Source organism: Nocardia sp. NPDC087230 (assembly GCF_044744725.1).
Lineage (GTDB): Bacteria > Actinomycetota > Actinomycetes > Mycobacteriales > Mycobacteriaceae > Nocardia > Nocardia canadensis.
This window is the reverse complement of the sequence record NZ_JBIUYV010000003.1, coordinates 570957-628627: the sequence shown is the minus strand read 5'-3', so window position 1 is coordinate 628627 and position 57671 is coordinate 570957. Positions and strand designations below refer to the sequence as shown.

Sequence of the window (57671 nt, the reverse complement as noted above, 5' to 3'; positions counted from 1 at the left end):
CAGTTCGCGTGAGTCGATCGCGGCGAGGTTCGCCTCGGTCCGCAGGTGCTCGCGGTAGCCGGGTCGCACGGTGCCGCTGAAGAATTCGGCGACACTGCCCGAGCCGTAGCTGATCATGGCCAGGGCCCGATCGGTCAGGTCGTCGGCGTGGTCGAGCAGCGCGGCCAGGCCCAGGTACAGCGAGGCGGTGTAGCTGTTGCCGACCGTGCGGTTGTAGCGGGTGGTGTCGCCGATGGCGGCCTCGATCTCGGCGGCGTCGGCGGTGTGGCCCTGGCTCTCGAGCAGGTGCCGGTGCGCCTTGTAGGCCATCTTGGTGAAGGGCTGGTGGTAGCAGAAGGCGGCGAACTCGGCGAGGTCGCGGCCACCCTGGCGGCGGTAGTCGGTCCAGGCCTCCTGGGCGGCCTTCTGGTAGGCGTTGACCGAGGTCTTGCCGTCGACGATGGCGGCGCTGCGGTAGTTCGGGCGCCAGAAGTCCATGATGTCGGCGCTGTAGAGCCCGGAGTACGGATCCAGCTGCAGGATGGCCGGATTCGCGGTGATCAGCATCGCCACCGCGGCGGCGCCCTGGGTCGGCTCACCCGGGGAGTCCAGCTCGTACTTGGCGATGTCGGCGGCGATGACCAGGACCCGCTGCGCCGGATCGCGGGCGATCAGGCCCGCGGCGAACTGCAGTCCGGCGGTGCCGCCGTAGCAGGCCTGCTTGAGCTCCACCACGCGCGCGGCGTTGGGCAGCCCGATCAGCGAATGCAGGTACAGCGCGGCGGCTTTGGACTGGTCGACACCGGTCTCGGTGGCCAGCAGCACGGTGCGGATGTTGTCGGTGCCGTGGCGTTCGAGGATGGGCTTGGCCGCGGCCGCGGCGATGGTGACGATGTCCTCGTCGGCCGCGGCGACGCTCATCTTCTCCTGGCCGATGCCCAGGTAGAACTTGTCGCGGTCGACGCCGAGCCGCTCGGCGAGCACGGCGTGGTCGAGGGCGTAGTGGGTGGTCGCGAAGGACAGGTCGTGGATACCGACCGAGGATGTGTTCATCGTTGTGTTCCGTTGCTCGTGGTGGACCGCTCGAATTGGGTGTGGGCGCGCATCAATTCACCGCGATTGGTCTGCGCGGCCATCAGCGACAGCTCGCCGCAGAGCACGGTCGCCGCGGCGATGACGGCGAGCCTGCGGGCGTTCTCGCCGGGCTCCCGGTCCTCGCGGCAGCCCAGACGTTCGAGGTTGTCGTCCACGAAGCTGGCGTGCTTGCCGTTGCCGACGGTCCCGACGATGAGGTTGGGCAGCGTGCACGAGAAATACAGATCACCGTCACGGTCCTCGGCGTGGGTGACGCCCTGGGAGCCCTCGACGATGTTCGCGGCGTCCTGTCCGGTGGCCAGGTAGAACGCGAGCAGCATGTTGGCGTAATGCGCGTTGGCGGAACGGATCCCACCCGCCAGCAGGGTGCCGATCAGGTTCTTGCGGATATTGAGCTCCACCACCTGCCTTGCGGTGGTGTGCAGGCGCTGGGCCACCACCTCGCGGGGAATCAGCAGCTCGGTCACCACGTTCTTGCCCCGGCCGAGGATGCCGTTGACCGCGGTGGCCTTCTTGTCGGTGCAGAAGTTGCCGGAGATGGAGCCGTAGCGCACGCCCGAGACCGTGGTCAGGATGTGGTCCATCAGGTGGTCGCTGGCCAGGGTGGCCATGTTGTGGCCCGAGGCGTCGCCGGTGCTGAACTCGAACCGCAGGAACAGCAGATTGCCGTTGATCTGGTGGTGCAGGTCGATCAGGCGGGCGAAGCGGCTGCTGCCGGTGACGACCTCCTGCAACTCGGCGAAGCGGTCCTTCAGCTGCCGCACCGCGGTGAGCGCGGTGTAGGCGTCGTCGGCCTCGAGCAGGATCGAGCGGGTCATCCGCTCGTCGATGAGCGTGGAGACGATGCCGCGCTCGGTGAGGGTGGAGATCCGCGCGCCGCGACCGACCGAGGGCCACAGGGGCGTTTCGTAGGTGGCCAGGGGAACGTCGACGGCATCGTCGACGACATTGCCCGTGATGCGCAAGGGCCCCACCCACTGCAGCGGGACCGCTGCGTACGACATGTCATTCATCGATGACTCCTCCTCGGTCTTTCGATTCGCGCCACCAGGGACTCCGGTGGGCAAGAGACGCCGTGTCGATGCCGCGCAGTGCGCAGAAGCTCGCCACGTCCCCGGTGATCAGCAGGTCGCAGCCGGCCAGGTCAGCCGGGGTGCGCGCGCCGAGCACGGTCAGGATCTGGCGCAGCTGATCGAGCCAGGTGCGGATCTGCTCGACGAGCGCGTCGGTGTCGCGGCGCACGACGGTGTCCAGGAAGGCACCGGCGACTCCGGTCGCGGCGGCGCCCAGCGCCAGCGCCCTGGCGATGTCGAGCGGTGACCGGATGCCGCCGGAGGCGGCGATGTCGATGCCGTCGATCCCGGCGCAGTCGAGCAGGCAGGTGGCGGTGGACTGCCCCCAGCTCTCGATGAAGGCGAAGTCGGCGGCCGGACGTCGTTCGTTCTCGATGCGGGCGAAGTTGGTGCCGCCCCGGCCGCCGACGTCGGCCACCGAGACACCCACATCGCGCAACCAGGCGACGGTCTGCCTGCTGAGGCCGAACCCGACCTCCTTCACGATCACCGGCACCGCGACATTGGCGGTGAGGTGCTCGATCTGGCGGGGCCACGAGCCGAAGGAACGGTCGCCCTCGGGCATCACGACTTCCTGGACAGCGTTGAGGTGGATCTGCAGCGCGTCGGCCTCGAGCAGGTCGATCGCGCGGCGCACCTGATCCAGCGAGGCGGTCGCGTTGACGTTGGCCATCACGAACCCGTGCGGATTCTCCTCGCGCAGCACGCGATAGGTGCCCGCGACCTCGGGGTCGCGGAAGAAGGCGCTCATCGACCCGGTGGCGATGGGGAGACCGGTCTCGCGGGCGGCGATGGCCAGCTTGCGGTTGATCTCGCCGGTGTTGACGCTACCGCCGGTCATCGCGTTGACGTAGAGCGGTGTGTCCCACTGCTTTCCGGCGACGTCGACGGCCAGCGACACGTCCCGGCTGTCGATCCCCGCCAGCGCGTGGTGGACGAAGGTGATCGAGTCGAAGTCGTTGGCGCCGGTGTCGGCGCTGCGCTGGTTCACCGCGTGGCGAACGTGGTCGTCCTTGCGGTCGGCGATCATGCGGTGTCCCCTTCGAACGGGTGGGTCCGCAACGGCAGCGGCCGGATACCGGCGGCGACCCAACGGTCGGTCAGTTCGGTGCTCGCGTCGGGACGCGCGCGGTCGACGAGCGCGATCCCGCAGTCGCCGCCGCCCGCGCCGGACGGCTTGGCCGGGGCACCGACGGCGGCTCCGGCCGCGCACAGCGCGTGCAGTCGCGGCGTCATGATGCCCAGGCCCGCGGTGGCGTCCAGATCGAGGAGAAGGCCACGGGCGTAGTCGATCTCGGTGCCGACACCGGTGGCGTCGTCGGCTTCGACGGCGGTGAGCAGGCGGCGCACGCAGTCGTTGCTGCGGGCGTTGAACACGGTCCGGTCGCCCCGCGCCCAGGTCGCGGCGCCGACCAGCGCCGGGGTGGAGGCGGGGTCGCCGGTCCAGCCGACCCGCAGGTCCAGGCCGGTCGGGGTCGGCAGCGGGCGGACCGACAGGCCCGGCCACGGCGCACGCAGCGCGGCATCGATCCCGTCGGCGGCGGCCGTCGCGGCCACCACCGCGCGGTCGGGGGAACCGTAGGCGAGCCAGCCGCCCCAGGTGCTCACGGCGACGTCGCCGCCGGACGCCCGGGGGTTGACCTCGATCGTGGCCAGCATCGCCAACCGGTACCGGTCCATCGCGGACAGTCCCAGCGCGAGGAACCGGCCGACGGCGGCGACCGTCGCGACCGTCACCGCCGCGCTCGACCCCAGCCCGAACTTGCGGCCGTCGGCGTCGCCGAGGTCGGCCGACACCGCCAAACGATAAGGACGAGCGTCGATTCCACGCTCGCCGCGGAGCCGGTCGAGCACCGACACGGCCGCGAACACGTAGGCGAAGGCGGCAGGCACCGCGCCCTCGGGCGTCGCCGGGACCAGGCGGTCGCCGTCGCGGCCGAGGGTGAGCGAGACACCGCCGTGCAGATCCGAACGCAGCGTCGTGGCCGCCCCGGCGGACACCTCGGTCACCGTGGCGCTCGCGTAGCGGTCGACGGCCGTGAGCACCGCGAGATGTCCCGGCTCGACGACGGCGTACTCCCCCGCGATGAAGAGTTTGCCCGGAGCGCGACAACTGATCACCGGTCGTCGCCCCCGATCAGCCGGGCGCCGGGACCGATGTGCGCGGTCCGGGTGGTGACGAAGTCGCCGAGCCCTTCGAGGGTGGCCGCGACGACGGGGGCGTCGGCACGGGTGCACAGCACCTTCACGTTCGGGCCCGCGTCGATCGTCGCGTACGCGGCGATGCCGTCGGCGCGCAGCGCGAGCACCGCGTCCAGGATCGCGATCGAGTGCGGCGACAGGTAGCGGATCCCCGGTCGCGCCGTGAGCATGGTGGCGTGCATGCCGAGGGCGTTGCGCTCGGCGATCTCCCCGATCGCCGCGAGATCCCGGCGCGCGACGGCCTCACGCATCTGCGCGAGGTCGAGCACCGAGGAGTCCGCCCACGGGCGATAGAACGGCGAGGTCTCGGTGGTCCGGCGCATGGCCACCCGGCTCGACACCGCTTTCGCGCCCGCCTCGACGACACCGACGACCAGGGCCGGGTCGAGATCGTCGCCGCCGATCGGCTCGGCGTAGGAGCTCAGGTCGCCCTTCTCGCCGTCGCCCTCGCCCGCATGCCACACGACGAAGCCGCCGAAGATCGAGCGCGACGCCGACCCGGAGCCACGACGGGCCAGGCGCGAGAGCGCGCGCCCGTCGAGGTCGAGTCCGTAGGCGGCGGCCGCGGCGGTGGCCAGCGCGGCGAACCCACTCGCCGAGGAGGCCAGGCCGGCGCCGGTGGGGCCCGCGTTGCTGGTGACCACGGTGGCGCGCTCGTCGCGTCCGGCCAGCGCGCGGACCAGGTCGAGGAACCGCTCGACGCGCGTCAGAGCGGTGCCGGTGGCCGCGGCCTCGTTGAGCTCCACGGTGTCGGTGGGCCCGTCGACGAGCCGCACCGAGGTGGTCGTCGGGAAGATGTCCAGCGTCATCGACAGGCTCCCCGTGACGGGGAGGAACAGGGTTTCGTCGCGCTTGCCCCAGTACTTCACCAGGGCGATGTTCGGGTACGCGACCGCGACGGCCGCGCCCTCGCGGACGTGCTCGCCCGGCCGGGCGGCAGTGACGGGTACTGCGGAAGTGGGTGTCATCGGTGGGTTTCGCGTTCCGGTCTCGAGGCGGATGGGGACAGGGCGTCCGAGCGCAGGCTCGCGGTGGGGACCGTCCAGGTCTGGGTCGCACCCGCGCGGCGCAGCGCGGTGCCGACCGCGGGCGCGGCGTCAGTCGCGGTGAGGGCGAGGACACAACCACCCAGGCCGGCGCCGGTGAGTTTGGCGCCGTAGGCGCCCGCCTCCAGCGCGGCGCTCACCAGGGTGTCGATGTGCGGTGTGCTCACGCCGAGTTCGCCGAGCAGGCCCTGGAATTCGAGCATCGTCGCGCCCAGGGCGGCGGCGTGTCCGGCCGACAGATCGGTCGCGGCCGCGGCGATCAGGTCCGCGGCCCTGGCCAGCAGCCGATCGGCGGCCTGCCGGTCCCGGTCCAGGACCCGGCGCACGCCGGCCACCGCGTGCTGGGTGGACCCCGGCACCCCGGTGTCGGCGATCACCAGCGCGGCGTCGAGGCCCACGGCCATCGGCCGGGATAGGCCCTCGTGGAACCAGATCGGCCCGCCGGCCAGCACCGCACTGGCGTCGATGCCGCTGGCCCGCCCGTGCGCGACCTGTTCGCCGCACTGCACCAGCTCGTAGAGCGTGCCGGGATCGATCGCGCGACCGTACAGGTCGGCGACCGCGCGGACCGCCGCGCCCGCGCACGCGGCGCTCGAGCCGAGGCCGCGCGCGAGCGGAATGTCGCACTCGACGACCACATCGACGATGTCGTCGTCGAAACCCCAGCGCCGCAACGCTTCCTCCACCGCGACGCGTGGACCGGACGCGGTGCCCGCGGCACCGGCGCGGAACCGGAAGTGACCCGGGGCCAGCACCGCGGATTCGGTCCCGGCGGACGCGGGCCGGGCGACGGCGCGCACCGGCAGCGCGGGCAGCGGGAAGGCGATGGCGGCCGTGCCGTGGACGACGGTGTGCTCGCCCAGCAGGATCGCCTTGGCGTAGGAGTGGCCGACACCGGCGACGGGGCCCGGGTCGGTGGAGTTGTGTCTGATGCGCTCTCGAACAGGATGACCGTTCACGTCGATTCCTCTCCCGAACTCGGGCCGGGCCCGCCCGGCGCGTCACCCCTCGGGGAAACGCGCCGGGCGGCCTGCCGTTACGGCTGCCGAGTCGATCGGCCGAAGATACGGAGCACGGACGGGAAGAACGCGGGGACCTGCGCGGCGTAGGCGCGATAGGACGCACCGAAACGCGCGATCAGATCGCGTTCCTCCAGATAGGTGCCCAGCAGGATGTAACCGGTCAGCCCGAGGGCCCACACCAGGTGCCCGACCGTGAACGTCGAGGCGAACCAGAACGAGATCAGCAGGCCGGTCATCAGCGGATGCCGGACGAGCTTGTAGACCCCGTTCACCTGCAACCGGTCGACGGTCGCGTCCGGCACCTGGATGACGTACTCCCGGTAGGCCTGGCTGATGCCGAGCAGGTGGAAGTGGTTCAGCAGCAACGTCGCCGCGTAGACGAGCACGAAACCGAGCCAGAACCCGGCGTCGAGCACCAGGCCCACGGTGCCCTCGGCCGACCAGAGCACGGCCGGAATCGGCTGCCACGCCAGCATGATCACCCACATGACCAGGCACACCATGACGATGTAGACCGACCGCTCGAGCGCGTCGGGCACCCAGCGGGTGATGAACGCCTTGAACGAGGGCCGGGCCATGCCCGAGTGCTGCAGGCCGAACAGCGCCAGCAGCACCACATCGATCAGCAACGCCGGGACGGTCGACAGGTGCGGGCCCTTGTCGATCGTCTTCGGCAGGAACCAGCCGCCCGCGAAGAGCAGCATCAGCGGCACGGTGATGCCGGCGACGCCGTAGACGGCGAAGGAGAACAGGAACGGGACGAGGCGCGAACGGCTCGTCAGCACGTCCCTGGCCTGGGTGGGCGTGGGGGTGATCAGATCCATGCGAACCACGGCAGGTACCGGTTGCGCACGGTCCCCTCCTCGATGCGCTTCTCCAGCTTGGCCTTCCACTTGGTGCCGTAGCCCTCGTTGAGGAAGCCGCCGGGCCAGAACAGCCGCCACCCCGACTGCGCGACCATCCAGTAGGGGACGATGACGCCGGGATTGACATCGCGCATGTAGTCGAGCTTGTCCGGGATCTGGCTCCAGTGGATGCCGGGGTAGCGGTGGTGCACGCTGTGGTAGCCCTGGTTGAAGATCAGGAAGTTGAGGATGTTGCCCGCGTTGTTCAGCGAGGTGCTCGGCTCGTCGTCGAACCCGCGTGCCGGCGCGTGGCTCAGCCAGGCGAAGTAACCCGCGTTGACCTGGGTGATGAAGAACGGCACCCAGTAGAACAGGACGAACTTCTCCATCCCGGCGACGTACCAGACGCTGCCGATCACGACCGCGTACACGGCGAGATCGAAGAGGAACTGGTGGCGGGTGCGGCGGCGGCGCGGCGCCGGGTCGGCGGCGAAGACCATCCGCATCGTGTGGAGCTTGACGATCATGCCGTAGCGGACCCAGTACCAGATGGCGCCGAGGCCCTTCTCCATGCCGGTGGTCGCGGTGACGTCACCGGGGCCGTCGTTGAACCGGTGATGGTTGAGGACGTGCACCTCGCGCATCTCGGCGGCGGTCAGGTTGCCCGGCAGACAGCACAGGATGTCGACGACGCGGTTCGGGAACTTCGACACGAACAGCGGCCGGTGGGTGTGCATGTGCATGACGCCGATGGTCAGCGACAGGTTCAGCAGCGACAGCACGATGATCAGCGGCACCGCCACGTACCAGTTCGACGCGAACGGCACGAACAGGCCGAAGGCGGTCATGCCGATCCACAGCGCGATGTGCACGAGCGGACCGACATTGGAGGCGTGCTCGAGCTTGAGCACGCGTTTGCTGAACGGGGTCTGCTCGGGTGCGATGGGCGTTCCGGTGCTCATAGTCGAGCTCCTTCGCTAGTGGTGTCCAGGTCGGTGAGCGCGGGTCTGGTGACGATGCTCATGGGCGGCTCCCTTGGGTGCTGGTGTCGAGGGCAGCGAGTTGGAGTCTCGTGGCGAGCGCCTGCAGCGCTTCGGGTTCGTGCGGTGGCACCCGTTCCATCGCGCCGAAGGCGAGATGGTCGGCGATCATCATGGTGCGCACCTCGGCGTCGGGCAGCTCGCCGGTCAGCGGGGCTTCCGGCAGGGTCTGCACCAGCGCGAAGGTGGTGTCGACGATCAGCGGGACCAGCGAAGTCGCCATGGTGGCCGGGTCGCCCGCGCCGAGCACCTCGCGCGTGCGGCTGGCGCCGTCGGCGAAATCCGGTGAGGCGTCGAGCATCCGATGGATCGCCAGATCGGCGGTCCGGCGGACGCGGTCGATCATCCTGGTCCAGTACCGCGACGAGGAGGCGGCCAGCAGCGCGGCGCCGACCTTGCGCCGATACGGCGACGGCGCGTCGACGACCGAGCACAGGAACGCGGAGGTGGTGATGGTCATGTACGCCATCGCCGCGCGCGCACCGCGACTGGGCGTGCCGGGGCCGAGCCGGGCCAGCAGGGCGAACCCGCCGAGGGCCGGCGCCAGCAGCTGCAGCATCACCATCCGCTTCAGTTCCTCGCGGTCGGCGACGCCGTAGATCTCGAACTCGTTGTCGCGCAGGTCGTTCGCCGACTGGGCGATCACCGCGACGCAGCCGGTCAGCTCGCGTAGGTCCGCTTCCGAGAGCACGTTCTCGGCGACCAGGGCGCACGCGTAGTGCGTCACCCGGCCGAGCACGCCCTCGCTGTAGGCCACCCGCGACAGCGGTCCGTCGATGTTGCGGGCCATCACCCCGGCCACATCGGTGATCACCTCGCCGACCCGCTTCTGTCCCTCCGCCGACAACGCCGACAGCAGCGCTCTGATGTCACCGATGCGCTCGGCCAGCAGCCGGTCGACGGCTTCGCTGTCGCGGGCCTCGGCGGTCACGGTCGGCAGTGCCGGTGGGGGCGTGTCGGAGGTGCTGTTGAGGTAGTCGGCCGCGGCCAGCACGGCGCTGCTCGCGACCGCCCGATCGCTGAGATCCTCGAAGGCGTCGAGCACGCGACAGGCCAGCAGCGCGGCGGTCGCCTCCGCGCGCAGATGCGCGGGCAGGAGACTCACCGAGATGCCGAGGTTGCGGCCCGCGGGGATCAGGGCCAGGCGGGCCAGCTCCGCAGGCGAGGACGCGGCGCGCAGCGCGGCCATGTCGGGCGCGCGCCGCAGATGCCGGAGCCCGTAGGCCAGGGAGCCGATTCTGGTCTGTCTCATCGGTTGATCACCTGCTGCAAGAGTTCGCGGAGGTCGTCGCGGGCCGGCGACGACGGGAAGATGTCCAAGGCCGCGCTCGCGGTCTCGGTGGCCTGCAGCGCGACGGCGCGCGCGGCCTGGGTGGCGCCGCTGTCGACCAGGTCGGATTGCAGTGTCTCGCTGGAGGTCTCCGGCGACAGCCACATCTCCCTGGCGCCCGGGCGCACCGCCAGCCACTCGATCACCGGCCAGGTCGGCACCCGCCGGTCCAGGTCGCCGCAGGCGTCCTTGCCCAGTTCGGGGCCGCCTTCGATGTCGCGGACGTCGTCCATGATCTGGAAAGCGAGCGCCAGCTGGTCGGCGTACTGCATCAGGGCCTGCAGGCGATCGTGATCGGCGCCGCCTGCCGTGCCGCCGTAGGAGCACGAGAGCCGGAACAACGTCCCGGTCTTCGCCCCGGCCACGAGCTCGTAGTGGCGGCGCAGGGCGGTCGCGTCCACCGCGGGCGGCAGGGTCTCGATGAGCTGGCCGAAGGACAGGTCGGAGAGCCGGTCCGCGTAGGTCACCCCCGGCGCCTCGCCGATGCCGCCGAACACGTTCTGGTTCTCGGACAGGACCTGGGCGACCACCTGCATCGCGGCGCCGGCCATATGGAATCCGGCTCTGGCGGCGATGCGCACCCCGAACGCGGCGGGCACCGAGGGGGCACCACGGCGCAGTAGGGATCCGTCACAGATGTCGTCGTGTAGCAGCGAGGATTCGTGCAGCATCTCCATGGCGCAGGCCAGGTCGACGGCGGCGGTGCGCGGAGCCGCCGCGCCGTCGGGCAGCAGGCCCGCGCACGCGAGCACGAGACGAGCCCGCACACGTTTGCCGGGAGCGGCCAGGACATGCCGGTAGATGTCGTCGAAATCGCCACCGGTGAGGAGGATTTCGCGCAACCGGGCGGTGACCAGCGGAAGCAGCTCGACCGGCCCGACGGTCCGGTCGTCGTCGACGACGGACGCGGTGACCGACGGTCTGGGCAGTACCGCCACCTGATCGCCCGAGTGCTCCGGGTGCACTGCCGGATGAGCATCCTGACGGTGCGCTGAGGGTAGCGCGGGATTGTCCATAGCGCTGAACTCCTTTGGTGTGGTCACGGTGGCGGTGAGGTTCACCCCGACTGGTGCACAGGGGTTTACGGGGGTTCAGGCGGTGGCATCGTCGGCGGTGACTTGTCACAACTACCGGGCCCGAGCTTCCCGATCGTCGGCTACCGACGGGTAGTTTTGTAGAGACCCTGTCGAATTGTCAAGCACTACAACAGGTTCCAGTTTTGGATGACGTAATCGATAGTGCCGCAAAGTAACTCGCGCGCCCCCGCGCACGGAGGGCGGCGGACATTCACCGCGCGCCCGATCGGACTTGCGTCGTAAGCCTCAGTGCCCCAACAGATTTCGTGACCCTAGCCCACGCATGCGTGGGAGTGTGTTGCGCGAAGGTAAAAACCGTGGGCTGGCGCGACGCTGCGACAGAGATGATTCGGACGTGACAACCCCCTTGTAGGGTCACGCCGACTACGAGGCCGGTCCTCCGGGATGCCGGAGACGGCCCGACCGGACCGTTCGCCGAGGACATCATCGTCCGGCGAGCGGCCACCGAGGGAGCGTGCGAACACTCTCGTTCGACGACTCTACGACCACGCCGCCGATGCCGCGAATCGGACCGACCCGTTGGTGAGATCTCGCCGACTCCGGAACCGAACTTTTGGGGCTTTTCCCAAACCGACCAGACTGCCGCTCGAGATATACAGGCGCCCTTGACAATTCATCACTCCATGTCAAAACGGAACATGGGTCGTTTTCAGATGGAAGCGTGCCACCGCACCCAGGGGGTGACCGAAAGCCCGTGGGAGCCGGACCTTCTCCGGACGGGGGCGGACGTGCCTGCACAGGGCCGAGCGGACAGCGCCCGAGCACGCCCCGAGCGACCGGCACGAGCCCTTGCGTGCCGCGAGCACGGCCGCACCGGCCGACATCCTCGTCGAGCGCTGATCAGCGTGCGGCGGTGCCGCTTCCGAGGACGAGCAACTCCGGCAGCGGGTGGTCGACGAGAGGGGCGGGCGGACGGATCGACGGGCCGCGCCGCAGGACCGTGCAGCGACGGGCCAGGACAGCACCACAGGATCGGAGAGTGGTGGTGATCAGGTCCTCCGCGAGCGGTAAGTCGTCTTCGCGCTGGGCGAAGACCGAAAAGCGCACGGCGCGTGGCTCGGTGCGCGGGTCGGACTGCAGCACCACTTCGGCCGGGCAGCTCGCCAGGAGCATGATCGCGGCGGCGAAGTCGGCGTACGGGTCCCCCGCGGCGATCTCCGCCCCGGCGGCGACGGCGGCGAACAACGCGGGCAGGCTGGGCCGTTCGGGGATCTCCTGGAGGTCCTGGATGCGCGACCAGCGGCGCACCGCGGGCTGATCGGCGATATCGGTGCGGGTGCGCCAGCGCCGGCGGCCGCACTCGAGCAGCCGCGTCGCCGCCGCCTGCCAGAGGGCAGCGTCGTCGATGCGGGCGACGACGCGCAGGCGGCGGCACTCCTGCGCGACCTCCGGGGTGTCGATCGGCTCGATCGCGGGGACCACAGCGCCCGCGGCGGGTCGGTACGTCTGCATAGCGATCTCCTACCGCGCGAAGGAACCCAGCGAAGGCCGACCGGCCGGACCACGTCGCCACGCCTGCCGGAACGCCCAGCCCGCGGTGAGCACCGCGATCGCGACGACGGCGGTGATCACCGCCAGTACCACCGCGCCCGACGGCCCGACCCCGGCGTACCGGGCGATCATCGCCGACGCGAGAATCGGGCCCGCGGTGGCGAGAACCGGGATCAACAAGATCAGTCCGACGGTCACCAGCGCCGACGGCGACAGCGTCGATTTCACTGCGGAAAAGCTCTGCCGGGCACCCACCCTGTGCGGCCCCGACTGCCGCGCGACTGTAGCCATTTCCGCCCTCTCCGTTACCCGAATGGGACCCAGCGAGCCATGGGCCACTAAACGTACAGCCCGAATCCGGCATGTCGCGCAGTTCGTCACGAAACAGTGATAACCCGAAATCGCGCTTCACCCGCCTACGACAAATATACCGAGGTCAAGCACGTGTTTGCGATTAGCTGAACGTTTGCCAAAGCTGCATAGTATTCAGATCACATAACAATTCCGAGGACCACCGGAGGGTGAGTCGCGCCTGCCACGGGACAGTGCTCACACTGCACGGAATGGCGCGGCGAGTTGTTCGGCGGTCCCGAGACCTTTTATTCGGCGCCATTCGCCGCGGAGCCGAAGCTGCCCTCCAGCCGATTCCGCGATCCGGGATGGATCAACCGGGCCGCGCTGACCAGCCCACCCGAGGACCAGGTGCGCCGCCGAATCAGCAGACACGGCTCGTCGCGATCGATGTCGAGCAGCGCACACTCCTCCCGGCTGGCGCGCACCGCCTCGACGACGTGCTCGCCGCGGATCAGCGGGGCCACCTCGCTGAGATAGGTATTCGGCGTGATGCTGGTGAAATCCTGCGCCAGATAGTCCGGCGCCTGCGCCGGGTTCACGTAGCGGTCCTCCACCTGGATCGGGACGTCGTCCTCGATATGCACCAGCAGCGAGTGGAACACCCTGCCGCTCATGGCGTTCCCGAGCACCGGATGCCGGTCGCCCGCCTCCTCTGCGCGGACGAACACCACCTCGGTCCGGTGCCGGTGGCCGCGCCGGGAGATCTCGTCGGCGATATTCCTGACCTCGAACAGCGGGGAGGCGGCCTTGGTCGCGGCGACGAAGGTGCCCACACCCATCACCCGGTTGAGCGCGCCGTCGGCGGTGAGGTCGCGCAGGGCCCGGTTGATCGTCATCCGGGACAGGCCCAGCGCGTTGACCAGCTGGTTCTCCGACGGGATCTGCTCACCCTCGGTCCATCGACCGGCCTTGATCTGCGCCATGATCAGCTGCTTGACGCGTTCGTACGCCGCGAACTCGGTCCCCAGTTCGCCGTACAGCGCGGCCAGGTCCGCATCGACCACTTCGATCGCCACCACGGTATCCGTTCCCTCAGTTTGCCCAGAGAATACGTTGCGCCCGAACGACACAGCACGCTTGACAGCTACTTGTATATACAGGACTATACCACTAGTCTGGATTCCAGTGACCCAGGACACAGCCGTCATTTCCGAGGAGTGAACCGATGACCGACGCCGCCACCCAGCCCGAATCCGGCCCCCGGCCCGTGTCCGCGCCGCGCGGACCGCAGCTGCACACGCGGGGCTGGCAGCAGGAGGGTGCTCTGCGGATGCTGATGAACAACCTCGATCCCGAGGTCGCCGAGCGTCCCGACGACCTCGTCGTCTACGGCGGCACCGGCCGCGCGGTGCGCAGCTGGGCGGCCTTCGACGCGATCGTGCGGACCCTCGAGACCCTCGCCGACGACGAGACCCTGCTGGTGCAGTCCGGCAAGCCGGTCGGGGTGTTCCGCACCAACGAGTGGGCGCCGCGCGTGCTGCTCGCCAACTCCAACCTGGTCGGCGACTGGGCGAACTGGGAGGACTTCCGCAAGCTCGAACAGCTCGGCCTGATGATGTACGGCCAGATGACCGCGGGCTCGTGGATCTACATCGGCAGCCAGGGCATCCTCCAGGGCACCTACGAGACCTTCGGCGCGGTGGCGCGCAAGCGATTCGGCGGCACCCTGGCCGGCACCATCACCCTCACCGCCGGTGTCGGCGGCATGGGCGGCGCGCAGCCGCTGGCGGTGACGATGAACGAGGGCGTCGCGCTCTGCGTGGACTGCGATCCGGCCCGCATCGAACGGCGGATCGCGCACGGCTACCTCGACACCAAGGCCGACACTCTGCCGGAGGCGCTCGCGCTCGCGATCGCGGCCCGTGACGAGCGGCGCGCGCTGTCGATCGGCCTGGTCGGCAACGCGGCCGAGGTGTTCCCGCGGCTGCTGGCCATGGACGCCCCGATCGACATCGTGACCGACCAGACCTCGGCCCACGATCCGCTGTCCTACCTGCCGCTCGGGGTCGCGCTCGAGGACTGGCACACCCTGGCCGAGAAGGATCCGGCGTGGTTCACCACCGAGGCGCAGGCGTCGATGGCCAAGCACGTCGAGGCCATGGTCGGGTTCCTGGACAAGGGCGCCGAGGTCTTCGACTACGGCAACTCGATCCGTGACGAGGCCCGCAAGGGCGGCTACGACCGGGCCTTCGCGTTCCCCGGCTTCGTGCCCGCCTACATCCGGCCACTGTTCGAGGAGGGCCTGGGCCCGTTCCGCTGGGCCGCGCTGTCGGGTGATCCGAAGGACATCGCCGCCACCGATCGGGCCATCATGGAGTTGTTCCCCGAGAACGAGCACCTGAAGCGATGGATCACCATGGCCGGGGAGAAGGTGCAGTTCGAGGGACTGCCCGCGCGCATCTGCTGGCTCGGCTACGGCGAGCGCCACCGCGCGGGCCTGAAGTTCAACGAGATGGTCGCCTCCGGCGAGCTCTCCGCGCCGCTGGCCATCGGCCGCGACCACCTCGACTCCGGCTCGGTGGCCTCCCCCTACCGCGAGACCGAGGCGATGGCCGACGGTTCCGACGCCGTCGCCGACTGGCCCCTGCTCAACGCCCTGCTCAACACCGCCTCCGGCGCCTCCTGGGTGTCGATCCATCACGGCGGCGGCGTCGGCATGGGCCGGTCCATCCACGCCGGTCAGGTGTGCATCGCCGACGGCACCGCGCTGGCCGCCCAGAAGCTCGAGCGGGTCCTCACCAACGACCCGGGCATGGGTGTCATCCGCCACGTCGACGCGGGTTACGAACACGCCGCCGACATCGCCCGCGAGCGCGGGGTACGTATTCCGATGCAGGAGAACTGATCCCCCGCACTGCCGCCCGCACCGTGCGCCGGCGCGGGCGGCAGTGTCGGCTCACTCCTCCTGTGCCGCCCGGAACCTCGCCTCCATCTCCGCGGCGAGGTGAGGCTGCGCGGCCTCCATCCGCTGCACATAGGCGACCGCGTCGCCGACCGTCTGCAGACTCGCCAGGTCCTCGTCGGGGATCTCGACGGCGTACTTGTCCTCGAGCTGGACGGCGATCTCGACCAGCGAGAGCGAGTCGATCTCCAGTTCCTCGACGAAGGACTTCTCCGGCGTCACCTCGTGGCGAAGGCGCGGCGCCAGAGTTCGGGGCCGACCTCGAGGTCGGTGAGGCCGGTTTCCTCCGGATCGGGCGCGACGAACGCGTCGATATCCCGGATCGACCGCAGCCCGTCGACGTAGTGGATGTGCCGGTGGCCGACGAATTCGTCGTAGGTGCACGACCAGGGCCGCACGGCGGCCACCGATTCCGTGGGAGGGCGCGGGAATTCGCCACGGCGGACGAGGCGTCTGGTGACGTCGTCGAGACGGCGGAGCGGCGCCCGCCGAAGCCGCCGCTCCGCCGGCGCGGTCTCCGCGCGGGTCACCCCGAGCGTGCCGAGCAACTCGGCCGCCTCGATGGGCGCGCTGTCGCACATCCCGTTCAGCATCGCCACTGATAGTCGTACAGCGACAACACGGCCGACGACGTCGCCCCTTCCGACAGAGCCGGGCTCATGTCCGTGGCTGCCCGGTACTGCCGTCGCAGCACGGATCCCACACGTACGTGTCGGGGGCTGGTTCGACCCCCTGGAGCAGGCTCCAGTCGAAATATGCCCAGTATGTGCGGATCTCGTGGGAGTGCGGGTCGCTGACGGCGAAGGCCGAGACGTCGCCGATCCCGCCGAATCCATCGACGTGGTCGATCGGACCGAGTCCGCCCGCCGAGAATTCGGCGGCGGTACACGACCACGGGGTGAGGTCGTCCAGCGAGCGCGGAACCATGGGTGGGAGATGTGGTCGGCGAACGAAGTGCCGGAAGACGGATCGTTCGTGGGGGCTGCTCAGTTCGATGTGCAGGTCCGGCCAGAAGGACAGGTTCCACCGCGCGGTCCGCATGTCCATGTTCCGGTTGAAGGCCGCGACGGTCAGCGATTCGGGTGCACCCCAGGCCGCCAGGTAGTCGTCGAATGCGCGCCGCGGCGCCGATCGGTAGCGTTGCGCGGCGTCGGCGGTCTCGGCACGGGTAACCCCCAGCGTCCGAAGCAGTTCCGCCGCCTGGACCGGGGCCGAATCGCACATCGGGTTCAGCATTGCCAGCTGATAGTCGTACAGCGACAACATGGTCGATACCCCCGCGAATCGGCAAGTCCGATACGAACGTACCAGTCTTGGCGTTCGACGATGTGGATCGACGGTGAGCACCGGATCGTGCCGAAAATGATCTGGGCCCCGGTGAATTCGCCGGGGCCCAGGGTCGGGGAACGGTCAGCCCAGGGGGCCGGTGACGGATTCGGCGGCGGTGAGGAGGGCGCCGGAGCCGGCGAGGTGGTAGGCGGCGTCGATTTCCGGGGCGAGGTAGCGGTCGGGGCCGGGTCCGGGGACCTGGGTGCGCAGGGCGTCGCGGACGGCGGCGGTGGCCGGGGCCGGGGCGAGCGGGGCGCGCAGGTCCAGGGCGCGGGCGGCGGTGAGGGCCTCGATGGCCAGGACGCGGGTGAGGCCGTCGATGGCGCGGCGGAGTTTGCGGGCGGCCGACCAGCCCATGGAGACGTGATCCTCCTGCATGGCCGAGGACGGGATCGAGTCGACCGAGGCGGGGGCCGCGAGACGCTTGAGTTCGGAGACGATGGCCGCCTGGGTGTACTGGGCGATCATGTGACCACTGTCGACGCCGGGGTCGTCGGCCAGGAACGGGGGCAGGCCGTGGTTGCGGGCCTTGTCCAGGAAGCGGTCGGTGCGGCGTTCGCTGATACTGGCGACATCGGCGACGACGATCGCCAGGAAGTCCAGGACATAGGCGACGGGCGCGCCGTGGAAGTTGCCGTTGGATTCGACGCGGCCGTCGAGGGTGACGACGGGATTGTCGACGGCACTGGCCAATTCGTATCCGGCGACGCGTTCGGCGTGGGCCAGGGTGTCGCGGGCGCCACCGGCCACCTGCGGCGCGCAGCGCAGCGAGTAGGCGTCCTGCACGACGGTGCAGTCGGGGGTCGCGTGACTGGCGACGATCGCCGAATCGGCCAGCAGGCGGGTCATATTGGCGGCCGCCACGGCCTGGCCGGGCTGCGGGCGCAGCGCCTGCAGGTCGGCGGCGAAGACCTTGTCGGTGCCGAGCAGACCCTCCACGCTCATGGCCGCGGTGACATCGGCCAGCCGCAGCAACTGCCGCAGATCGTGGCAGGCCAGCACCAGCATGCCGAGCATGCCGTCGGTGCCGTTGATCAGTGCCAGCCCTTCCTTCTCCTCCAGCTCCACCGGCGCGATGCCCGCGTCCGCCAGCGCCTCGGCGGCGGACCGCAGCTCGCCGTCGGCGTCGCGGACCGTGCCCTCACCGAGGACGGCCAGCGCCACGTGGGCCAGCGGCGCGAGGTCACCGGAACAGCCGAGACTGCCGTACTCGTAGACCACCGGGGTGATCCCCGCCGACAGCAGCGCGGCGTAGGTCTCGGCGACGACCGGACGCACGCCGGTGCGGCCGGTGGCCAGGGTCGACAGGCGCAGCAGCATCAGCGCGCGCACCACCTCCCGCTCCACCTCGGCGCCGGAACCGGCCGCGTGCGAGCGGACCAGGCTGCGCTGCAACTGCTGACGCAGCTCGAGCGGGATGTGGCGCACGGCGAGCGCGCCGAAGCCGGTGGACACGCCGTAGACCGGCTTGGGGTCGGCCGCCAAGGCCTCGATCCGCCTGCGGCTCTCGCCGATCGCCGCGAGGGCCTGCTCGGACAGCCGCACCGCGACACCGTCCCTGGCCACCCGGACCACGTCCTGGGGCGCCACCGGCCCCGTGCCGACGACGACCGGTTCCACCGCGACCGGTGCGGTCCGGTCCGAGTCGATGCTCACTATGTTTTCTCCATTCCGAACGAGGTGCGGGACAAGATCTCTCAGGCGATATCGGCGACGGGATCCGGCGCGGCGACCGGTGCGGGCGCCTCGGTGGCCGGGCCAGGGCGGACCCAGAGCCGGTAGGCCACCCACAGCAGCACCAGCCAGACCGCGCCGACGACCAGCGCCACCCGGCTGTCGGCGTCGAAGGCGATCACCGCGATCACGAACATCAGGAAGCCGATGGTGATCAGCTGCCCGTAGGGCCACAGCGGCACCGGGAACTTCAGCGCGGCGACCTCGGTGGCCGACATCCGCTGCCGCGAGCGGTACTGCGAGAACAGGATCATCAGCCAGACGAAGATGGTCGCGAAGGTGGCGATCGAGGCGATCACCAGGAATACCCTGTCCGGGATCAGGTAGTTGAGCAGCACGCCGACCAGCAGGGTGACGGTCATGATGACCACCGTCATCCACGGCACCCCGTTGCGCGAGACCTGCCGCATGACCGCGGGCGCCTGGCCGCGCTGGGCCATGCCGTACATCATCCGGCCCGCGCCGAAGATGTCGCTGTTGATGGCCGACAGGGCCGCGGTGATCACCACGACGTTGAGCACGGCCGCCGCGGGGCCCAGGCCCAGACTCTGGAAGATCTGCACGAACGGGCTGCCCTCGTCGCCGATGGTCTGCCACGGCTCGATCGCCATGATCACCGCGAGGGTGAGCACGTAGAACAGGATGATCCGCACGGGCACGGTGTTGATCGCGCGCGGGATGGTGCGCTGCGGGTCCTCGGCCTCCCCGGCGGTGATGCCGATGATCTCGGTGCCACCGAAGGCGAACATGACGATGGCGAAGCAGGCCACGAAACCACCGAAGCCGGTCGGGAAGAAGCCGCCGTCGGCCCACAGGTTCTGCACGCCGCCGCTGGTGTCGTGCAGGCCGAAACCGAAGATCAGGATGGCGATGCCGCCGGCGATCATGGCCACGATGGCGACGATCTTGACCAGGCTGAACCAGAACTCGACCTCGCCGAACACCTTGACGCTGAGCAGGTTGATCGCGCCGATGAAGAAGATGATCGACAGCACCCAGATCCAGCGGGGCACATCGGGGAACCAGAAGCCCATGTAGACGCCGAACGCGGTGACGTCGGCCAGACACACGATGAGCATCTCGAAGGTGTAGGTCCAGCCGGTGACGAACCCGGCCAGCGGGCCGAGGTGCTTGCTGGCGTACTCGCCGAACGAGCCGGAGACCGGATTGCTCACCGCCATCTCGCCGAGGGCGCGCAGCACGAGGTAGATCGCGGCGCCGCCGATCAGATAGGCGAGCAACACCGACGGGCCCGCCCGGTGGATGGCCTCCGCCGAACCGTAGAACAGGCCGGTGCCGATGGCCGAGCCGAGCGCGATGAAACGGATGTGACGCGCGGTGAGTCCTCGCGTCAGCACAGCAACGGGCTTGTTCACACCATTCTCCCGGGATTCGGAAAGGCGCACGGATCGGGTGATACCCGTCGGATTCGCCTGTGGGGCCGGTCACAACGACCGCTACATGTATAAACCTGTATATACAGCCGTGTCAACGCGCGGCCGATCGCCGGGCAGCCTAACGCTTGACGTACCTGTCTATACAGGCATATACATATCGGACGTGATCCAGCGCACACGCGCCGGCCACACGCTCGACGGCGTCACCGCAGAAAGACAGGCCGCTATGACCAGCTCCGGCAGTTCCGAGGACCTCCTCACCCCCGAACGCCGCACCATCGACGTCGTCCCCGACAGCGAACGGCACGGCACCCCGCGCAGCCAGTTCACGCTCTGGTTCGGGGCGAACATGCAGATCACGGCGGTCGTCGACGGCGCGCTCGCGGTCGTGTTCGGCGCCGACGCGCTGTGGGCGATCGTCGGATTGCTGCTCGGCAACGTCGTCGGCGGCGTCGTGATGGCACTGCATTCCGCGCAGGGTCCGCGCATGGGGTTGCCGCAGATGATCTCGAGCCGCGCCCAGTTCGGGGTCAAGGGCGCGGTCGTGCCACTGGTGCTGGTGATCCTGATGTACCTGGGCTTCGCGGCCACCGGCACGGTGCTGGCCGGGCAGGCGGTCAACAACATGCTGCACGTGGCCAACCCGGTGATCGGCATCGTGATCTTCGGCGCGCTGACGGCGTTCGTAGCGGTCACCGGATACCGGCTGATCCACGTCGTCGGGCGAATCGCGACCGTGATCGGGATCGTCGGCTTCACCTACCTGACGGTGCGGTTGTTCGCCGAGTACCCGGTCGGCGACTTCGTCGGGGTGATCGGCTTCGACGTCGTCACCTTCCTGCTCGCCATCTCCCTCGGCGCGGGCTGGCAGCTGACCTTCGGCCCGTACGTCGCCGACTACTCCCGCTATCTGCCACGCAGCACCAGCGAGCGCACCACCTTCTGGTCGACGTTCCTCGGCAGCGTGCTCGGCTCGCAGTGGGCGATGACCTTCGGCGCGCTGGTGGCCGCGGTCGCGGGCAAGGCCTTCCTGGCCGACCAGGTCGGGTTCCTGGGTGAGCTGGCCGGGCCCGCGCTGCTCGCCTTCTGCGTCTATCTGGTGATCGTGGTGGGCAAGCTGACGGTCAACGTGCTCAACGCCTACGGCGGGTTCATGTCCATCCTGACCACCGTCACCGCCTTCGACGGACGCTCGCAGATCTCCACCCGTGCCCGCACGCTCTACATCGTCGGGTTCGTCGGTGTGTCGATGCTGATCGCGATCGCCGCCAGCGCGGACTTCCTGAACAATTTCAAGAACTTCGTGCTCGTGCTGCTGATGGTGTTCACGCCGTGGAGCGCGATCAACCTGATCGACTACTACCTGATCTCGAAGGAACGGGTCGACCTGCCCGCGCTCTACGACCCGCACGGCCGCTACGGCGCCTGGAACGTGCCCGCGCTGGCCTGCTACGGCCTCGGCGTGCTGGCCCAGATCCCGTTCCTGGCCCAGAAGCTCTACACCGGTCCGATCACCGAGCTGCTCGGCGGCGCCGACATCTCCTGGATCGTCGGCATCGTGTTCACCGCGGCGATCTACTACCCGGTCGCCCGGCGCACCGCCAACCCGCCCGCGCGGATGATCTACCCCGCGCACACCGACATGGTCGACACCCGCACCTAGGAGGACTCCCCCAGTGCCCACCACCGCACTGACCGGCATCGGCACCCTGGTCACCAACGACCCCGCCCTGGGCGACGGCCCGCTCGGCCTGCGCCGCGACGCCGCCGTCGTCTTCGACGACGCGACGGTGGTGTGGGTCGGCGACAGCGCCGACGCGCCCGCCGCCGACACCGGCGTCGACCTCGGCGGGCGCGCCGTGCTGCCCGGTTTCGTCGAGACCCATTCGCACCTGGTGTTCGCGGGAGACCGGGCCGAAGAGTTCGCGGCCAGGATGGCTGGGCGCCCCTACGGCGCCGGCGGCATCCGCACCACCATCGAGGCCACCCGCGCCGCGACCGACGAGCAGCTCGCCGCGAACGTGGCACGACTGATGGACGAGTCGCTGCGCGCGGGCAGCACGACGGTCGAATGCAAGAGCGGCTACGGCCAGACCGTCGCCGACGAACTGCGCAGCGTGCGGATCGCGGGCCGGTTCACCGACGAGGTGACCCTGCTCGCCGCGCACGTGCCGCCGCCGGAGTACGCCGGGCGCGCCGACGACTACGTGGCGATGGTGTGCGCCGAGATGATCCCGGCGTGCGCGCCGCACGCCCGGTGGATCGACGTGTTCTGCGAGCAGGGCGCGTTCGACCGCGACCAGGCGCACGCCGTACTCGCTGCGGGCATCGCGCACGGTCTGGTGCCGCGCGTGCACGGCAACCAGCTGCACCAGGGTCCCGGCGTGCGACTCGCGGTGGAGCTCGGCGCCGCGTCGGTGGATCACGTGACACATGTGAACGCCGCCGATATCGACGCGCTGGCGAGCAGCCAGACCGTGGCCACCCTGCTGCCGGGTGCCGACTTCTGCACGCGCAACAGCTATCCCGACGCTCGCGCTCTGCTCGACGCCGGTGTCACCGTGGCGCTGGGCGCGGACTGCAATCCCGGCACGAGCTACACGACGAGCCTGCCGTTCTGCATCGCGCTGGCGGTGCGCGAACTGCGCATGACTCCCGACGAAGCCGTCTGGGCGGCGACCGCGGGCGGCGCACGCGCACTGCGCCGCACCGACATCGGCGCGCTGACGCCCGGCGCGCGCGCCGACGCGATCGCGCTCGACGCCCCCTCCCACCTGCACCTGGCCTACCGCCCGGGTGTTCCGCTGATCGACCGGGTGTGGCGCGGCGGCGCGCTCGCCGCCACGAAATGAGGTCCACCCGATGACATCCGACTCCGCGTGGACCGGCCGGATCGACGGCACCACTCCCGACCACCTGCGCTGGCACCAGGCCGTCGCCCCGTACGCGCCGGGCACCGATCCCGGCGCGTGCGTGTTCGTCGGCTTCGCCAGTGACGAAGGGGTGCGGCGCAACAAGGGCAGAACCGGTGCCGCGCAAGGCCCGGAGGCGTTGCGCCGGGCGCTGTCGCCGATGGCGCTCGGCACGGCACTGCGCGCCTTCGACGCGGGCACGGTCGCCGTCACCGACGGCCGGCTCGAGGACGGCCAGCGCCGGCTGGGCGCGACGGTGTCGGAGCTGCTGGACGCGGGCGCGTTCCCGGTCGTACTCGGCGGCGGGCACGAAGTCGCCTACGGGACCTACCTCGGGGTGGCGGGCGCGGCGCGGCGCGCACCGGGCACGATCGTCGGAATCCTCAATCTGGACGCGCATTTCGACCTGCGCCCCGATCCGGTGCCCAGCTCCGGGACCCCGTTCCGGCAGATCCTCGAGCGCGATCCCGACGTGCGGTACGCGGTGCTGGGGATCAGTCAGCCCAGTAACACCACCGTCCTGTTCGACACCGCCGACCGGTTCGGCGTGCGATATCTGCTCGACGACGACTGCGCGCCGGAGCGGGTCGCCGCGTTCGTCGCGGAGTTCCTGGCCGGGATCGATCTGCTCTACCTGACCATCGACCTCGATGTCCTGCCCGCCGCGGTCGCGCCGGGGGTCAGCGCGCCCGCCGCCTACGGCGTCCCGCTCTCGACGATCCAGGCCGTCTGCGACCAGGTCACCGCCTCCGGCAGGCTCGCCGTCGTCGATGTCGCCGAACTCAATCCGGACCTCGATATCGACCAGCGCACCGCCCGCACCGCGGCCCGGCTGCTGCACCGCCTCGTCACCCGGCACGTGCGTGGCTGAGCTCGACGATCTTGCGCATTAAGGCTTGCCTACCCTAAAGTCTCTCGCGATCCGGTTCGCAACCTTCGCATCTCGGCGGTGGTGACGACCGCGCCGTCGCCTCGCACCCGCCCGTCGACCGATCCGCACGCACCACAGCGTCTTCCGCCTGCCCGACGGCCAGGTGCGCTCGGTCGTGCGCGATGAGGAATGCCCACCGTGTCCACTCCCGTCCTGCGAAGTCCGGCGCTGCGCCGTACCGCGGTCTTCGCGCTCGGCGCCGCCGCGCTGGCGCTGTGCGTCGTACTGAGTCTCGCGCTCGGCTCCCGGTCGGTGCCCGTCGGCACCGTCGTCGACGCCATCCTGGGCCACGGCACCGATCGGGATGCCGCGGTGATCACCGGAATGCGGTGGCCGCGCACGGTCGTCGGGCTCGTGGTCGGGGCCGCGCTGGGCCTGGCCGGCGCCGTCGTGCAGGGGGTGAGCCGCAATCCGCTGGCCGCGCCGACGACCCTCGGAATCAACGCCGGGGCCGCGCTGGCCGTGGTCACCGCCATCTACGCGCTCGGCCTGAGCCAGCCCGGACAGTACGTCTGGTTCGCCTTCGCCGGCGCCGCCGTCGCGGCGGCGACCACCCTGACCCTCGGGCGCCGGTCCGGCGATCTGGACCCGATCCGGCTCGTGCTGGGCGGCACCGTCGTGCAGCTGGTGCTGGCCTCGTGGACCTCGGCGGTCCTGCTGTTCAGCGAGCGCACCCTCGACGAGGCCCGCTTCTGGCTGGTCGGTTCCATCGCGGGACGTGAACTGTCGGTGCTGATTCCGCTGCTGCCGCTGTTCGCGGTCGGCGCGGTCGTCGGGCTGGCGATCACCTCCGGGCTCAACGCGCTGGCTCTCGGCGACGAAGCGGCCGAGGCGCTGGGCGTGCCGGTCACCCGGATCAGGGTCGCGGGCATGGTCGCGGTCGTCCTGCTGGCCGGCGCCGCGGTGGCCGTGGCCGGGCCGATCGCGTTCATCGGGCTGGCCGCGCCGCATCTGGTGCGGTTGGTCGCGGGCACCGATCACCGGGTGCTGGTGCCCGGCTGCCTGCTCGCCGGGCCGCTGTTGCTGCTGAGCGCCGACATCGTCGGCCGGATGATCATGCGCCCGACAGAGGTCGAGGTCGGCATCGTCACGGCGTTCCTCGGGGCGCCGCTGCTGGCCGTGCTCGCGACGCGGAAGGTGCGCCGATGACCACCCTGGTAACCACTTCGACGACCGCGCGGGTCCGGCTGCTCGCCGTGGTCCTGACCGTCGCGCTGCTGGCGCTCGTGACCGTCGCGCTCGCCACCGGCGAGGTGTCGATGGACGCGCTCACCGCGCCGCGGGCCGCGATCGGGCTCGGCGATCGCGGAGACGTCTACGTCGTGCAGGAGTTCCGCGCGCCCCGGATCGCGGCGGGTGTCGTCGCGGGCGCCGGGCTGGCCGTGGCGGGCGGGGTGCTGCAACGGCTGTTCCGCAATCCGCTCGCCTCCCCCGACGTGATCGGCGTGACCGGCGGCGCCTCGCTCGGCGCGGTGGTCGTGCTGGCCGCGGGCGCGAGCCAGTACTCGATTCCGCTCGCCGCGCTGGCGGGCGGCATGGTCGCCGCGGTCGCGCTCGGCGCGATCGGGTGGCGGTCGCAGTTGTCCACCGCCCGGCTGGTGCTGGTCGGCCTGGCGATCCAGGCCGGACTCGCCGCGGCGGTGAATCTGGTGATCGTGCGCTTCCCCCGGGAGCTGGCGGGATCGGCGATGCACTGGACCGCCGGTTCGCTCTACGGCCGCACCTGGCCGGAGGTCACCGGCGCCGCCCTCGGCTCCGTCGTCGTACTCGTCGCCCTGTGCGTGCAGTACCGCACCCTGGCCGTGCTCGACCTCGGCGACGACTCGGCGGGCGGTCTCGGCGTCGGTGTCTCGGGGGCGCGGCTGCGGCTGCTGTGTACCGCGGTGGCGCTGGCGGCGCTGGCCGTGGCCATCTCCGGGCCGATCGTGTTCGTCGCGCTCGCCGTGCCGCAGCTGGTGCGACTGCTGTGCGGACCACCGACGGCGGCGACCCTCGCCGTCACCGGTCTGGCCGGCGCGACCCTGCTCACCGCCGCCGACTTCATCGCGCAGAACCTGCTGCCGGTGCGGGGACTGCCGGTCGGCGTCGTCACCACGACCGTCGGCGCACCGTGGCTGCTGTGGCTGCTCGTGCGCGACAGCAACCCGGCGAATCGGAGGACCGCATGACCGAGCAACCGCGCAACGAACTCGCCACCCGCGACCTGGCCTTGCGCTACGGCGAGCGCACCATCATCGACGGCCTCGACCTGGTACTGCCCGGGCACGCCGTCACCGCGATCGTCGGCCCCAACGCCTGCGGCAAGTCGACGCTGCTGCGCGGCCTGACCCGGCTGCTGCGGCCCGCGGGCGGCACCGTCACCCTCGACGGCGCCGACATCCACCGGATGTCCGCCCGCACCCTGGCCTTGCGTCTGGGCCTGCTCCCCCAGCAGCCGATCACCCCCGAGGCCATCACCGTCGAAGCGTTGGTGCGCCTGGGCCGCTACCCCCATCAGAAGATGCTGCGACCCTGGTCGGCGAGCGACCAGGCCGCGGTCGAGGAGGCGATGGAGCGCACGGGCACCACCGCGCTGCGCGACCTGTCCGTCGACCAGCTCTCCGGCGGACAGCGGCAACGCGCCTGGATCGCCCTGGCACTGGCCCAGGACACCGATCTGCTGCTGCTCGACGAGCCCACCACCTTCCTGGATCTGCGCCACCAACTCGACGTGCTCGACCTGGTCGCCGATCTCAACGCCGACGCGGGCCGCACGGTGATCATGGTGCTGCACGATCTCGGCCAGGCCGCCCGCTACGCCGATCACCTGGTGGTCCTGCGCGACGGCGCGCTGGCCGCGGCCGGTCCGCCGGCGCAGGTGCTCGACGCCGACCTGGTGCGCACCGTCTTCGACGTGGAGTGCCGGGTGATCCCCGATCCGGAAACCGGGACACCGCTGGTGGTGCCGCTGGGCCGGGCGGCCCGGGCCCGCGTCTGACCTCCCCTCCCCGGCGCCCCACTCCGGGTCGTCGGCGTCCCCCACCAGAAATGAGGACCGTCATGTCCCTTCGACGTCTCCGCGCCCGCGGACTCCGCCGGGCAGGCACCGTCGCCGCGGGCGCGCTCATCGCGCTCGGCACGCTCGTCGGCTGCGGCACCGACACCGCCACGACCGGCGGCACGAACACCGCCGCCGACGCGACCAGCTTCCCGCGCACCCTCGACACCGTCATGGGCCAGGTGACCATCCCGCGCGTCCCGCAGCGCGTGGTCGTCCTCGACACCGCCGAACTCGACTCGACCACCCTGCTCGGCGTGACGCCGGTCGGCGCGGTCATCCCGCACACCAAGACCGCGGGCGGCTTCCCCGACTACCTGAAGGCGGGCCTGGACGGCGTCACCGATGTCGGCCCGCTGCTCGAGCCGAATCTCGAGCGGATCGCCTCGCTGAAGCCCGACCTGATCCTGTCCTCGAAGATCCGGCACGAGAAGATCTACGACAAGCTCAGCGGGATTGCGCCGACCGTGTTCACCGAGACCACCGGCGGCCCGTGGAAGGCCAACCTGGCCGTGCACGCCAAGGCCCTCGGCCTCGACCAGCAGGCCGCGGACGCGCTGCGCAAGTACGAGACCCGCGCGCAGGCGCTGGGCGCGGCGATCAAGTCGAAGAACAACGGCGTCACCCCGTCGGCCTCGGTGGTCCGCTTCCTGGCCGGCCCGACCCGGCTGTATCTGACGCAGTCGTTCAGCGGTGTCGTACTGGCCGATGTCGGTCTCACGCGACCGGCCAACCAGGTCTCGAGCGACGCCAAGAAGACCATGCTCGAGGTGAGCCCGGAACAGATCGACGGCGCCGACGCCGACCTCATCTTCGTCGCCACCATCGACGACCCGGGCAAGACGCCCAAGAACGCCGTCACCAGCAGCCCGGTGTGGCGCGATCTGGCCGCGGTGCAGAACGGCAAGGTCTACGAGGTGCCGGACGAGACCTGGATGTCGGGCATCGGCGTGCAGGCGGCGCAGCGGATGCTGGCCGACATCGCCCAGGCCACCGGCGTGCCGCTGCCCGCCGAGTGAGCGCGCGGGATCAGAAGTAGCGCAGCCGGCCAGAGATCCAGGCCATCGTCGTGCTGAGCACGGTGACCAGGATGCCGTAGCGGGTGAACTGCCAGAAGGAGACCCGCTGGCCGGCGCGGGCGGCGATGCCGAGGGCGACGACGTTCACACCGGCCGCGACGACGGTGCCGTGGCCGCCGAAGTCGGCGCCGGCGGCGAAGGCCCACCACAGCGATCGCCCGGTCTCGGGGTCGGGGGCACCGGCGACGATGCCCTCGACCACCGGCGCCATGGTGGCGGTCCAGGCCAGCGCCAGCACCCTCGTGCCCGCGCCGACCGACCTCCAGCCGGCCCGCTACGGCGCGGCGTTGCCCGAGGCGATTCCGACCCCGCGTGCGGAGGAGGTGCTCGAGCTCATCGCCGAGGGCACTCGGCCCGCGATATCGCGGCCGCGCTGGTGATCAGCGCCGAGAACGTCGACCGGTACCGGGCCGACATCGCGTGGAAACCGGGCCTGCGCGATCGGCTCGCGCTCACCGGGTACGCGATCCGGGCCGGGCCGATCGAGCCGTGAGAACGGCGACGGCCCCCGCGCCGCGGACACACGAGGGTCGTCGACAGCGGTCACTCCGCGACGGAGTCCACGCGCAGAGTCTGCTTGCGCGAGACGGTGGCCCGCATGACCGGTTCGACGATGCGCGCCGCGATCGGCCCGATGATCGCCATCAGCAGCACATACGTGGTCGCCAGCGCGGCGAACTCGTCGGGCACCGCGCCCGCGGCCACCGCCAGACCCGCGATGACGATCGAGAACTCACCGCGCGCGACCAGCGCGGCACCGGCCCGCGCCCGGCCCAGCTGCGAGGCACCGGCGCGTTGGGCCGCCCACCAGCCGGTGGCGATCTTGGTCGCGGTGGTGACCACGGCCAGCAACACCGCCCAGCCCAACACCGGCGGGATCGTCCGCGGATCGGTACTCAGACCGAACAGCACGAAGAACATCGCCGCGAACAGATCGCGCAGCGGCTCGAGGATCTTGGTGGCGTCGTGCGCGGTCGAATCGGAGATCGCGATACCGAGCAGGAACGCGCCGACCGCCGCCGACACCTGCACCGCCGAGGCCACACCGGCGACCAGCAGCGCCGAGCCCAGCAGCTTGAGCAGGAAGATCTCCCGGTCCTCGCTGGCCACGATCGCCGAGACGTACTTGCCGTAGCGCAGCGCCACGACCAGCACCACCGTCACCGCGACCAGCGCGATCCCCACGGTGGTCAGGCCCGCCATGAAGCCGACACCGGCCAGCACCGCGGTCAGCACCGGCAAATAGATGGCCATCGCCAGATCCTCGAACACCAGGATCGACAGGATCGTCGGCGTCTCGCGGTTACCCAGCCTGCCCAGATCGTTGAGCACCTTGGCGACGATGCCCGACGACGAGATGTAGGTGACGCCCGCCATCGCGATCGCCCCGGTCGGACCCAATCCGAGCATCAGCGCGACGATCACCCCCGGCGTCGCGTTGAGCACCAGGTCGAGCAGGCCCGCCGTCCACGACTTGCGCATGCCCGTGACGAGTTCACCCGCGGTGTACTCCAGCCCGAGCAGCAACAACAGCAGCACGACACCGATCTCGCTGGCGAGGTGGATGAAGTCCTCCACCTCGTGCAACTGGATCAGGCCGCCGGTGCCGAAGACCAGCCCCCCGAGCAGATAGAGCGGGATCGGCGAGAGGCCGACCTTGCCGGCGATCCGCCCGAGCACCCCCAACCCGAAGAACACCGCCCCCAACTGGATCAATGCCAGCGCGGTTCCCGTGAGCTGCACGCGCTCAGCCGTCGGAGAGGATCGCAGCGGCGGCGTCGAGCCCGGCATTGGTGCCGACCACGACCACCATGTCACCACCGACGAACCCGAACTCGGGACCCGGCGAGGCGTGCACCTGGCCCGCCCGCAGGACCGCCACGATCGAGGCGAGGGTCCTGGTCCGCATCTCGGTCTCGCCCAGGCGCCGCCCGGCGTAGGGCGAGTTCGGCGGCACCGGCAGCGAGCGCGTGCTCACGCCGTCGAGATCGCGGTGCTCTTCGCGCAGTTGCGCCACCAGCTGGGGCGCACCGAGCAGACTCGCCAGGGTGCGAGCCTCGGTGTCGGACAACGGAACCTGCACGGTCGAGTCCGGGTCGCCGATCTTGGTGAAGATCAGGTCGATACCGCCGTCCCGGTGGTCGACGACACCGATCCGGCGGTCCACCTTCGTCAGCGAAAACTCTTTCCGGACACCGATTCCCGGCAGGGACGTGACATCTACATTCATTGGATCACCTAACCTCAGCTAGGCGATACCTTACCTTCTCTTTACCCTTCGCACGGAGCCTCAGCCCTGGTCGAGCAACCTTCCAGCGGCGTCGAGACCCTCGTCGGTGCCGACGACGACCACCAGATCACCGGCGATGAAGGTGAAATCCGTTCCGGGCGACGGGGTCACGTCACCGGCGCGCACCACCGCCACGACCGAGGCCTTGGTGCGGGTGCGCATCGCGGTGTCGCGCAACGGACGACCGTCGAACGGGCTGCCCCGATCGATCGCGAACTGCCTGGTCGACAGCTCACCGACGAGCGGGGTGTCGCGGGTCTTCTGCACCACCTGCGGCGCCCCGAGCAGACCGGCCAGCACCCCGATCTCGGTGCCCGACAGGGGAATCGAGGTGGTGGTGTCGGGATCGCCCGCCCGCGAGACCACCAGGTCGACCGAACCGTCGCGATGCTCGATCACGCCGATCCGCCGACGCGCCTCGGCCAGCGGAAAGTCCTTGCACACGCCGATCCCCGGTAGCGGCGTCACATCGATGTTCACGCCCTCACAGTACGACGAGTTCCGAATAACACCAGACCTACCCCGCTACCCGACGTTCACCCTTTCAGCCAGTCGATGGCGATGGCCACCACGGCCGCGTTGAAGAAGAAGCTCAGCACGCTGTGCGCGGTGACCCGCTTGCGCATCGACCGGCTCACCACCGTCACGTCCGAGACCGCGAACGAGGTGCCGATCGTGAACGAGAAGTACAGGAATTCGGCCAGCTCCGGCACCGCGCATTCGGGGAAATCCAGCCCGCCGCCGGGGAAGTACGCGCGGGCGTAGATCTGGGCGAACGCGGTGTGCAGGAGCAGCCACGACGTCAGCACGGTGGCCGCCGACACCGCCAGGGCCGCGCTGTCGTCGTGGCCGGCGATCAGGATCATGCCCGCGGCCAGGCCGGACCCGCTGGCCACCAGCGCCATCGTCGTGGCATACCAGCGCGGACCGACCCATCCGGTGGTGAGATCTCCCGCGTGCCCGTCGGGCAGCTGTTTGCTCAGCAGCAGCCAGCTCTACCATCGGGGCCGTCGTTTCCCGGGAGAACACGGTGGGCCGGTGTCGTGGCTACCGTTGGTCGAACCGCCAGCGGGTGGCGCCGTGCGGATCGGTCAGGGCCACGCCCACCGCGGCGTGGGTGGTGAAGCGGTACAGGTACCAGGGGGCCGGGCCCGCGCTCTGGGCGCTGAACGGCGCGGTGACCGCGGCACCGTCGCGTTCCGCGGGCCAGCCGGTGTCGCGATAGGACGCGGTGACCCGATCGATCTCGGCGTGGTCGACGGTGCGTGTCGCGGTGCCTTCGACGACGAGATCGACATCGTCGGGGAACCGGAACGACAGGGTGCAGGCGGGATTGGTGGCCAGGTAGCGCGACTTGTGGGTGCCGGGGCCGCTGGTGAAGTAGAAGTACTCGCCGACCAGTGTCGCCCCGATGCCCGCCGAGTGCGGCCTGCCGTCGGGACCGACGGTGCCGAGGAACTGGGCGGTCTCCAGCGCGGCGAGTCCGTTCTCGATGGCGGCGCGCACCCGGCTCCACGGCAGCTGGTCGGTGCCGTAGATGTTCAGATCGGTGGCGTCGACGGGATCGGGCAGCATCGGCACTCCTTCGTCGTGGCCCCGCCGGGGCCCGTGGAGGACACGCACAACTGGTTCCCGAGTATAGGCGCGGGCCCGGCCCAGGACGCCGGCCCGGATCCGGACGGCTTGCGTATTCGGGCGAAGTTGTGTGTTGTTGAGTCGTGACCAACTCATCCGGAGACGCGTATCCACTCACGGACACGATGACCACCACGACGGCGGTGCACGACGGCGTCACGGTGCTGACGGTGACCGGCGAGGTCGATCTGGCGACGGCGCCCACGCTGGACGCCACGATCGAGGCGATCCTGGCCGAGAAACCCGCGGCGCTGGTGATCGACCTGACCGCGGTCGGGTTCCTGGCGTCGGCGGGAATGGCGACCCTGGTCGCCGCCCATCAGCGGGCCGGGGAGAACACCGCGATCGCGGTGGTCGCCGACGGGCCGGCCACCAGCCGTCAGCTGAAGATGACGAGCCTGGATCAGGTGTTCGCCATGCACACCACGCTGGCCGCGGCCCTGGCGTCGTTCACGTCCTGACCATCGAGAAACGCGCCGCCGCCCGGGGAATCTCTCCGGGCGGCGGCGCGTTCGTCGTCGGTGGGGTCAGCAGAGGCCGCGCAGCTGCTCGATCAGCTTGACCCGGCCCGCGGCGTCCTCGGCCAGGGGCGTGACATTGAGCGTGGTGACGCCCGCCGCGGCCATGGCCGCGATGCGCTCCTTGACGAAGCTCTCCGGGCCAATCAGCGACACGTCGCGGACCAGCTCGTCGGGCACGGCCTGCGCGGCGGCCTGCTTGTCACCGGCCAGGTACAGCTCCTGGATGCGATCGGCGGCGGCGCCGTAGCCGTACTTGGTGGCCAGTGTGTGATAAAAGTTCTTGCCCTTGGCGCCCATGCCGCCGATGTAGAGCGCCAGATGCGGCTTGACGAACTCCAGCAGCGGGGTGACGTTGTCCCCGATCGCCAGCGGGGGGCCGGCGAAGATCTCGAGGTCGCCCAGCGCCGGGTCGCGCTTGGCCTTGCCCGCGGCGAGCGCGTCGCCCCAGACGTCCTGGGCCTTCTCCGGCAGGAAGAAGATCGGCTGCCAGCCCTCGGCGATCTCGGCGGCCAGTTCGACGTTCTTCGGGCCGAGCGCGGCCAGCAGCACCGGAATGCGTTCACGCACGGGGCGATTGATCAGCTTGAGCTCTTTGCCCAGGCCGGTGCCGCGGTCGGCGGGCAGCGGGATCTGGTAGTACTTGCCCTGGTAGTTGAGCTTCTCGCGGCGCCAGACCTGGCGGCAGATCTCCACGAGTTCGCGGGTGCGGCCGATGGGGGCGTCGTAGGGCACACCGTGGAAACCCTCGATGACCTGCGGGCCGGACGCGCCGATGCCGAGGATGAAGCGGCCGTCGGAGACGAAGTCCAGCCCGGCGGCGGTCATCGCGGTGAGGCTGGGGGTCCGGGTGTAGAGCTGCAGGATGCCCGAAGCCAGCTGCACGCGCTCGGTGCGGGCCGCCAGGAAACCCAGGGCGCTGACCGCGTCGAACGAGTACGCCTCCGGCACGAAGACGATGTCGAGTCCGGCGCGCTCCAGGTCGGCGACCTCGGCCGCGACCTCCTTGAACCCGCCCGAGTAGTTGATGCTCAATCCGATCCGCATGCCACCCAACATAGCCCCGCCGTTCCCGGCCACCCCGACCGGTCGGTCTGTCGTCGCGGGTGCTGGTCGGGCGGGGTACGCGGGTGGGCACCCGGTAGCGTTGACGACGATTCCCACGCAGTTCTCGCCGCATCGAAAGGCCACCCCGTCGTGTCGCAGCCCACCGCCTCGCCGCAGCAGATCGCCCCCTCCTTCGGTGCGGTGACCCTGGAGCACTATCTGTCGGAGCTGGGCGCGAAGGTCCCCGCACCGGGTGGCGGCGCCGTGGCCGCGCTGCACGCCGCCCAGGCCGCGGCGCTGGTCGCGATGGTCGCGCGCTACACGACCCGGGCCAAGGACGCGGTCCACCAGCCGATCGTCGAGCGGATCATCGAGGCCGCCGACGCCGCCCGCGCGAGGTCGCTGGCGCTGGCCGATGCCGACGCCGCCGCGTTCACCGCGGTCGGCGCGGCCTACAAGCTGCCCAAGGACACCGAGGCCGAGGTCGCCGCCCGCACCGAGGCGATCAACGCCGCCCTGGTCGAGGCCGCCCGGGTGCCCGCCGCCGTGGTGGACGAGGCCGACGAGATCCTGTCGCTGGCCGCCGAACTGCTGCCGATCGGCAACCCCAACGTGGTCACCGACATCGGCGCGGCCGCCGACGCCGCCCGCGCCGCGGCGCTGAGCTCGCAGCTCAACATCGAGATCAATGTCGGTTCGCTGCCCGCCGCCCTCGGCGACGGCTTCGCCGCGGCACTGCTGCGCGTCGACACGATCGCCGCGCGCGCCGACGCCCTGCACGCCGACGTCCTGCACGCCGTGCGCGGCTGACTCAGGCCGCGGTGAGCACGATCTTGCCGCGCACCCCACCGGACTCGCCGCGCCGATGCGCGGCGGCGAGTTCGTGATCGGCGGGCTCGTCGCGACGTGCACCGCGAACTCGGCCCCGGTCGACAGCGGCGGCGAGCGCGTCGAGCGCGGCCGTCGTGGCGCTCACGATGAACCGGTCGACGCGCGCATCCGGGGGTGTCCGCGGGCCTTCGGCCGCGAGCACCCGGCCACCGGCGCTCAGCACCCACCGCGACCGGTCGGTGTTCTCTCCCCTGACCAGGTCGACCTCGCGCACCACGGCGGTGAAATCCGTGGTGCGGTAATCGATCGGCTCTTCGATCCCGAGATCCCGCAGGTAGTCGTGATCGGCGGCCCGCGCGGTACCCACGACCTACGCGGAACTGCCCGGCACGGCAGCTGCCGGCCGTGCTCGCCGACAACTGGGTGCTGCTGGTGCTGGGTACCCTGCGCGCGGCCGACGGCCCGGTGCGGTTCGACGAGCCGCGCGGGCGACTCGACGGCATCGCCCAGAAGATGCTCACCAAAACCTCGCGTGACCTGGAACGCGACCGTCTCGTGCGGCGCTCGGTGTATCCGACGGTGCCGCCCCGGGTGGAGCACTCGATCACCGAGCTAGGGACGGACCTGAGCCGGATCACCCATGCCATGGGCGCCTGGGTGGTGGACCACCAGCACGAGATCACTGCCGCCAGAGCGGAATTCGACGCCGCTCAGGCGATCGCGCCCGCGCCGGTGGCGCGTCCCGGCGGGCTCCGCTGAACCGGTATCGATGTGGAATCGATGCCTGATAGCCCTCACCTGCGCGAACACAAGCCGACACACCGTCGGACCCGTCGGCCGTTATCACTTCGATAGGTCTAGTTGATCATGGCGGCCTAGACTTGGAATCCGCCTACGAGTGACCGAAGGGGTGGCGTTTATGAAGAGCGCACTTCGTTTCCTGTTCGTCGCGACCATGGCGGCACTCCTCGCCGCATTCTGGTCGGGAGCCGCGTCCGCGGCCCTGATCGGAGGATCTCCGACCCCGGCGGTCACCGCGATATCCCCGGCGAACGGGCAGGTCGTCGGCGTCGCCGCGCCGGTCACGTTCACCTTCGCCGCCCCGGTCACCGATCGGGCGAACGCCGAGCGCGCCGCGGCGATCCGCTCGACCGACGCGCTGCCCGGCACCTTCGCCTGGGTCGACGACACCCGGTTGCAGTGGACCCCCACGGGCCATCTGCCGACGAGTTCGCCGATCACGGTGCAGTTCGGCAACCAGCGCACCGAGTTCCAGACCAACGGCGGCGTCTACGCCGAGGCGAACCTCTCGGCGCACACGTTCACGGTGAGCATGGGTGGCCAGGTCGTCCGGAACATGCCCGCGTCCATGGGCAAGCCCGGCTTCGAGACCCCGACCGGCAACTTCACGGTGCTGGAGAAGTTCCGCTCGGTGGTGTTCGATTCGCGCACGATCGGCATCCCGCTCGACGACCCCGAGGGCTACATCATCGACGGCGAATGGGCCGAACGCCTCACCTGGGGTGGCGTGTTCGTGCATTCGGCACCGTGGTCGGTGGACTCGCAGGGCTACGCCAATGTGAGCCACGGCTGCATCAACCTCGCCCCCGACGACGCGGCCTGGTACTACGAAAACGTCGGCATCGGTGACCCGGTCTACATTCACTGGTGAGTAATTCCCTCGTGGCATTCGGCGTTCCCACCGTCAGAGCAGTATCGTGCCCGTAACGAAATCGTTGCGAGACAACCTGACGGCGACAGCCTGATGAAGGTGGGGCGATGGATCGACCGGATGCACACAGACCGATCGGGGCTCGACAGCACGACCCCGGGTCGGCCGGTGGTCCGTTCACCGCTGCCGCCCGGTGGCGACCCGGTCGCGATCTGGGTGCGCCGCGCCCCCGCCGGCTGACCGAGCCGTCCGATCCGCCGCCCCGTGCCGGCGCCCGGCATCGCGTCGAGGGCGGGCCGACCACACCGGCCGGCATCCCGGTGATCTCGCTGTCGGCCGCGCACGTGGCGCCCGATCGGTCCTCCGGCCGGATCGTGCCGACCGACAGCTACGCCACCGACCGGCTGCCGATCGTCGGCGGACCGTTCGATCCCGGTGCCCGCCATGCCCTTCCGGAGGTGCCGCTGCCGGAACCCGACAACGGCCCCGCGACCGACCGGCTGCCGATCATCACCCCCGACACCCCGGCTCCCGACCGCGTCGAGCCCGAATGGGTCGCCGCCACACCGGTTTCGCTGCCGCCGCGGCCGACGCCCGACTACGGCGGCGACGACGAGGTCTTCGCGCGGATGATCGACCGCTCCCGGCGCAAGCGCGTGCCGCGCTGGGTCGGCCCGCTCGCGGCCTCGGTCGCCGGTGCCGTGCTGATCGGCGGCGGCTATCTCCAGTTGCGTGGTCCCGTACCGGAATCCGCGGCGGCCAGCAGCACGATCGAGCCCGCGCCGGCCGGTGCGGTCCCGGTCGCCGGGAACTGCCCCGCCGAACTGGTCGGCAGCAAGATCCAGGGCAACGGGCCGGGCGGCACCGACAGCGGTGTCGCGGCGATCCTGGCGTTCCAGCACGCGTACTACGTCGCGCGGTCGGGTGACCAGGCACGCACCCTGGTGTCCGGCGACGCGGCACTGCCGTCGGGCGCCGATATCCAGGCGGGCATCGACACCATCCCGGTGGGCACGACGCACTGCCTGAGCATCACGCCCGCGGCGTTCGCCGGCCAGTACTTCGTGGTGATCACCGAGTACCGGCCGGACTCGGTGCCGATCATCTACAACCCGCAGCTGGTCGGCACCGCCAAGGTCGGCGGCAAGTACCTGATCACCTCGATCGGGCCGGTCCGCTAGACCCGACCGAGGACGCGAAAGCCGCTCAGGCGCGGGCCTTCTCGGCCGCCACGACCACGTGGCGCATCAGCAGCGCGGTGGTCACCGGGCCGACGCCGCCGGGCACGGGGCTCAGCGCCGCCGCCTTGCCGTCGACCGAGGCCGCGTCGACGTCGCCGACGATGCCGCCGTCAGGGGATTCGTTGGTCCCCACGTCGATCACCACGGCACCGTCACCGACGTGCTTGCCGGTGACCAGCCCGATCCGGCCCGCGGCCGCGACCACGATGTCGGCGGGGGTGGTGACCGCGGCCAGGTCGGCGGTGCGCGAATGCGCGACGGTGACGGTGGCGTTCTCGGCCAGCAGCAGCTGCGCCAGCGGCTTGCCGACGATGTTGGACCGGCCGACGACCGTCACCACCCGCCCCTGCAGCGCGATGCCGTGATGCTTCAGCAGCTCGACCACCGCCTCGGAGGTGGCGGGGACGAACCCGTCCAGGCCGGAGGCGAGCAGACCCAGCGACAGCGGGCTGACACCGTCGACGTCCTTGCTCGCCGCGATCGACGCGCTCACGTCGTCGAGGCTGACGCCTGCGGGCAGCGGGGTCTGCAGCATGATCGCGTCGGTGGCCGGGTCGGCGCTGCGCGCGGTCAGCTCGGCGCGGATCGTCTCCGCGCTCGCGTCGGCGCCGAGATCGATGCGCTCGCAGGCGATCCCGAGACGTTCGGCGGCCTTGCGCAGAGAGTTCACGTACCAGGCGCTGGCCGGGTCGTCGTTGGCCACGATCAGCGCCAGCGTCGGCGCGGTGCCCGCGGCGGTGAGCGCGGCGGCGCGCTCCTTCGTGTCGGCGTTGATGGCGGCGGCGAGTTCCTTGCCGGTCAGCGAAGCGGTATCCACGGTGGGTCAGCTTATCCGCCGCTACCCGTCCGCCCGACCACCGGGCGGCGACGCGCGGAACGTCGTCGGGTTCCACGGTGCGACCCGGACCCGGCCGTAGGGTGTCGGCAGCTCTGCCACAGCTCTGCCCAGCACGTACCGAACCGTTCGCGGAAGGGTGTCGACTGTCGTGAAGATCTCGAGGCATTGGAAACAGCTGGCCGCCGCCGTCGTCGCGGCCGCCGCGGTCACGAGCGCCACCGTCACCCCGGCCGCCGCCGAAGCCGACGTGACCGCGCTCTACAACTCCGCGCAGCGGCATTTCACCGACGGTGACGACAACGCCGGTCGCGCCGACCTGCGCGCCCTCATCGCCGCCGATCCCAACGATGTCGACGCGCTCGCACTGCAGGCCATCTGGTCGCATTACGCCGGTGACCCGGCCGCGGTCGGCGAGGCGATGGCCCGGCTCGGCGCGGTCGACGCGGGCATGGCGGCGGGCACCTCCAACGTGCTGCGCGCGGTGACCGCTGCGGCGGCGACGCTGCCCAATCCGCTGCCCGCGCTGGTCGGTCCGCAGACCGGCATCGTCGTCCTCGGCTACGGCCTGCTGCCCGACGGCGCGCTGCGGCCCGAACTGGAGAACCGGCTCACCGCCGCCTGGCTGCAGGCGGTCGCCGCGCCGTTCTCGCCGGTGGTCGTCACCGGGGGCAACCCGCAGAACGGGATCTCCGAGGCCGAGGCGATGCGTCGCTGGCTGGTGGGCCGCGGCCTGCCCGACGAGCGGATCCACGTCGAGGACCGGGCCGGATCGACGGTGCAGAACGCACTGTTCAGCACCCGCCTGCTGCGCGATCTCGGCGCCACCAGCGCCGTGGTGGTGACCTCGCCCAACCACATCCGCCGCGCGGTCGCCGATTTCCTGGTGGCCGGGACGAACGTCGTCGGCGCGATGACCTCGCTCGAACAGCTGGTCTCGCAGCTGCCGCCGCCGGCGCGGGCCGCGCAGCGCGGGATCTACCTGGACGCGACCCGCACGTTCGAGCTCGACAGCGCGCGCTGATCCGGCGCGGGAAAAATCGGTTGTCCGGCACGGGACAATCGCTGCATGACTGTTTCCCCCCTCGACGACGTCGTCGTCGTACTGCGCGCCGCGGGCTGCGTCTTCGCCGAGGACGAGGCCGCGCTGCTGCTCGAGGCCGCCGCGGGCGACCCCGCCCGCCTCGACGACCTCGTGGCCCGGCGGGTGGCGGGGACTCCGCTCGAGTATCTGCTCGGCTGGGTCGCCTTCCGTGGCCTGCGGGTCGGCGTGCGGCCGGGGGTCTTCGTGCCCCGTCAGCGCACCGCATTCCTGGTCGAGCGGGCGGTGGCCGGGATCGCGCCGGGAACGGCGCGGGCCTGCGTGGTCGATCTGTGCTGCGGCTGCGGGGCACTCGGGCTGAGCGCGGCCACCGAACTCACCGCGCGCGGCTGCGATGTCGAGCTCGTCGCCGCCGATATCGATCCGGTGGCGGTGGCCTGCGCCAGGGAGAATCTCGCGCCGCTGAGCGCGCCGGTGTTCGGCGGGGATCTGTTCGACGCGTTACCGGGTGATCTGCGGGGCCGCGTCGACGTCCTGCTGGCGAACACGCCGTATGTGCCGACCGAGCGGGTGGCCGACATGCCGCCGGAGGCCCGCGAGCACGAACCGCTGGTCGCCCTGGACGGCGGCGCGGACGGGCTCGACGTGTTCCGGCGGGTCGCCGAGGGCGCGGCGAACTGGCTCGCGCCCGGCGGCACGGTGCTGGTGGAAACCTCGACCGGACAGGTCGACACCGCGTGCGCGGTGCTGTCCGGGCACGGTCTCACGCCGCGCGTCGAACACTCCGAGGAGTACTACGCGACCGTCGTTGTCGGTACCCGCGCGGCCTGACGACGACGGCGCAGGGCGGTCGATGCCGTGACGCGCACCGCGCGCCTAACCGGCGATGCCCCCGCCCGACACGGGGTCGGCGGGGGCATCGTGGTGGTCCGAGCGGCTACTTGCGGCCGGTGAACTGATCCATCGAGTGGTACACGCCGACGGCGTTGAGGTAGAAGTCGCGCACCTTGATCGGCAGCAGACCGGTGAGCGCGCGGTTCATCCGCGAGGTCCACGGCAGCACCACCAGGGCGCCACCGTTCTTCATCTCCCGCCACGAGGTCTCGACGACGTCGTTCTGCTCGAGCATCGGCGTGAACAGGATGCCCTTGGCGCCGTCGAACATGCCGGTGTTGATGTAGGTCGGACAGACCGTGGTGACCTTCACGTGGTCGTGGCCCGCCTGCTCGAGTTCCAGGCGCACCGAATCCGACCAGCCCAGCGCCGCCCACTTCGACGCGGCGTAGACGGCCATGCGCGGGTTGGCCACCAGACCGGCCGAGGACGCGATGTTGAGGATGCGCGCCTGACCGGCACCGGCGACCATGCCCGGCAGGAACTCCAACGTGACGTACATCGGGGCCAGCGAGTTGATCGCCATGGTCTTGTCGATGTCGGCGCGGTTCTCGGTTTCCCAGAAGTAGGTGTTGCCCCGCACGATCCCGGCGTTGTTGACCAGGATGTCGATCCCGCCGATCTCCTTGCGCACCGCCTCGGCGGCCTCGCGGATCGAATCCTGCGAGGACACGTCGACGACGTGATGGTGCACCTTGCCGCCCAGGGCGGTCAGCTGCGCCGCGGTCTCGCGCAGCGCGAGCTCGTTGATGTCCCACAGCACCACCGCGTCGGCGCCCTCGCGGACCGCCGTCTCGGCGAACAGCCTGCCCAGGCCCATGGCGGCGCCGGTGACCAGCACCCGCTTGCCCGCGACCGAATCGAGTTTCATGAAATGCCTACCCCTGCTTCGTTTTCCGTACGCGCTATTTCTGGCGCAGTGTCTTCATGACACCGAAGACCAGCGTCATGGTCTTGGCCCACATCTGCTCGGACATGCCCGGCAGCGGCGCGATCGGCAGCACCCGCTGAACCGCGATGGTCTGGGTGTCGACGTACTTCAACAGCCCCTCGGGACCGTGGCGACGGCCCTGACCCGAGATGCCGAGACCACCCGACGGCGCGTCGACGCTGCCCCAGGCCGCGATGAAGCCCTCGTTGACGTTGACCGAGCCGGCGTTGATCCGGGCGGCGACGGCCTTGCCGCGCTCGGCGTCCTTGCTCCACACGCTGGCGTTGAGGCCGTAGGCGGTGTCGTTGGCGGCCTCGATGGCGGCCTCGTCGGAGTCGACCTTGTACACCGACACGACCGGACCGAAGGTCTCCTCGCGGTAGACCGTCATGCCGGGCGCCACGTCGGCGAGCACGGTGGGCTCGTAGAAGTACGGGCCCAAATCGGGACGGGCGCGGCCACCGGCGAGCACCTTGGCGCCCTTGGCGACGGCGTCGTCGACGTGCGCGGTGACGGTGTCGAGCTGACGCTGGAAGGTCAGCGAGCCCATATCCTTGCTGTAGTCGAGGTCGCCGCCGAGGGTCATGTTCTTGACGTTGCCGACGAACTCGGCGACGAACTGGTCGTAGACCGTGGCGTCGACGTAGATGCGCTCCATCGACTCGCACAGCTGGCCCGCCGAGGAGAAGCACGCGCGCACGGCCAGCTTCGCCGCCTTGGAGACGTCCGCGTCGGCCAGCACGAGCAGCGGGTTCTTGCCGCCCAGCTCGAGCGAGTAGCCGATCAGGCGCTCACCGGCCTGCTGGGCGATGGTGCGGCCGGTGGCGCTGGAGCCGGTGTAGTCGACGTAGTCGGCGCGGGCGATCACGTCGCCGCCGATCTCGCGACCACGGCCGAGCACGGCCTGCCACAGCCCGCGCGGCAGCCCGGCGCGTTCGGCGGCGTCGATGGCCCACAGCGCCGAGAGCGCGGTCTGGTTGTCCGGCCGGGCGATCACGGCGTTGCCCGCGACCAGGGCGGGCAGGGCGTCGGAGGCCGAGAGCGCGAGCGGGTAGTTCCACGGCGAGATCACCGCGACGACACCCTTGGGCCGGTTGCGCACCTCGACGGAGGTGAGCACCGGCAGCACGCCGCGCGGCTTGCGGTCGGCGAGCAGTTTGGGCGCGACGGCGGCGTAGTAGCGCGAGTTCAGCGCGACGTCGCCGACCTCGTCGAAGGCGTGCGGGCGGGACTTGCCGGTCTCGGTCTGCACGATGTCGAGAATGGTGTCCTGCTCGGCCAGCACGATGTCGTGGAAGCGGCGCAGGATCTCCACGCGCTGCTTGACCGGCACCTTGGCCCAGTCGCGCTGGGCGTGGCGGGCCACGGCGAACGCGCGGTCGATATCGGCGATCGAGGACTGCGGCAGGTCGCCGATCTTGTGTCCGGTCGCGGGGGCGAAGATCGGCACCGACGGCGCGCCACCCGCGACTCCTCGGTCGAACAGGGGCTTGACCAGCGCGGTCGGCAGCGCGGTGGGTTCGGCGGTCAGCTCGGGGGCTGTCGTCATTGTCGGCCCTTCTCCTCAACAGATGGGTCGCGCGGAGCGATCGCGCAGGTTCGGCTATTTGCTGAACACTAGTGTTAGATTAATGGTTCGGGCCGGTGCCGTGTCAAGCTTTCCGTGGACGTCTCGCGGTTGTGAGGAGGTGCGATGTCCGGTGATTCCGCCACGGTGCGCCGTGGGCGTCCACCGCAGACCCAGGAGCAGGCCGAAGAGGTCCGTGCCCGGATCGTCGAGGCGACGGCCGCCGTGTTCGCCCGCAACGGGTCGCGCGGGCTCAGCGTCGCCCAGATCATCGAACAGGCCGGCCTGGCCAGGCCCACCTTCTACCGCTACTTCGGCAATGTGTCCGAGCCGCTGCACGTGGTCCTCACCGCGTCCAACGACGGCCTGGTCGGGGCGATCCGCGACGCGCTGTCGGGCACCGACGAGCCGGTCCAGCTGGGTATCCGGCTGATCGACGCCTTCATCGACTGGGCGCGCGGGCACGGACCGATGCTGCGCCCGCTGTTCGCCGAACTGCACGATCCCGGCTCGCTGGTGTCGGCCTACCGTGAACGCGCCCTCGACGACATCCGCGCCCTGGTCCGCAAGACCTTCGTCGAGCTGGGCCGTCCCGTGCCCACGCCCTTGGACATGGACACCGCCCTGCACGTGTGCGAATACGTCGTCTACCGCCTGACCATGGGCACCGAACCCGGCTCCGACCCCGATCCCGTGCTGGACTCCGAAGCGCGCGTCACGATGATCCGCGTCCTGCTGGTCACCCTCGGCACCCGCGACGACCTCTCCTACGCCATGGAACTCCCCGGCCTGTTCCCCGAACCCTGAGTTCCGCCGACGTCGGCGCCTCCTGGGCGGTGGCGGTGACAACCAGAGCGACGGCGAGCAGGGCCGCGCCGGTCCAGGCGACGGGGGTCGATCGCTCGCCGAGGAGAACCACCGCGAGCAGAGTCGCGGTGAGGGGTTCGAGCAGCGTGAGGATCGCGGCCGTCGACGCGCCCGCGGCGGGCAGTCCGTGGAAGAAGAGCCCGTAGGCGACGGCGGTGGGGACCAGGCCGAGGACGGTGACGGCCAGCAGGTTCGCGGGTGCCGGGCTGATCGCGAGGCCGGTCGTCGCGGCGGGGCAGGCGAGAAGGGCTGCGCCGCCGAGGAATCCGTAGCCCGTCGCGGTCACCGCGTCGAGGCCGGGAACGGGGCGGGCGGTGACGAGGGTGACCGCGGCGAAGGCGGTGGCCGCGACCAGGGCCAGCGCGGCCCCCGCGTACAGCCCGGCCGCCTCCGGTGCCGGCACGCCGACCAGGATCGCCAGGCCGGCGATCGCCAGCGCGAGGGTCGCGCCGCGGCGCCGGTCGAGTCGCCGACGACCGGTGCGGTGGTCGACCAGCGCGACGACGACGGGTGCCGCGCCGATGGTGACGAGCGTGGCCAGGACGACCGAGGACGCCGCGATGGCGGCGAAGTAGCAGGCCTGGAACACCGCGGCCGCCGCGCCGACCGCGCCGATCCGCCGCCAGGCCGCCCGCCCGCGCGGTACACCGCGCCGCGCGAGCAGCGAGATCGCGACCAGGATCGCGCCACCGACACCGAGCCGATAGGCGGCGACCGCGATCGGGGCGAGGCCGGTGCGGTGCTGGACGAGGGTGCCGAGCAGACCGCCGGTGCCCCACAGGACACCGGCGGCGACGAGCGGGAACAGTCCACGGCGGGCGGGCGCGGACACGGACAGAGAAACAGACATCAGGGAATTCGCTCCTGCGACAGCGGGTGGGGGGTCGCGGAAACGAGGTGCGGACAGCGGCTGTGGAGGCACACACCATCGACGCCCGAGCGGTGCACGACGTCGCGCCTACCCGGTGGGTGGCACGCGTTCTCGGGGCACCTCGCTCAGGAGGCGGGCGGCGGCGTGGAGCGCGAGCACTGATGCACGTGGTCATGGTACCCAGCGCGCCGCACACAGAATCTCCACATTTGACGACGGAACCCTCCACACCGGCTCGCTAGGGTCTGACCATGGACATCAGTGGGGGCGCGACGGCAGCGCCCGCGCGGCGCATCCTCGTCGTGGACGACGAGGTGACGATCGCGGAGTCGGTCGCCGCGCGGCTGCGCGCGGAGGGATTCACCGTGACGGTGGCCCACGACGGTCCGGGTGCGGTGGCCGCGGCCGCCGCCGGGGAACCGGACCTGGTGGTGCTCGATGTGATGCTGCCCGGTTTCGACGGGCTCGAGGTGTGTCGGCGCATCCAGGCCGACCGGCATGTCCCGGTGCTCATGCTGACCGCCCGCACCGACGAGACCGACCAGCTCGTCGGGCTCGGGGTCGGCGCCGACGACTACCTGACCAAACCGTTCTCGATGCGGGTGCTGGCCGCGCGCGTGCACGCGCTGCTGCGGCGGGTCGACCGGGCCGCCGAGCGCGGCGAGAGCGCCATCGTCGTCGGCGATCTGCGGATCGACCTCGACGAGCGGCGGGTCTGGCGCGGCGCCACCGAGGCCAAGCTGACGCCGTTGGAGTTCGATCTGCTGGCTCGTCTCGCGCAGCGTCCCCGCGCCGTCCTGGCCAGGGAGCGGCTGCTCGAGGACATCTGGGATTGGTCCGACGCCTCGGGCACCCGCGCGGTCGACAGCCACATCAAGGCGTTGCGCCGCAAGCTCGGCGCCGATCTGATCCGCACCGTGCACGGTGTCGGCTACGCCCTGGATGCGCGATGAGCGAGCTGTCCGCCGACGCCGCGCGCACATTCCTCGACCGGGTGGCCGACCGGATGCCCCGGCCGCTGGATCCGCTGCGCTCCATCAAGCTGAAGCTGGCCGTGCTCATGGTGTGTTCGGGCGCGGTCGCGTTCGCCTACTTCTGGCTGCGGATCGGCTGGCTGCCGACGTTCACCACGCTCACCGCGATGATCATCGCGCTGGTCACCTCGCAGTTCCTCGCGCACGGCATCACCCGCCCGCTGCGCGAGATGACCGCGGCCGCGCGGCGGATGGCCCACGGCGACTACAGCTTCCGGGTCCGGGCGAGTTCCCGTGACGAGGTGGGGCAGCTGGCGACCGCGTTCAATCAGATGGCGGCCGACCTGGCCGCGGCCGACCGCCAGCGCCGCGACCTCATCGCCAATGTCTCGCACGAGCTGCGCACGCCGGTGACCGCGCTGCACGCGGTGCTGGAGAACATCGTCGACGGGGTGAGCGAACCCGATCCGGCGACACTGCGCACCGCGCTGGCCCAGACCGAACGGCTTGGCCTGCTCGTCTCCGAACTGCTCGATCTGTCCAGCATCGAGGCCGGCGCGTTCACCCTCGATCGCGAGAAGCTGCCGCTGGCACCGCTGTTGGCGGAGGTGATCGCCGAGGCCGAGGTGATGACGGCCGCACTCGGCCGCGGCGTCCGGTTCACCACCTCGATCGAGCCGGCCGGGGCGACCGTGCTCGCCGACCGGGCCCGCCTGCACCAGGTGCTGTTCAACCTGCTCGACAACGCGGCCAGGCATGGACCGGCCGGCGGTGAGGTCCGCGTGTCGGCGCGGGTCGTCCCCGGCGCGACGGTCCTCGAGATCCAGGACGAGGGTCCCGGTATCCCGGAGGCGGACCGCGCCACCGTCTTCGACCGATTCACCCGGGGCGGGCGCACCGACGGCGGCGGCACCGGCCTCGGCCTGGCCATCGCGCGCTGGGTGATCGACCTGCACGGCGGCACCATCGCCGTCGCCGACCCCGGCTCCCGCATCCGCGTGGTCCTGCCCGCGGACTGACCCGACCACATCCCGACTCACCATCCCGGACCCACGTCCCGGGACGATCCCGCACACCCATCGGAGGGGACATGACCGCAGAATCCACCACCCCGCGAACACCCGGCCAACCCGCGGCCACCGCCACGGCGACCACCACCGACCCCGCTCCCCCACCGAGGCCCGCGTCCGCGCCCTCGATGCCTGCCATGCCCTCGTTACCGCCGCCGCCACCGGTCTACCGGCGCCGGTACCACGTCGCCCGCCCGGCCGGTGTCCTGCCCGCCGCGGCCGTGGCCGGCATCGTCGGCGCGACAGTGATTCCCCTCGATCGCCCCGGCATCGGCTGGCTCCTGGCCGGCGGTATCGTCGCGGCTGCGCTCGGCGTCGTCGACCACCGCGCCCGCAGGTCGGCCGATTCCGGCACATCGACGCCGGGTCCCGCGCAACCCGACACGCTCACCTGCGCCGGGACGACGCCGTCGATCGGCGACCCGGCCGAAGGCAGCCCGCCGACTGTCGTGCCTACGCCCACGGTCGGGTCCGCCGAGACCGAAGTGGCTGCGGCGCACAAGGCTTCGACCACCTACTCCGACGCCACCCCGGCACACGCACCGGGTTCGTCGGGCGCTCCGGTACCGGCGGACGAGGACACCTCGATCGCGGCTCCAGCGCCTTCCGATCCCGTTACGGCGCTGGACAAGACGACACCACAGGCTGCACCCGCCGGTTCCGCGTCCGCTACGGAGATCCTCGAATCCGAGCCGACCGACAGCGCTGGTGCCCCCCAGTCCGCTCCAACGCCGGACAGCCCGACCGTTGTCACCAGGGAGACGAGCCGCTCGGCACCGACGAGCCGGTCCGCTGCGGAAGCAACAGAATCGGATTCGAGTGCCGATGCGCACCGCGAATCCGCACCTGCGGTGGCCGCCGCCCCAACCACATCCGCTCCGTCGAGCGTCGAGAACACCCCGCCCGCCACAGAAGTTCCGTCCACTTCGACTCGCACCGCACCCCCGACCGCGGTGACTCCCCCGCCGCCGACCGGCGCTACCGAGACCGCCGGTGTCGACCCGGTGCCCGCGGCGACGGTCGGACCGGCGACCGGCGAGTCGGCATCGCGTGTGCCGACACCGCCGGACGCGAGCACCTCGCCGACTGCCGAGGCCGTGGCCGCGCGGCATCGGCTGTGGTGGACCGCCGCCGCGCTCGCGCTGCTCGGGGTCGGTACGTTCCGGGCCGCGGGGTGGTTGTTCGTGCTGTGTGTGCTGGCGGCGTGTGTCGCGGGCTCGCTGGGGGTGTTGGGGCGGCGATCGAATCGCGGGATCGTGCACGACATGGTCGCGGTGCCGTTGGCCTCGTTCGGGGCGGTGCCGTGGGCCTTCTCGGGGGTGCGCGGGGCGCGGCCCACGGAGCTGTCGAGCGTGCGGCGCTATGGTGCGTCGGTCGCGGTGACGGCCGCGTTGCTCGTGGTGTTCGTGCCGCTGCTGGGCGGTGCGGACGCCACCTTCGCCGAGTTGCTCAGTGGGTTGGTGCCGTCGATCGATGCGGCGACGGCCTGGCAGTGGATTCTGCTGTTCGCGGTGATCGGGATGGGCGCGCTCGGCGGGCTGTACCTGCTCGCCGGGCCGCTCGCCGCCGCCGACGCCCAGCCGCGGCCCGCCCGGTTGTGGACGCGCAGTGAATGGGTGCTGCCGGTCGGCGCGCTGACCGTGCTGTTCGGCGTGTTCCTCGGTGCCCAGTTCGTCGCCCTGTTCGGCGGTGACGACTATGTCCAGCGCACCGCCGGTCTCACCTACGCCGAGTACGCGCGCAGCGGCTTCTGGCAGCTGTCGGTGGTGAGCATCCTGACCCTGGCGGTGATCCTGGCGGTGCTGCACTGGGCGTCGCAGGAGACGGCCGCCGACCGGCGCTGGCTGCGAATCCTGCTCGGCGCGGTGAGCGTGCTGGCGCTGGTGATCGTGGGCTCGGCGCTGGCGCGGATGTGGACCTATCAACAGGCCTACGGCTTCACGGTGCTGCGCCTGCTGGTGGAGGTGTGTGAGCTGTGGGTCGGTCTGGTCTATGTGCTCGTGCTGGTCGCGATCGCCCGGCTGCGCTGGAGCTGGGTGCCGCGCGCCGCGGTCGGCACCGCGCTCGCCACCCTCCTCGCGCTCGCCGTGCTCGACCCGGAACGCTTTGTCGCCGAACGCAATATCGCCCGCTGGGAACACGGCAAGCGGCTCGACACCGAGTATCTGAGCACCCTGTCCCCGGATATCCTGCCCGCGCTGGACGGGTTGCCCGCCGGGCTGCGCGCCGACATCGAGGACCCGATCCGCGCCGACCTCGACGACGACCACTGGTGGTCGTGGAACCTGTCGCGCGGATCGGCGCGCTGAGGCCGGGTCAGGACTGGGTGCTCCGGGACAGTCCGCTGGCCCGGAGCACCCGTCGTCCGATCGCGGCGCGAATGGCTTCCTCGGTGCCGATGATGCGCACATGGGTGCGGGCGCGGGTGATCGCGGTGTAGAGCAGTTCTCTGGTGAGCAGCGTGGATTCGGGTTCGGGCAGGACGACCGAGACGGTGTCGTACTGGCTGCCCTGGCTGCGGTGGATCGTCATCGCGAACACCGTGACGACGGCCGGGAACTGGGTCGGATGCACGAGGTAGGGCTCGCTGCCGCGCTGCAGGGCCGCGCGCAGCGACCCGTCGGGCCTGCGGACGATGACGCCGGTGTCACCGTTGTAGATCCGCGCCTCGTGATCGTTGGCGGTGACCAGCAGCGGCTGGCCGGGATACCAGACCGCTTGCGGCCCTTCGGGTCCCGCGCCACCGGCCGCGGCCCACTCCGCGGCCATCCGATCCCACCGCTCCACCCCGAACGGACCCTGCCGATGCGCGCAGAGCAACCGATGCGATTCCAGCGCGGTCAGCGCGCCGACCGCGTCGCCCGCGTTCGCGGCGGCGGTGACCGCGAGGGCCGCCCCGGTCACGTCCGCCCGGACCGCCGCGGTCTCGTCGGGCGCGCACAGTGACACGTCGTCACCACCGGCCCGCAGGATCGCCAGCGCGGCATCGGCATCGCCCGCCCGCACCGCGACCGCCAGGTCGGCGATCCGGCCGCCGAAGCGCCGCCCTCGGGTCAACCGGACGATGCCACCGCGCAGGCGGCGCTGTTCCAGCGCGCTCAGCGACTCCGGATCCCGTGGCGCCCCTTCCTGATGCGCCACGCCGGTCGGGAACTCCACCCGACCGTCCGCCGCATCATCCGCGGCCCCAGGGCTCGGATCGGAGCGCAGCAGCTCCCGCAGTGCCGGATTCGGCGCGCCGCTGATCGGGCCCGCGACCAGGTCGGCCAGCACCGCACCGGCATCGACGGAGGCCAGCTGATCCGGGTCGCCCACCAGGACCAGCCGGGTGTCCGGTCGCAGTGCCGAGAACAAGTGGCTCATCATCGTCAATGACACCATGGAGGTCTCGTCGACGACGACCACGTCGTAGGGCAGCCGGTTGTGCGCGTGGTGGCGGAATCGCGTGGTGCGCCCCCGCTGCCAGCCGAGGAGGCGGTGCAGGGTGGCGGCGGTCAGTTCGGGGAGCCCGAGTTCGGCGGCCTGTTCGCGCACCGCTTCCTGCAGGCGCGCGGCGGCCTTGCCGGTCGGCGCGGCCAGGGCGATCCGCAGGGCGGGAAGTTTGGGGGTGGCGCGGCGGTGGGCGGTGAGCAGCGCGAGGATGCGGGCGATGGTGTGGGTCTTGCCGGTACCGGGACCACCCGCGACCACCGTGGTCCAGTGGGTGGCGGCGAGCGCGGCGGCCAATCGCTGCCGGTCCGGCCCCGCGCCGAGGGGGTCGGCGAACAGCCGATCCAGTTCGGCGCGCACGAGCGCGGTGTCGATCTCCGGGTGGTCGGCACTGCGCTCGGTGAGGACCCGTCGCAGAGTCTGCTCCTGTTGGTAGTACCGGTCGAGGTAGAGCAGCGCGCCGCCCTCGGCGTCGGCTTCGACCAACCGCAGCGGCCGCAGCGGACCGGCCTGCCCGCCGCGGATGAGCGGACTGCGGCGCAGCGCGGCCAGCACCTGGTCGGTGTCGGGCCACGGCAGGGTGGCCGGATCGATTCCCGCCGCGGTGTCGCGGCTTTCGTCGGCATCGATGCCGATCTCCCGCATCCTGGCCAGTTCCAGGCACACCGAGCCCGACCGCACCGCACGCACGGCGAGAGCGGCCGCGAACAGCACGTCCTCGGACTCCTCGCGTCCCATCCGGCCCAGCCGCACCGCGACATGCACATCTGCGGCGGAGAGCACCCCGGCCTCGTTGAACACCCGCAACAGCCCGGTTCCGCGCTGCGCCACCTGAATCGACGTCACCGACCGACCTCCCCGGAGCGACGGCGGTCGGCCGCGACCGACCTACGCGGGTCGTGTCCGCGCGCGGTCATCGTGGTCCTCCCGCGAGCAGATCCGACAGCGCGACAACGAGTTCGGCGGGCGGATGCCAGTCGAACACGCCGTGGCCGGGCGGGGTCGGCGCACCGATCATGCCGCGCACGAACAGGTACCGCGCGCCACCGAGGTGCCGGGCGGGATCGTAGCCGGGCAGCCGCCAGCGCAGATAGCGGTGCAGCGCCACCGCGTACAGCAAGGCCTGCAGCGGATAGTGCGAGCGGATCATCTCGGTCACCATGTGCTCGCGGCGGTAGTGCTCGACGGTGAGATCACCCGTGCCGAGCCGGTTCGTCTTGTAGTCGACGATCAGGTAGCGGTGCGTCCCGGCGTCGTCGGGCACCCGCAGCACGGCGTCGATACTGCCGGTGAGGTAGCCGCGCAGGACGGTGTCGGGCAACGCGGCCAGGTGGTCGGCGTAACCGGCGAGCACGTCGTCGGCGGGCAGATGCGTCCGCAACAACTCGGCGACGACGTGCATCCCGGCCGACCGCGCGCCCGGGGTGTCGCCGCCACCGAGGGGCAGTTCGAATTCCAGCTCGCACAGCCGGTCCCGGGTGGCGACCGCCGCGAGCGAGCCGAAATCGGCGGGGGTGCGCAGGACCTCGAGCAGGGCGGTGGCCAGCAGGTCGACATCGAGTTCGGCCATGGTGTGCTCGACGGCCTCCGCACAGCGGGCGGCGACCTCGACGGCCAGATCCGGGGCCGAGGTGTCGACGGTTTCCAGGATGCCGTGCACGAGGGTGCCGAACTCGGCGCCGTAGGGCAGCGCGTTCATCAGCGACGGCGCACCGGTGTCGACGGCGGGAGCGTCGAGCGGGGCGTCGGCCGGCTCGTCGTCGGGTCCGGGCCCGTCCTCGGGTTCTTCCTCGCTGACCCCGGCCAGATCGTGCGCGCCCGCGGTGAGCGCGGAATACGACGTCCGCCGCCACTGCTGATCGAGTACCCGCGAGAACGCCGCGACAGCCAGCTCACCGGTCGGCAGTTCGGTCCTGACCCGGCGCGGCTCGACATCGTCGGGCCGGTCCACCGCGGTCACCGAGATCACCTCGGACGCGGGCGCCGCCCACTCCACGAGTCGTTGCACGGCAGCGGCGTCCGCGGGGATGTCGGCGCGGCGCGGAACCTGCGCCGAGCCGGGCCTGCGGCCCAGGATCATCCGGTGCAGCGGTGCCGCCGCGGTGGTGACGGCGGGTGCCCACCAGGCGACGACCTGGCACATGGCACGGGTCAGCGCGACGTAGAGCAGCCGCAGCTCCTCGCCCGATTCCTCGGCCTCGCTGCGCAATTGGCGCTCACCGTAACCGGGTGCTTCCTTGCCGCCGATATCGAGCACCCTGGTGCCGTTGTCGTCGTGGAACAGCAGCGTGGCCGGATACGGGTTCTTGGCGCTGTCCCATGCGAAAGGCAGGTACACGAGCGGGAATTCGAGTCCCTTGCTGGCGTGCACGGTGGCGATCTGCACGGCGGCGGCGTCGCGGTCCAGGCGCCTGCTGCGGCCGCTGACGCTGCCCGCCTCCGGATCGCGGACCCGATCGGCCAGCCAGCGGGTCAGCGCGGTCAGGCCGAGCCCGTCGGCCAGGGCCACCTCGTCGAGCAGCTGGGCGAGGTGGCGCAGGTCGGTGAGTTCGCGCTCGCCGTTCTCCACCGCCAGCAGGCGCGGCGCGAGATCGGTCTCGGTGGCGAGCTTGTCGAAGACCGCGGCGAACCCGGCACGGGCGAACAGGCGCGCCGCCTCCCGCAGCTGCGTCGAGACCCGCCCGACGAGATCGGCTCCCCCGGCATCGATCTCGGCCACCGTGACGCCCAGGATCGGCGTGCACGCGGCCAGCCGGACCCGGTCACCCCGATGCGGCTGCTCGAGCGCACGCAGCACCCACAGCCAGTCGGTGGCGGCCACGGTGGCGAACACACTGGTGCCGCCGGCCAGCACGGAGGCGACCCCGACCCGGTCCAGCGCCGCCCGCACCACATCGATCTGGGTGCGGGTCCGCACCAGTACCGCGATGTCGCCGGGCCCGATCGGCCTGCGCACCCGGCCGTCGCCGACCTCGGTGAGCGAATGATCGGCGCCGCGTTCGGGTTTGGCCTCGATGGTGGCGCCGGACTCGAGCAGGGTGACGATGTCGGCGGCCAGGTCGTCGGCCACCTCGGCGCGCTGCCTGCCGACCGAGGGGAACCCCGACCGGTTGCGCGGGCCCGCGCCGGTCCGCGGCAGCACCCGCAGCCGCAGCGGGGTGATCACGTCCGGATCGCCGTGCAGCCGGGTCGCCGGCCGGGTCGGCGTCACCGGATAGACGCTGATCTCCGGATGACCCAGTTCCGCCCCGCCACACAGGTGGTCGAGCGCCCGCAGCAGTCCGGCGTCGCTGCGCCAGTTACGGGTGAGTTCGCTGCGCCGCTCGGCCAGCGCGACCGCGTCCAGGTAGCTGAGCACCTCCGCGCCACGGAAGGCGTAGATGGCCTGCTTCGGGTCGCCGACCAGCACCAGCGTGGCGTGTTCGTGGAAGGCCAGGCGCAGGATGTCCCATTGCAGCGGGTCGGTGTCCTGGAACTCGTCGACCAGCGCGACCCGGTACCGCTGCCGGATTCGTGCGCACGCGCGTGGGCCGTGGTCCGGGTCGGCCAGCACCTCGTGCAGCAGCACCAGCAGATCGTCGAAATCGCGCAGTCCCGCCCGCCGCTTGCGGCGTTCGGTCTCCGCGCGCACCGCCGTCGCGAAGGCCACCCGCTCCCCCGCCGCACCGTCGGTGCGCGGCGCCAGGTCGGCATGGCGGTCGTGCACGGCGGCCAGCGCGAGGGTGTGCGCCTCGCGCACCGTGAACGGCGCGCGGTCGCGGGCGTAGCGGGCGAGGTAGAGGTCGTCGGCGACGGTGACGACCAGCTCGTCGACCGATTCCACCAGTCGCGCGCCCGGATCGTGTTCACCGGCCAGGCCCAGTTCGTCGAGCATCCGCTGACAGAACGAGTGCGTGGTGGCGATGGTACCCGCGTCGAAATCGGCCAGGGCGGTGAGCAATCGGTGCCTGCGCAGGCGCACGGTCGCCGGATCGGTGTCGGCCAGCGCGCGCACCAGCTCGTCCGGATGGACCCGCGCGGCGCCCGGATCGGCGAGCGCGGCGGCGACCGTCACGAAGCGGTCCCTGGTGCGCTCGCGCAGTTCCTGGGTGGCGGCGCGGCTGAAGGTCACCAGCAGCAGCTCGGTGATGGCGATGCCCGCCTCGGCGACGTAGCGCACCGCCAGACCGACGATGGCGTGGGTCTTGCCGGTCCCCGCGCTCGCCTCGAGCACCGTGGTGCCCGCCGGTAGTGGTCCGGCCGCGTCGAAGGCGGCCGGCGCCGACATCGTCCCCGTCACGGCTGCCCCTGACTCTCCGCCGCCAGCAGCGGCGCCCACCAGCGCCGCGCGATCGCCCCGAACCGGGTGCTCTCCGGTTCGCCCGCCGGGGCGGGAGCGGCGGCGAAACGGTCGAAGCGCGGGGCCCGGCCCCACACATAACGCAGATAGCGGTCGGTGTGGTCACCGAACTTGTCGGGACCGTTGGGGCCGCCGTCGAAGGCGTGTTCGGCGGCGAGCAAGGCGTCGGCGACGCTGTCGCCCCGGAAACGGCGTTCGGCGTAGGCAGCGGTGGCGGCCGGTGCGACCGGTAGCGGCTCGCACAGCCCTTCGTCGCGCAGCCGGACCAGCTCGCGGAGCACCGCCAGCGCGGCGGGCGCCTCGGGCGCCACGATCACCGACCGGGCGACCGGCCTGCTGCGGAACTGACCGCGCCCGGTGCTGATCGCCCGCCACGACCGATCCTCGGTCGCGGCGAGCGCCAGCAGCGAAACCCAGGCGGCCAGGCGATGTTTCGGGGCCAGCCGGGAGTAGGTGGTGCGCACCAGCGTCTCGCCGCGGACCTCGGGCACGGTGCCGGCCAGGGTGCGGCCGCCGCCGAGGTCGACGGCGATGTCGACCGCGCGCGGACTCGCTTCGTAGTCGGGCTGGGCGGTGCGCACGAGCGTGTCGACGGTGCCCTCCACCTCGTCGAGGACCGCGCCGCCGAAAGCGAAGGGCGGCAACGTGCCGCGCCGCCATTCCGCGGCACGCAGCCCGGCGGGATCGGCGCCGGTGAGCCGCGCCGACAGCATCCGTTCGCCCAGATCCCATTTCGCCAGGCCGTCGAGTTCGATGGGCAGCTGGTCGGCGATGTCCTCGGCTTCCTCGGGCACCCGCAGGCCGAGGCGCTGCCACAGGAACGCGCGCACCGGATGCTCGGCGAAGGCGATCAGCTCCGCCAGTGCCACATCCCCCTGCGGGACCGGCGGCAGCGGATCGGTCAGCAACGGCGGGCGCGGCCGCGCGGGCCGGGCGGCCGCACGGGCGCCCGCCAGCGCAACAGTGTCGAAGCTGCGCGGCCGCTCGGGGGCGAAATTGCGCCGATCGAAGGCCTGGAGGGGATGGCGGACGTGCACCGCGGCCATCGCGTCCGGACCGACGTGGGCGGCGAGGACGTCGAGCAGCTCGGCCACCGGCACCGCAGGCGGGCGCGCGGCACCGGTCACCGGGTCGGCGCCGGTGTGCAGGATCAGCAGCCGTTCGCCCGCCGCCATGATCGCGTCGAGCAGCAGCTGGCGGTCCTCGCTGCGGGCATCGCGTTCGCCGACGAGCGGGTCGCGGGCCAGCAGGTCGTCGCCGTCGACGGAGCCCGGCCGCGGGAAGACGTCGTCGTCGAGGCCGAGCAGGATCACCACCCGGTGCGGCACCGACCGCATCGGGACCAGCGTGCACACCGTGAGTTCGCCGGTGCGGAAATTCGCCCGTCCGGGTCCGCCCGCGAGGCGACCGGTCAGCAGCACCGCGACATCGGCCAGGCGCAGCGGCGTCCGGCCCGCGTGCTCGGTGGCGGCGACGATCTCGCGGCGCGCCTCGGTCCGGATCCAGGAGTGCGCGTCGGGCACATCGGTGAGCAGGTCGACCGCGCGCAGCAGCACCGCCGTCCACTCGGCGGCCGGTCGCGGGCCGCGCAGATCGCGCAGGCAGACGGCGAGCCGGTCGACGAACTCGGCGAAGCGCCCCGCCAGATCGACATCGTTGGAGTCGACGTCGTCGAGCGGCAGCGCCAGGTCCAGCCAGTCGTCGCCGGATTCGTCGGCGGTGACGCCGAGCAGGATCCGGTCGACCGCGGCGTTGAGAGTGTTCTGCGCGAAGTCGGCCAGGCCGAACGCCTCGCGCTGACGCTGCCCGATCCCCCAGCGGGCGCCGGACTCGGCGGCCCATTCGCGCAGCCGCTCGATGTCGTCGTCGTCGAAACCGCAGCGCCTGCGCACGGTCTCGCTCGCCGCCAGGTCCAGCACCTGCGTCACCGTGACGCGACCGTCGGCGAGCTCGAGCAGCTCGATGACCACCGCGAGCATCGGGTTGGTGACCGCCCGCCCACGGTCGGCGAGCCGCACGCGCAGCTGGTGGGCCGGGTGCTCGCCCTCGACGGGCAGATCGACGGCGCCGGTGCCGCGGTGACCGAAGGCCGCGCGGACCAGCGGCGCGTAGGCCTCCACGTCGGGGCACATGATCAGCACGTCGCGCGGTTGCAGGTCGGGGTCGGCGGCGAAGGTCGTCAGCAGCAGGTCGCGCAGCACCTCGACCTGGCGGGCGGGGCCGTGGCAGGCGTGCAGCTCGACGCTGCCGTCGGCCGCCGCGCCCGGCCCGGGGACCTGGTCGTCGCGGATCGCCGCCTGGACGATGCCGAGCAGCGTGGCGTTCGCGGGCGCGCCGGGGAGGTGGATGGTGCTGTGCAGCACCGGGTTCAGCCGCCGCTGGAGTTCCCGCACGTCCCTGGCCAGGCCGGCCAGGAGCGGGTGGCCGACGAGGTCGGCGGTGTGGTCGGCCGAGCGCGTCACCACCGGCGCGTCCACCTCCCCGTGGAGCCGTGTGACAGGGTCGGCCGCCGACAACGCCGTCCACATCGCGGGGCTCGGATGGGCCAGCCAGAGGTGGACGTCGCGGTGCTCGGCCAGCGCGACGAGCACCGCGAGCTGATCGGCGGGCAGCCGGGTGAGGCCGAACAGGGACAAGCGCGCGGGCAGGTCGACCGAGTCCGGTGCGGCCCGCAGCCGCGCGCACGCCGCGACGAGCCGTTCGGCCGGGCTCGGCGAGCCGACGGCCGCGCGCAGTGCCCGCCACAACAGCGGCTGCCAGGCGAGGTCCTCGGGGACCGGACCGCCCGCACCGTCGGTGTCGGCGCCGCGGGCCCAGTCGAGGATCAGCTGCGGTCGCTGCGCGGCGTAGGAGTCGAACAGCACCGCCAGGTGCGCGGCGGTGGCGTAGCGCCTGCCCACCCGATGCCCCGCGCCGGGCAGCCCGAGGTGGCGCGCCAGCACGGCCGCCCACGGTTGCTCGACGACCTCGTCGAGCACGCCCAGCAGGGTCCACACCAAGCGCTGGCCCGCCCACGGATCGTCGGCGGGCGCGACCCCGCTCGCGGCGGCCAGCACCTCGGCCACCAGCGCCGTCGGCGCGGGAAACGCGATATTGGCGGCCACGCCGTCACCGGCACCCGCCACGCCGAGCACGCCCGAGAGCCGCTGCGCCAGCCAGCGCTCCACCCCCTTCGCCGGGACCGCGACCACCTCGGTGGTGAACGGATCGACCGGCGCGTCGGCGAGCACCCGCCCCAGTCCGTCGGCCAGCGCGTCGGCGCGTTCGGCGCGATGGAGGTGCAACGGCATCCGTTGTTTATACGCCCAGCGACCGACCCGCAATCGTGCGGCCCCGCCGGGACCACCGCGCAGGGCGAGTGAAATAGACCACACCGCAACGCGTCCCGGCCGTGCCTGCGCCGCCCTGGTTACCCACCGTGGGATCGTTGCCCTTCGGGTGGGACAGTTCGGCCGCAGGCGAAAGGCTGGTCCGGTTCATGATCGCGCAGGTGATTCCCCTGGTTCCCGGTGGCGGTTTCATCGTCCGCCGTGTGGGCGACCGCTGGGAGCTGATCAACTCCCGGCGCTACGGGCCGGATCAGGTGCTGCACTCCTGGCCGCTGAATCAGCACGGCGAAGCGTTCGAGCACTGCCACCGGCTCAACGGCTGTACCATCGCGACCCCGCACGCCGCGCATCACTGAGCGGAAAACCGGTGCGGCGCAACGACGCTGTAACACAC

At 71.2% G+C, this 57671-nt stretch carries 51 protein-coding genes and 3 pseudogenes (1 of these 54 only partly in view); 21 read left to right on the top strand and 33 right to left on the bottom strand.

Annotation, left to right across the window (positions count from 1 at the left end; genetic code table 11):
• The 13 genes from ACIO52_RS15035 to hutC all read right to left on the bottom strand — a co-directional run.
• A protein-coding gene (locus tag ACIO52_RS15035) for a hydroxymethylglutaryl-CoA synthase (RefSeq protein WP_218719721.1) crosses the window boundary here: on the bottom strand, positions 1–1032 show its 5' portion. It extends 141 nt beyond the left edge of the window; 1032 of the gene's 1173 nt are visible here — the first part of the coding sequence; it begins with the start codon at positions 1030–1032; its stop codon lies off the left edge, out of view.
• The gene (locus ACIO52_RS15030; RefSeq protein WP_218719722.1) at positions 1029–2087 is read right to left on the bottom strand and encodes a hydroxymethylglutaryl-CoA reductase; all 1059 of its coding nucleotides are present in this window, start codon (positions 2085–2087) and stop codon (positions 1029–1031) included. Before ACIO52_RS15030 ends, ACIO52_RS15035 begins: the two co-directional genes overlap by 4 nt.
• Entirely contained in the window at positions 2080–3177 is a 1098-nt protein-coding gene (gene fni / locus ACIO52_RS15025) for a type 2 isopentenyl-diphosphate Delta-isomerase (RefSeq protein ID WP_402644283.1), read from the bottom strand. Before fni ends, ACIO52_RS15030 begins: the two co-directional genes overlap by 8 nt.
• Complete coding sequence (locus ACIO52_RS15020; protein WP_218719724.1) at positions 3174–4268, bottom strand: phosphomevalonate kinase; 1095 nt, start codon at positions 4266–4268, stop codon at positions 3174–3176. The genes fni and ACIO52_RS15020 overlap by 4 nt, the downstream gene beginning before the upstream one ends.
• Positions 4265–5317 (bottom strand): diphosphomevalonate decarboxylase, encoded by a 1053-nt coding sequence (gene mvaD, locus ACIO52_RS15015; RefSeq protein WP_316575197.1) that lies wholly within the window; start codon positions 5315–5317, stop codon positions 4265–4267. Before mvaD ends, ACIO52_RS15020 begins: the two co-directional genes overlap by 4 nt.
• Positions 5314–6354, bottom strand: a complete 1041-nt coding sequence (gene mvk / locus ACIO52_RS15010) for a mevalonate kinase (protein ID WP_402644278.1) — start codon at positions 6352–6354, stop codon at positions 5314–5316. The genes mvaD and mvk overlap by 4 nt, the downstream gene beginning before the upstream one ends.
• Positions 6355–6431: 77 nt before the next feature.
• Positions 6432–7241 (bottom strand): isoprenylcysteine carboxylmethyltransferase family protein, encoded by an 810-nt coding sequence (locus ACIO52_RS15005; protein ID WP_218719727.1) that lies wholly within the window; start codon positions 7239–7241, stop codon positions 6432–6434.
• Entirely contained in the window at positions 7232–8224 is a 993-nt protein-coding gene (locus ACIO52_RS15000; protein ID WP_218719728.1) for a fatty acid desaturase, read from the bottom strand. The genes ACIO52_RS15005 and ACIO52_RS15000 overlap by 10 nt, the downstream gene beginning before the upstream one ends.
• 58 nt (positions 8225–8282) lie before the next feature.
• Positions 8283–9554 carry a hypothetical protein gene (locus ACIO52_RS14995; RefSeq protein ID WP_316575199.1) on the bottom strand — a complete coding sequence of 424 codons (1272 nt, stop codon included), beginning with the start codon at positions 9552–9554 and terminating at the stop codon, positions 8283–8285.
• A complete protein-coding gene (locus ACIO52_RS14990) occupies positions 9551–10648 on the bottom strand; it encodes a polyprenyl synthetase family protein (protein WP_316575200.1) in 1098 nt (365 codons plus the stop codon). Before ACIO52_RS14990 ends, ACIO52_RS14995 begins: the two co-directional genes overlap by 4 nt.
• A gap of 921 nt (positions 10649–11569) precedes the next feature.
• Positions 11570–12181 carry a hypothetical protein gene (locus ACIO52_RS14985; RefSeq protein ID WP_316575201.1) on the bottom strand — a complete coding sequence of 204 codons (612 nt, stop codon included), beginning with the start codon at positions 12179–12181 and terminating at the stop codon, positions 11570–11572.
• A 9-nt stretch (positions 12182–12190) separates the two neighbouring features.
• Complete coding sequence (locus ACIO52_RS14980) at positions 12191–12448, bottom strand: hypothetical protein (protein ID WP_218719732.1); 258 nt, start codon at positions 12446–12448, stop codon at positions 12191–12193.
• Positions 12449–12819: 371 nt separating this feature from the next.
• Entirely contained in the window at positions 12820–13593 is a 774-nt protein-coding gene (gene hutC, locus ACIO52_RS14975) for a histidine utilization repressor (protein WP_218719733.1), read from the bottom strand.
• A 146-nt stretch (positions 13594–13739) separates the two neighbouring features.
• Between hutC and hutU the strand changes: the two genes are divergently transcribed.
• Positions 13740–15419, top strand: a complete 1680-nt coding sequence (hutU, locus tag ACIO52_RS14970) for a urocanate hydratase (protein ID WP_402644273.1) — start codon at positions 13740–13742, stop codon at positions 15417–15419.
• Positions 15420–15470: 51 nt separating this feature from the next.
• Here hutU and ACIO52_RS14965 read toward each other — a convergent pair.
• The 5 genes and pseudogenes from ACIO52_RS14965 to ACIO52_RS14945 form a co-directional block, all read right to left on the bottom strand.
• Positions 15471–15701 (bottom strand): annotated as a pseudogene (locus tag ACIO52_RS14965) (acyl carrier protein); the annotation flags it as partial.
• Positions 15695–16069, bottom strand: a complete 375-nt coding sequence (locus ACIO52_RS14960; RefSeq protein WP_402644465.1) for a hypothetical protein — start codon at positions 16067–16069, stop codon at positions 15695–15697. The pseudogene ACIO52_RS14965 and the gene ACIO52_RS14960, both read right to left, overlap by 7 nt.
• Positions 16070–16133: 64 nt before the next feature.
• On the bottom strand, positions 16134–16742 hold the full coding sequence (locus ACIO52_RS14955; RefSeq protein WP_218719735.1) for a hypothetical protein: 609 nt from the start codon (positions 16740–16742) through the stop codon (positions 16134–16136).
• Positions 16743–16886: 144 nt separating this feature from the next.
• Entirely contained in the window at positions 16887–18455 is a 1569-nt protein-coding gene (hutH, locus tag ACIO52_RS14950) for a histidine ammonia-lyase (protein WP_394358724.1), read from the bottom strand.
• 47 nt (positions 18456–18502) lie between these two features.
• Complete coding sequence (locus ACIO52_RS14945; protein ID WP_402644270.1) at positions 18503–19915, bottom strand: amino acid permease; 1413 nt, start codon at positions 19913–19915, stop codon at positions 18503–18505.
• Positions 19916–20162: 247 nt separating this feature from the next.
• Here ACIO52_RS14945 and ACIO52_RS14940 point away from each other — a divergent pair, with 247 nt between their 5' ends.
• From ACIO52_RS14940 to ACIO52_RS14910, 7 genes are all read left to right on the top strand, one after another.
• A complete protein-coding gene (locus ACIO52_RS14940) occupies positions 20163–21599 on the top strand; it encodes a cytosine permease (protein ID WP_218719738.1) in 1437 nt (478 codons plus the stop codon).
• 13 nt (positions 21600–21612) lie between these two features.
• Positions 21613–22788, top strand: a complete 1176-nt coding sequence (hutI, locus tag ACIO52_RS14935; protein ID WP_316575209.1) for an imidazolonepropionase — start codon at positions 21613–21615, stop codon at positions 22786–22788.
• Positions 22789–22798: 10 nt separating this feature from the next.
• On the top strand, positions 22799–23719 hold the full coding sequence (gene hutG / locus ACIO52_RS14930) for a formimidoylglutamase (RefSeq protein ID WP_218719740.1): 921 nt from the start codon (positions 22799–22801) through the stop codon (positions 23717–23719).
• Positions 23720–23917: 198 nt separating this feature from the next.
• Positions 23918–24928, top strand: a complete 1011-nt coding sequence (locus ACIO52_RS14925; protein ID WP_402644266.1) for a FecCD family ABC transporter permease — start codon at positions 23918–23920, stop codon at positions 24926–24928.
• Complete coding sequence (locus ACIO52_RS14920) at positions 24925–25947, top strand: FecCD family ABC transporter permease (protein WP_402644263.1); 1023 nt, start codon at positions 24925–24927, stop codon at positions 25945–25947. Before ACIO52_RS14925 ends, ACIO52_RS14920 begins: the two co-directional genes overlap by 4 nt.
• Positions 25944–26756 (top strand): ABC transporter ATP-binding protein, encoded by an 813-nt coding sequence (locus tag ACIO52_RS14915; RefSeq protein ID WP_402644260.1) that lies wholly within the window; start codon positions 25944–25946, stop codon positions 26754–26756. Before ACIO52_RS14920 ends, ACIO52_RS14915 begins: the two co-directional genes overlap by 4 nt.
• 62 nt (positions 26757–26818) lie before the next feature.
• The gene (locus tag ACIO52_RS14910) at positions 26819–27835 is read left to right on the top strand and encodes an ABC transporter substrate-binding protein (protein WP_402644258.1); all 1017 of its coding nucleotides are present in this window, start codon (positions 26819–26821) and stop codon (positions 27833–27835) included.
• A gap of 10 nt (positions 27836–27845) precedes the next feature.
• Here ACIO52_RS14910 and ACIO52_RS14905 read toward each other — a convergent pair.
• Positions 27846–28118: pseudogene (locus ACIO52_RS14905) on the bottom strand (hypothetical protein); the annotation flags it as partial.
• 37 nt (positions 28119–28155) lie between these two features.
• On the opposite strand from ACIO52_RS14905, the pseudogene ACIO52_RS14900 reads away from it, so the two are divergent.
• Positions 28156–28388, top strand: a pseudogene (locus tag ACIO52_RS14900) (LuxR C-terminal-related transcriptional regulator); the annotation flags it as partial.
• A 50-nt stretch (positions 28389–28438) separates the two neighbouring features.
• Here the strand turns inward: ACIO52_RS14900 and ACIO52_RS14895 are convergent.
• From ACIO52_RS14895 to ACIO52_RS14875, 5 genes are all read right to left on the bottom strand, one after another.
• Positions 28439–29686 (bottom strand): cation:proton antiporter, encoded by a 1248-nt coding sequence (locus ACIO52_RS14895; RefSeq protein WP_218719745.1) that lies wholly within the window; start codon positions 29684–29686, stop codon positions 28439–28441.
• Positions 29643–30125 (bottom strand): cation:proton antiporter regulatory subunit, encoded by a 483-nt coding sequence (locus tag ACIO52_RS14890; RefSeq protein WP_218719746.1) that lies wholly within the window; start codon positions 30123–30125, stop codon positions 29643–29645. The genes ACIO52_RS14895 and ACIO52_RS14890 overlap by 44 nt, the downstream gene beginning before the upstream one ends.
• 60 nt (positions 30126–30185) lie before the next feature.
• On the bottom strand, positions 30186–30665 hold the full coding sequence (locus ACIO52_RS14885; RefSeq protein ID WP_218719747.1) for a TrkA C-terminal domain-containing protein: 480 nt from the start codon (positions 30663–30665) through the stop codon (positions 30186–30188).
• Between the two features lie 56 nt (positions 30666–30721).
• Positions 30722–31090, bottom strand: a complete 369-nt coding sequence (locus ACIO52_RS14880) for a DUF1345 domain-containing protein (protein WP_402644254.1) — start codon at positions 31088–31090, stop codon at positions 30722–30724.
• A 142-nt stretch (positions 31091–31232) separates the two neighbouring features.
• The gene (locus ACIO52_RS14875) at positions 31233–31760 is read right to left on the bottom strand and encodes a pyridoxamine 5'-phosphate oxidase family protein (RefSeq protein WP_316575212.1); all 528 of its coding nucleotides are present in this window, start codon (positions 31758–31760) and stop codon (positions 31233–31235) included.
• A 185-nt stretch (positions 31761–31945) separates the two neighbouring features.
• Here ACIO52_RS14875 and ACIO52_RS14870 point away from each other — a divergent pair, with 185 nt between their 5' ends.
• Positions 31946–32281 carry an STAS domain-containing protein gene (locus ACIO52_RS14870; protein ID WP_316575213.1) on the top strand — a complete coding sequence of 112 codons (336 nt, stop codon included), beginning with the start codon at positions 31946–31948 and terminating at the stop codon, positions 32279–32281.
• A gap of 66 nt (positions 32282–32347) precedes the next feature.
• Here ACIO52_RS14870 and ACIO52_RS14865 read toward each other — a convergent pair whose 3' ends face one another.
• Positions 32348–33385, bottom strand: a complete 1038-nt coding sequence (locus ACIO52_RS14865) for an LLM class F420-dependent oxidoreductase (RefSeq protein WP_218719751.1) — start codon at positions 33383–33385, stop codon at positions 32348–32350.
• Positions 33386–33535: 150 nt separating this feature from the next.
• On the opposite strand from ACIO52_RS14865, the gene ACIO52_RS14860 reads away from it, so the two are divergent.
• Complete coding sequence (locus tag ACIO52_RS14860; RefSeq protein WP_402644249.1) at positions 33536–34195, top strand: cyclodeaminase/cyclohydrolase family protein; 660 nt, start codon at positions 33536–33538, stop codon at positions 34193–34195.
• Between the two features lies 1 nt (position 34196).
• On the opposite strand, the gene ACIO52_RS14855 is transcribed toward ACIO52_RS14860, so the two are convergent.
• On the bottom strand, positions 34197–34583 hold the full coding sequence (locus tag ACIO52_RS14855; protein ID WP_316575214.1) for a zinc-binding dehydrogenase: 387 nt from the start codon (positions 34581–34583) through the stop codon (positions 34197–34199).
• 38 nt (positions 34584–34621) lie between these two features.
• On the opposite strand from ACIO52_RS14855, the gene ACIO52_RS14850 reads away from it, so the two are divergent.
• From ACIO52_RS14850 to ACIO52_RS14840, 3 genes are all read left to right on the top strand, one after another.
• Positions 34622–34975, top strand: a complete 354-nt coding sequence (locus ACIO52_RS14850) for a winged helix-turn-helix transcriptional regulator (RefSeq protein ID WP_402644245.1) — start codon at positions 34622–34624, stop codon at positions 34973–34975.
• Between the two features lie 160 nt (positions 34976–35135).
• Positions 35136–35888: a L,D-transpeptidase family protein gene (locus ACIO52_RS14845; protein WP_218719753.1), complete on the top strand. Its 753-nt coding sequence runs from the start codon at positions 35136–35138 to the stop codon at positions 35886–35888.
• Between the two features lie 107 nt (positions 35889–35995).
• Positions 35996–37069: a hypothetical protein gene (locus ACIO52_RS14840; protein ID WP_218719754.1), complete on the top strand. Its 1074-nt coding sequence runs from the start codon at positions 35996–35998 to the stop codon at positions 37067–37069.
• Positions 37070–37094: 25 nt separating this feature from the next.
• On the opposite strand, the gene ACIO52_RS14835 is transcribed toward ACIO52_RS14840, so the two are convergent.
• A complete protein-coding gene (locus ACIO52_RS14835) occupies positions 37095–37946 on the bottom strand; it encodes a bifunctional 5,10-methylenetetrahydrofolate dehydrogenase/5,10-methenyltetrahydrofolate cyclohydrolase (protein WP_316575216.1) in 852 nt (283 codons plus the stop codon).
• 169 nt (positions 37947–38115) lie between these two features.
• Here ACIO52_RS14835 and ACIO52_RS14830 point away from each other — a divergent pair, with 169 nt between their 5' ends.
• Both ACIO52_RS14830 and ACIO52_RS14825 read left to right on the top strand, forming a co-directional pair.
• Positions 38116–38988 (top strand): YdcF family protein, encoded by an 873-nt coding sequence (locus ACIO52_RS14830; protein WP_316575217.1) that lies wholly within the window; start codon positions 38116–38118, stop codon positions 38986–38988.
• A 45-nt stretch (positions 38989–39033) separates the two neighbouring features.
• Positions 39034–39837, top strand: coding sequence for a putative protein N(5)-glutamine methyltransferase (locus ACIO52_RS14825; protein WP_402644240.1), 804 nt, complete (start codon positions 39034–39036; stop codon positions 39835–39837).
• A 106-nt stretch (positions 39838–39943) separates the two neighbouring features.
• Here ACIO52_RS14825 and ACIO52_RS14820 read toward each other — a convergent pair whose 3' ends face one another.
• Positions 39944–40771 (bottom strand): SDR family oxidoreductase, encoded by an 828-nt coding sequence (locus ACIO52_RS14820; protein WP_218719758.1) that lies wholly within the window; start codon positions 40769–40771, stop codon positions 39944–39946.
• Between the two features lie 34 nt (positions 40772–40805).
• Positions 40806–42380, bottom strand: coding sequence for a succinic semialdehyde dehydrogenase (locus tag ACIO52_RS14815; RefSeq protein ID WP_218719759.1), 1575 nt, complete (start codon positions 42378–42380; stop codon positions 40806–40808).
• Between the two features lie 144 nt (positions 42381–42524).
• Between ACIO52_RS14815 and ACIO52_RS14810 the strand changes: the two genes are divergently transcribed.
• The gene (locus tag ACIO52_RS14810) at positions 42525–43205 is read left to right on the top strand and encodes a TetR/AcrR family transcriptional regulator (RefSeq protein WP_218719760.1); all 681 of its coding nucleotides are present in this window, start codon (positions 42525–42527) and stop codon (positions 43203–43205) included.
• Here the strand turns inward: ACIO52_RS14810 and ACIO52_RS14805 are convergent.
• Positions 43138–44115 (bottom strand): DMT family transporter, encoded by a 978-nt coding sequence (locus ACIO52_RS14805; protein ID WP_402644236.1) that lies wholly within the window; start codon positions 44113–44115, stop codon positions 43138–43140. The genes ACIO52_RS14810 and ACIO52_RS14805 overlap by 68 nt on opposite strands.
• 272 nt (positions 44116–44387) lie before the next feature.
• Here ACIO52_RS14805 and ACIO52_RS14800 point away from each other — a divergent pair, with 272 nt between their 5' ends.
• The 3 genes from ACIO52_RS14800 to ACIO52_RS14790 all read left to right on the top strand — a co-directional run bounded on the left by ACIO52_RS14800 (position 44388) and on the right by ACIO52_RS14790 (position 48489).
• Positions 44388–45089: a response regulator transcription factor gene (locus ACIO52_RS14800; protein ID WP_218719762.1), complete on the top strand. Its 702-nt coding sequence runs from the start codon at positions 44388–44390 to the stop codon at positions 45087–45089.
• Entirely contained in the window at positions 45086–46129 is a 1044-nt protein-coding gene (locus tag ACIO52_RS14795) for an ATP-binding protein (RefSeq protein ID WP_342802078.1), read from the top strand. Before ACIO52_RS14800 ends, ACIO52_RS14795 begins: the two co-directional genes overlap by 4 nt.
• A gap of 71 nt (positions 46130–46200) precedes the next feature.
• Positions 46201–48489: a DUF4153 domain-containing protein gene (locus ACIO52_RS14790; protein WP_402644233.1), complete on the top strand. Its 2289-nt coding sequence runs from the start codon at positions 46201–46203 to the stop codon at positions 48487–48489.
• A gap of 7 nt (positions 48490–48496) precedes the next feature.
• Here the strand turns inward: ACIO52_RS14790 and recD are convergent, their stop codons facing one another.
• The 3 genes from recD to recC form a co-directional block, all read right to left on the bottom strand.
• Positions 48497–50455, bottom strand: coding sequence for an exodeoxyribonuclease V subunit alpha (gene recD / locus ACIO52_RS14785; protein ID WP_402644230.1), 1959 nt, complete (start codon positions 50453–50455; stop codon positions 48497–48499).
• A 67-nt stretch (positions 50456–50522) separates the two neighbouring features.
• A complete protein-coding gene (locus ACIO52_RS14780; RefSeq protein ID WP_402644452.1) occupies positions 50523–53876 on the bottom strand; it encodes a UvrD-helicase domain-containing protein in 3354 nt (1117 codons plus the stop codon).
• An 8-nt stretch (positions 53877–53884) separates the two neighbouring features.
• Positions 53885–57238: an exodeoxyribonuclease V subunit gamma gene (gene recC, locus ACIO52_RS14775; RefSeq protein ID WP_402644227.1), complete on the bottom strand. Its 3354-nt coding sequence runs from the start codon at positions 57236–57238 to the stop codon at positions 53885–53887.
• Between the two features lie 188 nt (positions 57239–57426).
• Here recC and ACIO52_RS14770 point away from each other — a divergent pair, with 188 nt between their 5' ends.
• The gene (locus ACIO52_RS14770) at positions 57427–57633 is read left to right on the top strand and encodes a hypothetical protein (RefSeq protein ID WP_218719820.1); all 207 of its coding nucleotides are present in this window, start codon (positions 57427–57429) and stop codon (positions 57631–57633) included.
• The last annotated feature ends 38 nt before the right edge of the window (positions 57634–57671 follow it).

Coding starts and splice junctions, on each gene's coding strand:
- ACIO52_RS14780 (WP_402644452.1), bottom strand. CDS start 53,876: ATGTCGGCGCCGGCCGCCTTCGACGCGGCCGGACCACTACCGGCGGGC.
- ACIO52_RS14795 (WP_342802078.1), top strand. CDS start 45,086: ATGAGCGAGCTGTCCGCCGACGCCGCGCGCACATTCCTCGACCGGGTG.
- ACIO52_RS14815 (WP_218719759.1), bottom strand. CDS start 42,380: ATGACGACAGCCCCCGAGCTGACCGCCGAACCCACCGCGCTGCCGACC.
- hutG (WP_218719740.1), top strand. CDS start 22,799: ATGACATCCGACTCCGCGTGGACCGGCCGGATCGACGGCACCACTCCC.
- ACIO52_RS14840 (WP_218719754.1), top strand. CDS start 35,996: ATGGATCGACCGGATGCACACAGACCGATCGGGGCTCGACAGCACGAC.
- ACIO52_RS14875 (WP_316575212.1), bottom strand. CDS start 31,760: ATGCTGCCCGATCCCGTCGACGCCACCGATCTGAACATCTACGGCACC.
- mvaD (WP_316575197.1), bottom strand. CDS start 5,317: ATGACACCCACTTCCGCAGTACCCGTCACTGCCGCCCGGCCGGGCGAG.
- ACIO52_RS14960 (WP_402644465.1), bottom strand. CDS start 16,069: ATGCTGAACGGGATGTGCGACAGCGCGCCCATCGAGGCGGCCGAGTTG.
- ACIO52_RS15030 (WP_218719722.1), bottom strand. CDS start 2,087: ATGAATGACATGTCGTACGCAGCGGTCCCGCTGCAGTGGGTGGGGCCC.
- ACIO52_RS14845 (WP_218719753.1), top strand. CDS start 35,136: ATGAAGAGCGCACTTCGTTTCCTGTTCGTCGCGACCATGGCGGCACTC.
- ACIO52_RS15000 (WP_218719728.1), bottom strand. CDS start 8,224: ATGAGCACCGGAACGCCCATCGCACCCGAGCAGACCCCGTTCAGCAAA.
- ACIO52_RS14820 (WP_218719758.1), bottom strand. CDS start 40,771: ATGAAACTCGATTCGGTCGCGGGCAAGCGGGTGCTGGTCACCGGCGCC.
- hutU (WP_402644273.1), top strand. CDS start 13,740: ATGACCGACGCCGCCACCCAGCCCGAATCCGGCCCCCGGCCCGTGTCC.
- ACIO52_RS14810 (WP_218719760.1), top strand. CDS start 42,525: ATGTCCGGTGATTCCGCCACGGTGCGCCGTGGGCGTCCACCGCAGACC.
- ACIO52_RS15005 (WP_218719727.1), bottom strand. CDS start 7,241: ATGGATCTGATCACCCCCACGCCCACCCAGGCCAGGGACGTGCTGACG.
- ACIO52_RS14800 (WP_218719762.1), top strand. CDS start 44,388: ATGGACATCAGTGGGGGCGCGACGGCAGCGCCCGCGCGGCGCATCCTC.
- ACIO52_RS14920 (WP_402644263.1), top strand. CDS start 24,925: ATGACCACCCTGGTAACCACTTCGACGACCGCGCGGGTCCGGCTGCTC.
- ACIO52_RS14995 (WP_316575199.1), bottom strand. CDS start 9,554: ATGAGACAGACCAGAATCGGCTCCCTGGCCTACGGGCTCCGGCATCTG.
- ACIO52_RS14770 (WP_218719820.1), top strand. CDS start 57,427: ATGATCGCGCAGGTGATTCCCCTGGTTCCCGGTGGCGGTTTCATCGTC.
- ACIO52_RS14880 (WP_402644254.1), bottom strand. CDS start 31,090: ATGGCGCTGGTGGCCAGCGGGTCCGGCCTGGCCGCGGGCATGATCCTG.
- ACIO52_RS14895 (WP_218719745.1), bottom strand. CDS start 29,686: ATGCCGGGCTCGACGCCGCCGCTGCGATCCTCTCCGACGGCTGAGCGC.
- ACIO52_RS14985 (WP_316575201.1), bottom strand. CDS start 12,181: ATGCAGACGTACCGACCCGCCGCGGGCGCTGTGGTCCCCGCGATCGAG.
- fni (WP_402644283.1), bottom strand. CDS start 3,177: ATGATCGCCGACCGCAAGGACGACCACGTTCGCCACGCGGTGAACCAG.
- ACIO52_RS14990 (WP_316575200.1), bottom strand. CDS start 10,648: ATGGACAATCCCGCGCTACCCTCAGCGCACCGTCAGGATGCTCATCCG.
- ACIO52_RS14910 (WP_402644258.1), top strand. CDS start 26,819: ATGTCCCTTCGACGTCTCCGCGCCCGCGGACTCCGCCGGGCAGGCACC.
- ACIO52_RS14865 (WP_218719751.1), bottom strand. CDS start 33,385: ATGCGGATCGGATTGAGCATCAACTACTCGGGCGGGTTCAAGGAGGTC.
- ACIO52_RS14940 (WP_218719738.1), top strand. CDS start 20,163: ATGACCAGCTCCGGCAGTTCCGAGGACCTCCTCACCCCCGAACGCCGC.
- ACIO52_RS14915 (WP_402644260.1), top strand. CDS start 25,944: ATGACCGAGCAACCGCGCAACGAACTCGCCACCCGCGACCTGGCCTTG.
- ACIO52_RS14790 (WP_402644233.1), top strand. CDS start 46,201: ATGACCGCAGAATCCACCACCCCGCGAACACCCGGCCAACCCGCGGCC.
- ACIO52_RS14870 (WP_316575213.1), top strand. CDS start 31,946: ATGACCACCACGACGGCGGTGCACGACGGCGTCACGGTGCTGACGGTG.
- ACIO52_RS14890 (WP_218719746.1), bottom strand. CDS start 30,125: ATGAATGTAGATGTCACGTCCCTGCCGGGAATCGGTGTCCGGAAAGAG.
- ACIO52_RS14805 (WP_402644236.1), bottom strand. CDS start 44,115: ATGTCTGTTTCTCTGTCCGTGTCCGCGCCCGCCCGCCGTGGACTGTTC.
- ACIO52_RS14825 (WP_402644240.1), top strand. CDS start 39,034: ATGACTGTTTCCCCCCTCGACGACGTCGTCGTCGTACTGCGCGCCGCG.
- recC (WP_402644227.1), bottom strand. CDS start 57,238: ATGCCGTTGCACCTCCATCGCGCCGAACGCGCCGACGCGCTGGCCGAC.
- ACIO52_RS14955 (WP_218719735.1), bottom strand. CDS start 16,742: ATGTTGTCGCTGTACGACTATCAGCTGGCAATGCTGAACCCGATGTGC.